The organism is Streptomyces canus (genome assembly GCF_030816965.1).
Lineage (GTDB): Bacteria > Actinomycetota > Actinomycetes > Streptomycetales > Streptomycetaceae > Streptomyces > Streptomyces canus_E.
This window is the reverse complement of the sequence record NZ_JAUSYQ010000002.1, coordinates 10,323,379-10,381,049: the sequence shown is the minus strand read 5'-3', so window position 1 is coordinate 10,381,049 and position 57,671 is coordinate 10,323,379. Positions and strand designations below refer to the sequence as shown.

48 protein-coding genes and 6 pseudogenes (1 of these 54 running past the window's edge) are annotated in these 57,671 nt (G+C 67.6%); 29 read left to right on the top strand and 25 right to left on the bottom strand.

Features of this window, described 5'->3' with window-relative positions; translation table 11 throughout:
• Window positions 1-324 precede the first annotated feature (324 nt).
• The 12 genes from wrbA to QF027_RS48625 all read left to right on the top strand — a co-directional run bounded on the left by wrbA (window position 325) and on the right by QF027_RS48625 (window position 15,740).
• Entirely contained in the window at window positions 325-927 is a 603-nt protein-coding gene (wrbA, locus tag QF027_RS48680) for an NAD(P)H:quinone oxidoreductase (protein ID WP_306972377.1), read from the top strand.
• A 141-nt stretch (window positions 928-1,068) separates the two neighbouring features.
• Window positions 1,069-2,025, top strand: a complete 957-nt coding sequence (locus QF027_RS48675; protein ID WP_306972378.1) for a zinc-binding dehydrogenase — start codon at window positions 1,069-1,071, stop codon at window positions 2,023-2,025.
• A gap of 146 nt (window positions 2,026-2,171) precedes the next feature.
• Window positions 2,172-2,630 (top strand): DUF5709 domain-containing protein, encoded by a 459-nt coding sequence (locus QF027_RS48670; RefSeq protein WP_306972379.1) that lies wholly within the window; start codon window positions 2,172-2,174, stop codon window positions 2,628-2,630.
• A 620-nt stretch (window positions 2,631-3,250) separates the two neighbouring features.
• Complete coding sequence (locus QF027_RS48665; RefSeq protein ID WP_307082094.1) at window positions 3,251-4,909, top strand: RecQ family ATP-dependent DNA helicase; 1,659 nt, start codon at window positions 3,251-3,253, stop codon at window positions 4,907-4,909.
• Between the two features lie 791 nt (window positions 4,910-5,700).
• Window positions 5,701-6,672: an alpha/beta hydrolase gene (locus QF027_RS48660; protein ID WP_306972381.1), complete on the top strand. Its 972-nt coding sequence runs from the start codon at window positions 5,701-5,703 to the stop codon at window positions 6,670-6,672.
• A gap of 358 nt (window positions 6,673-7,030) precedes the next feature.
• Window positions 7,031-7,993: an SDR family NAD(P)-dependent oxidoreductase gene (locus QF027_RS48655; protein WP_306972382.1), complete on the top strand. Its 963-nt coding sequence runs from the start codon at window positions 7,031-7,033 to the stop codon at window positions 7,991-7,993.
• 136 nt (window positions 7,994-8,129) lie between these two features.
• Entirely contained in the window at window positions 8,130-8,927 is a 798-nt protein-coding gene (locus QF027_RS48650) for an MBL fold metallo-hydrolase (protein ID WP_307082092.1), read from the top strand.
• A gap of 389 nt (window positions 8,928-9,316) precedes the next feature.
• Window positions 9,317-10,708, top strand: coding sequence for an MFS transporter (locus QF027_RS48645; RefSeq protein WP_307082089.1), 1,392 nt, complete (start codon window positions 9,317-9,319; stop codon window positions 10,706-10,708).
• Window positions 10,709-10,737: 29 nt separating this feature from the next.
• On the top strand, window positions 10,738-11,286 hold the full coding sequence (locus QF027_RS48640; protein ID WP_307082086.1) for a 2Fe-2S iron-sulfur cluster-binding protein: 549 nt from the start codon (window positions 10,738-10,740) through the stop codon (window positions 11,284-11,286).
• A complete protein-coding gene (locus QF027_RS48635) occupies window positions 11,283-12,290 on the top strand; it encodes an FAD binding domain-containing protein (protein WP_307082084.1) in 1,008 nt (335 codons plus the stop codon). The genes QF027_RS48640 and QF027_RS48635 overlap by 4 nt, the downstream gene beginning before the upstream one ends.
• The gene (locus tag QF027_RS48630) at window positions 12,287-14,416 is read left to right on the top strand and encodes a xanthine dehydrogenase family protein molybdopterin-binding subunit (RefSeq protein WP_307082082.1); all 2,130 of its coding nucleotides are present in this window, start codon (window positions 12,287-12,289) and stop codon (window positions 14,414-14,416) included. The genes QF027_RS48635 and QF027_RS48630 overlap by 4 nt, the downstream gene beginning before the upstream one ends.
• 430 nt (window positions 14,417-14,846) lie before the next feature.
• Entirely contained in the window at window positions 14,847-15,740 is an 894-nt protein-coding gene (locus QF027_RS48625) for an SDR family oxidoreductase (protein ID WP_306972387.1), read from the top strand.
• Between the two features lie 582 nt (window positions 15,741-16,322).
• Here QF027_RS48625 and QF027_RS48620 read toward each other — a convergent pair.
• Both QF027_RS48620 and QF027_RS48615 read right to left on the bottom strand, forming a co-directional pair.
• On the bottom strand, window positions 16,323-17,630 hold the full coding sequence (locus tag QF027_RS48620) for an FtsX-like permease family protein (protein ID WP_307082080.1): 1,308 nt from the start codon (window positions 17,628-17,630) through the stop codon (window positions 16,323-16,325).
• Window position 17,631: 1 nt separating this feature from the next.
• Window positions 17,632-18,372 (bottom strand): ABC transporter ATP-binding protein, encoded by a 741-nt coding sequence (locus QF027_RS48615; protein ID WP_307082078.1) that lies wholly within the window; start codon window positions 18,370-18,372, stop codon window positions 17,632-17,634.
• A 1,152-nt stretch (window positions 18,373-19,524) separates the two neighbouring features.
• Between QF027_RS48615 and QF027_RS48610 the strand changes: the two genes are divergently transcribed.
• The 4 genes from QF027_RS48610 (at window position 19,525) to QF027_RS48595 (ending at window position 24,255) form a co-directional block, all read left to right on the top strand.
• Window positions 19,525-20,490, top strand: coding sequence for a GlxA family transcriptional regulator (locus QF027_RS48610; RefSeq protein ID WP_306972391.1), 966 nt, complete (start codon window positions 19,525-19,527; stop codon window positions 20,488-20,490).
• 564 nt (window positions 20,491-21,054) lie between these two features.
• On the top strand, window positions 21,055-22,200 hold the full coding sequence (locus QF027_RS48605; protein ID WP_307082076.1) for an XdhC family protein: 1,146 nt from the start codon (window positions 21,055-21,057) through the stop codon (window positions 22,198-22,200).
• 198 nt (window positions 22,201-22,398) lie between these two features.
• Window positions 22,399-22,803, top strand: a complete 405-nt coding sequence (locus QF027_RS48600; protein WP_307082073.1) for a nuclear transport factor 2 family protein — start codon at window positions 22,399-22,401, stop codon at window positions 22,801-22,803.
• Between the two features lie 816 nt (window positions 22,804-23,619).
• Window positions 23,620-24,255, top strand: coding sequence for a hemerythrin domain-containing protein (locus QF027_RS48595; protein WP_307082071.1), 636 nt, complete (start codon window positions 23,620-23,622; stop codon window positions 24,253-24,255).
• A gap of 631 nt (window positions 24,256-24,886) precedes the next feature.
• Here QF027_RS48595 and QF027_RS48590 read toward each other — a convergent pair.
• Window positions 24,887-25,519: a TetR/AcrR family transcriptional regulator gene (locus QF027_RS48590; RefSeq protein WP_306972395.1), complete on the bottom strand. Its 633-nt coding sequence runs from the start codon at window positions 25,517-25,519 to the stop codon at window positions 24,887-24,889.
• A gap of 493 nt (window positions 25,520-26,012) precedes the next feature.
• Here QF027_RS48590 and QF027_RS48585 point away from each other — a divergent pair, with 493 nt between their 5' ends.
• The 3 genes from QF027_RS48585 to QF027_RS48575 all read left to right on the top strand — a co-directional run bounded on the left by QF027_RS48585 (window position 26,013) and on the right by QF027_RS48575 (window position 28,462).
• Window positions 26,013-26,483 (top strand): BlaI/MecI/CopY family transcriptional regulator, encoded by a 471-nt coding sequence (locus tag QF027_RS48585; RefSeq protein ID WP_307082762.1) that lies wholly within the window; start codon window positions 26,013-26,015, stop codon window positions 26,481-26,483.
• 306 nt (window positions 26,484-26,789) lie between these two features.
• A complete protein-coding gene (locus tag QF027_RS48580; RefSeq protein ID WP_307082069.1) occupies window positions 26,790-27,158 on the top strand; it encodes a peptidase inhibitor family I36 protein in 369 nt (122 codons plus the stop codon).
• Between the two features lie 308 nt (window positions 27,159-27,466).
• Window positions 27,467-28,462 carry an AraC family transcriptional regulator gene (locus QF027_RS48575; RefSeq protein WP_307082067.1) on the top strand — a complete coding sequence of 332 codons (996 nt, stop codon included), beginning with the start codon at window positions 27,467-27,469 and terminating at the stop codon, window positions 28,460-28,462.
• A 164-nt stretch (window positions 28,463-28,626) separates the two neighbouring features.
• Here QF027_RS48575 and QF027_RS48570 read toward each other — a convergent pair.
• A pseudogene (locus QF027_RS48570) lies at window positions 28,627-28,898 on the bottom strand (winged helix-turn-helix transcriptional regulator); the annotation flags it as partial.
• A 2,216-nt stretch (window positions 28,899-31,114) separates the two neighbouring features.
• Window positions 31,115-32,998: a Na+/H+ antiporter NhaA gene (gene nhaA, locus QF027_RS48565; protein ID WP_307082759.1), complete on the bottom strand. Its 1,884-nt coding sequence runs from the start codon at window positions 32,996-32,998 to the stop codon at window positions 31,115-31,117.
• A gap of 424 nt (window positions 32,999-33,422) precedes the next feature.
• Here nhaA and QF027_RS48560 point away from each other — a divergent pair, with 424 nt between their 5' ends.
• Together QF027_RS48560 and QF027_RS48555 are read left to right on the top strand one after the other, a co-directional pair.
• The gene (locus QF027_RS48560; RefSeq protein WP_306972399.1) at window positions 33,423-33,884 is read left to right on the top strand and encodes a GFA family protein; all 462 of its coding nucleotides are present in this window, start codon (window positions 33,423-33,425) and stop codon (window positions 33,882-33,884) included.
• A 174-nt stretch (window positions 33,885-34,058) separates the two neighbouring features.
• Window positions 34,059-34,845: pseudogene (locus QF027_RS48555) on the top strand (IS256 family transposase); the annotation flags it as partial.
• A 12-nt stretch (window positions 34,846-34,857) separates the two neighbouring features.
• On the opposite strand, the gene QF027_RS48550 reads toward QF027_RS48555, so the two are convergent.
• The gene (locus QF027_RS48550; protein WP_307080335.1) at window positions 34,858-36,963 is read right to left on the bottom strand and encodes an ISAzo13 family transposase; all 2,106 of its coding nucleotides are present in this window, start codon (window positions 36,961-36,963) and stop codon (window positions 34,858-34,860) included.
• A 53-nt stretch (window positions 36,964-37,016) separates the two neighbouring features.
• Here QF027_RS48550 and QF027_RS48545 point away from each other — a divergent pair.
• A pseudogene (locus tag QF027_RS48545) lies at window positions 37,017-37,484 on the top strand (transposase); the annotation flags it as partial.
• A 157-nt stretch (window positions 37,485-37,641) separates the two neighbouring features.
• Window positions 37,642-40,419 (top strand): AAA family ATPase, encoded by a 2,778-nt coding sequence (locus QF027_RS48540; RefSeq protein ID WP_307082757.1) that lies wholly within the window; start codon window positions 37,642-37,644, stop codon window positions 40,417-40,419.
• Window positions 40,420-40,669: 250 nt separating this feature from the next.
• Here the strand turns inward: QF027_RS48540 and QF027_RS48535 are convergent, their stop codons facing one another.
• The 5 genes from QF027_RS48535 to QF027_RS48515 all read right to left on the bottom strand — a co-directional run bounded on the left by QF027_RS48535 (window position 40,670) and on the right by QF027_RS48515 (window position 45,881).
• Window positions 40,670-41,293: a hypothetical protein gene (locus tag QF027_RS48535; RefSeq protein ID WP_306972401.1), complete on the bottom strand. Its 624-nt coding sequence runs from the start codon at window positions 41,291-41,293 to the stop codon at window positions 40,670-40,672.
• Window positions 41,290-41,856, bottom strand: a complete 567-nt coding sequence (locus QF027_RS48530; RefSeq protein ID WP_306972402.1) for an RNA polymerase sigma factor — start codon at window positions 41,854-41,856, stop codon at window positions 41,290-41,292. Before QF027_RS48530 ends, QF027_RS48535 begins: the two co-directional genes overlap by 4 nt.
• Window positions 41,857-42,114: 258 nt before the next feature.
• Window positions 42,115-42,654, bottom strand: a complete 540-nt coding sequence (locus QF027_RS48525) for an alpha/beta fold hydrolase (protein ID WP_307082065.1) — start codon at window positions 42,652-42,654, stop codon at window positions 42,115-42,117.
• 119 nt (window positions 42,655-42,773) lie between these two features.
• A complete protein-coding gene (locus QF027_RS48520; RefSeq protein WP_306972404.1) occupies window positions 42,774-44,513 on the bottom strand; it encodes an MFS transporter in 1,740 nt (579 codons plus the stop codon).
• A gap of 477 nt (window positions 44,514-44,990) precedes the next feature.
• Window positions 44,991-45,881 (bottom strand): helix-turn-helix transcriptional regulator, encoded by an 891-nt coding sequence (locus tag QF027_RS48515; protein WP_306972405.1) that lies wholly within the window; start codon window positions 45,879-45,881, stop codon window positions 44,991-44,993.
• A 547-nt stretch (window positions 45,882-46,428) separates the two neighbouring features.
• Between QF027_RS48515 and QF027_RS48510 the strand changes: the two genes are divergently transcribed.
• Entirely contained in the window at window positions 46,429-46,725 is a 297-nt protein-coding gene (locus QF027_RS48510; RefSeq protein WP_306972406.1) for a hypothetical protein, read from the top strand.
• Here QF027_RS48510 and QF027_RS48505 read toward each other — a convergent pair.
• Window positions 46,643-46,903: pseudogene (locus QF027_RS48505) on the bottom strand (transposase); the annotation flags it as partial. The gene QF027_RS48510 and the pseudogene QF027_RS48505 sit on opposite strands and share 83 nt — an antisense overlap.
• Between QF027_RS48505 and QF027_RS49940 the strand changes: the two are divergent.
• Window positions 46,900-47,026, top strand: a pseudogene (locus QF027_RS49940) (transposase); the annotation flags it as partial. The pseudogenes QF027_RS48505 and QF027_RS49940 sit on opposite strands and share 4 nt — an antisense overlap.
• Before the next feature lie 16 nt (window positions 47,027-47,042).
• On the opposite strand, the gene QF027_RS48500 reads toward QF027_RS49940, so the two are convergent.
• A complete protein-coding gene (locus QF027_RS48500; RefSeq protein ID WP_306972407.1) occupies window positions 47,043-47,297 on the bottom strand; it encodes a WhiB family transcriptional regulator in 255 nt (84 codons plus the stop codon).
• A 293-nt stretch (window positions 47,298-47,590) separates the two neighbouring features.
• On the opposite strand from QF027_RS48500, the gene QF027_RS48495 reads away from it, so the two are divergent.
• Both QF027_RS48495 and QF027_RS48490 read left to right on the top strand, forming a co-directional pair.
• Entirely contained in the window at window positions 47,591-48,556 is a 966-nt protein-coding gene (locus tag QF027_RS48495; RefSeq protein WP_307082063.1) for a hypothetical protein, read from the top strand.
• Window positions 48,557-48,567: 11 nt separating this feature from the next.
• Window positions 48,568-49,047: a MaoC family dehydratase gene (locus QF027_RS48490; protein ID WP_306972409.1), complete on the top strand. Its 480-nt coding sequence runs from the start codon at window positions 48,568-48,570 to the stop codon at window positions 49,045-49,047.
• Between the two features lie 195 nt (window positions 49,048-49,242).
• Here the strand turns inward: QF027_RS48490 and QF027_RS48485 are convergent, their stop codons facing one another.
• Both QF027_RS48485 and QF027_RS48480 read right to left on the bottom strand, forming a co-directional pair.
• A complete protein-coding gene (locus QF027_RS48485; RefSeq protein ID WP_306986410.1) occupies window positions 49,243-49,680 on the bottom strand; it encodes an alpha/beta fold hydrolase in 438 nt (145 codons plus the stop codon).
• Window positions 49,681-49,870: 190 nt separating this feature from the next.
• Complete coding sequence (locus QF027_RS48480; RefSeq protein ID WP_307082755.1) at window positions 49,871-50,023, bottom strand: response regulator transcription factor; 153 nt, start codon at window positions 50,021-50,023, stop codon at window positions 49,871-49,873.
• Between the two features lie 152 nt (window positions 50,024-50,175).
• On the opposite strand from QF027_RS48480, the gene QF027_RS48475 reads away from it, so the two are divergent.
• Window positions 50,176-50,484, top strand: coding sequence for a hypothetical protein (locus QF027_RS48475; protein WP_307082062.1), 309 nt, complete (start codon window positions 50,176-50,178; stop codon window positions 50,482-50,484).
• Here QF027_RS48475 and QF027_RS48470 read toward each other — a convergent pair.
• From QF027_RS48470 to QF027_RS48455, 4 genes are all read right to left on the bottom strand, one after another.
• Window positions 50,446-50,835 (bottom strand): hypothetical protein, encoded by a 390-nt coding sequence (locus QF027_RS48470; RefSeq protein ID WP_307082060.1) that lies wholly within the window; start codon window positions 50,833-50,835, stop codon window positions 50,446-50,448. The two genes, QF027_RS48475 and QF027_RS48470, sit on opposite strands and share 39 nt — an antisense overlap.
• Window positions 50,836-50,884: 49 nt before the next feature.
• Window positions 50,885-51,142: a hypothetical protein gene (locus QF027_RS48465; protein WP_306972411.1), complete on the bottom strand. Its 258-nt coding sequence runs from the start codon at window positions 51,140-51,142 to the stop codon at window positions 50,885-50,887.
• Window positions 51,143-51,200: 58 nt separating this feature from the next.
• On the bottom strand, window positions 51,201-52,268 hold the full coding sequence (locus QF027_RS48460; protein WP_306972412.1) for a helix-turn-helix domain-containing protein: 1,068 nt from the start codon (window positions 52,266-52,268) through the stop codon (window positions 51,201-51,203).
• Window positions 52,269-52,502: 234 nt separating this feature from the next.
• Window positions 52,503-52,994, bottom strand: coding sequence for a helix-turn-helix transcriptional regulator (locus tag QF027_RS48455; protein WP_307082058.1), 492 nt, complete (start codon window positions 52,992-52,994; stop codon window positions 52,503-52,505).
• Between the two features lie 679 nt (window positions 52,995-53,673).
• Between QF027_RS48455 and QF027_RS48450 the strand changes: the two genes are divergently transcribed.
• Window positions 53,674-54,105 carry a hypothetical protein gene (locus QF027_RS48450; protein ID WP_307082056.1) on the top strand — a complete coding sequence of 144 codons (432 nt, stop codon included), beginning with the start codon at window positions 53,674-53,676 and terminating at the stop codon, window positions 54,103-54,105.
• Window positions 54,106-54,286: 181 nt separating this feature from the next.
• Here QF027_RS48450 and QF027_RS48445 read toward each other — a convergent pair whose 3' ends face one another.
• The 6 genes and pseudogenes from QF027_RS48445 to QF027_RS48425 form a co-directional block, all read right to left on the bottom strand.
• Entirely contained in the window at window positions 54,287-54,733 is a 447-nt protein-coding gene (locus tag QF027_RS48445) for a hypothetical protein (RefSeq protein ID WP_307082054.1), read from the bottom strand.
• On the bottom strand, window positions 54,734-55,081 hold the full coding sequence (locus tag QF027_RS49935; protein WP_373431999.1) for an ATP-binding protein: 348 nt from the start codon (window positions 55,079-55,081) through the stop codon (window positions 54,734-54,736).
• Between the two features lie 91 nt (window positions 55,082-55,172).
• Window positions 55,173-55,751 carry a Dps family protein gene (locus tag QF027_RS48440; RefSeq protein ID WP_306972417.1) on the bottom strand — a complete coding sequence of 193 codons (579 nt, stop codon included), beginning with the start codon at window positions 55,749-55,751 and terminating at the stop codon, window positions 55,173-55,175.
• A 160-nt stretch (window positions 55,752-55,911) separates the two neighbouring features.
• Window positions 55,912-56,373: pseudogene (locus tag QF027_RS48435) on the bottom strand (MFS transporter); the annotation flags it as partial.
• A 125-nt stretch (window positions 56,374-56,498) separates the two neighbouring features.
• A complete protein-coding gene (locus tag QF027_RS48430) occupies window positions 56,499-57,344 on the bottom strand; it encodes a fumarylacetoacetate hydrolase family protein (RefSeq protein ID WP_307082052.1) in 846 nt (281 codons plus the stop codon).
• Between the two features lie 17 nt (window positions 57,345-57,361).
• Window positions 57,362-57,671 carry the 3' portion of an FAD-binding and (Fe-S)-binding domain-containing protein gene (locus tag QF027_RS48425; protein ID WP_307082050.1) on the bottom strand. The gene runs 2,618 nt beyond the window's last position, so only the last 310 of its 2,928 coding nucleotides appear in the window; the start codon falls outside the window, past its right edge; the stop codon is at window positions 57,362-57,364.

The following is a 57,671-nucleotide window of genomic DNA, read 5'->3' as shown; positions in this document are numbered from 1 at the left end:
CAGCCTGACCACCGGCCTGGATGTCCGGGCCCGTCAGCTCAGGCTCCGTGACAGCGGGGAGAGGCCAGATCAAGCGGTGGTGGATCCGGCCACGACGCCATGAACGTCGCCCTGCACGGCCGCGTTGCACCGACCCGGGAAAGACGTCCTGATCCGTGGGGTTCCTGCCCATTACTGAGGGGCATCGAGCGGATCAAGGTTGCAGTCTGGTCAGGCCAGATGCTGGCGCATCCGAGTCCGCCGCTCGAAAGTACGACGTCGCATTGCAGCGTCCGAGCCACGAACCGGTACACAACCCCAAGACGCATACAGCAGGAGTCGACCATGGGTACGCGAGTTGCAGTGATCTACTACAGCGCCACCGGCAATGTGCACCAACTTGCCCAAGCCGTGGCGGAGGGTGCCAGCAGTCGCAACGCGGACGTCCGTCTGCGTCGCGTACCCGAGCTGGCGCCCGACAGCGCCGTTGACGCCAATCCCGCCTGGCGCGCGCACACGGATGCCACCAAGCACGAGGTGCCCGAAGCGACTTTGGAGGACCTCGAGTGGGCCACGGCGTACGCCTTCGGGACGCCCACCCGGTTCGGGAACGTCGCCTCGCAGCTGAAGCAGTTCATCGACTCGACCGGCGGCCTGTGGCAGGCCGGCGTCTTCCACAACAAGCCGGCAACCAGCTTCACCTCGGCAATGAACCGCCACGGCGGCCAGGAGTCCACGCTCCTCGCCCTGAACAACGTCTTCTACCACTGGGGCTCCATCATCGTGCCCCCCGGGTACACCGACCCTCTCCTGTTTGCGTCGGGCGGCAACCCTTACGGCACCAGCTGGCCCAGTGGTGGCGGCGAGGGTCCTGACCAGGCCACACTCGAAGCGGCCCGCTATCAGGGCCGCCATCTTGCGGACATAGCCGACCGCCTCCGCGGCTGACGCACCGCGCCGCAATGCGCCGACTCCCGAAGCCGTGTGCGCTTCGGGACAAGGTAGGCCGACGGCCCAGCCTCCGTTAGGTATGCAGTCCAGTGGTCGGTCCTGCGGCCGACCGTTTCGCACAAGGGAAGAGTGTCAACCATGGCCAAGATCATCCGTATATACGAGCACGGAGAGCCCTCGGTGCTGAGGGTCGAGGCAGCGGACATCGCAGAGCCCGGGCCCGGGGAGGTGAAGATCAGGCAAGAAGCAATCGGCGTGAACTTCTTCGACACGATGCTGCGTGACGGGCGCGTCAACGGACCTCTCCCCATGGTGCTGGGTTCCGAAGGTTCGGGTGTCGTGGAAGCCGTAGGTGCGGATACAGCGGAATTCCGTGTCGGTGACCGGGTCGCCTACTTCGCATCCATGGGCGCCTACGCGAGCGAGCGGCTGATCGACGCACGCTCCCTCATCGCACTGCCCCAGGACATCAGCAACGAACAGGCTGCGGCATTCCTGGCCAAGGGCCTGACGGCGTGGATGGGGCTGCGAGCTCTCCATGACATCGCTCCCGGTGAAGTAGTGCTCGTGTCAGGCGCGTCCGGCAACGTCGGATCCATCCTGTCCCGCTGGGCAAAGGCGCTCGGCGCGACCGTCATCGGTGTAGCCGGATCGAAGGGCAAGCTTGAGAAGGTGCGGGCCGGCGCCGATCAGGCTCTTTACGCGCAGGATCCGGAAGCTCTCGCCAAGATACGGGCGATTGCTCCAGATGGTGTCGACGTCGTCTTCGACTTTGTGGGGAACGCCATGGCGGAGCTGTCGGCGGCGGCGGTGCGGTCCGGCGGAGAGATCGTCGCCATCGGTGCCGCGTCCGGTCAGTCGCAGCCGGATGCCGCGGAGGTGGCCCGGCGCGGCATCAAGGTGGTGAGCGGGGGCGTTCAGGACCATGTGAACTCGGCTACCGTCGGTGATGCGTCGGGCCAGTTGTTCCAGGCGATGAGGGACGGACTCTTCCACGATCTTGGTATCACTCGCTACGCATTCACCGACGCGGCCCGCGCTCATGAAGACATCGCGGCCAGGCAACTGTCCGGTCTGCCGGTGCTCATCGTCTGAGCGGATTCGACCGCGCATCCGGAACTCTCCAACGCCGGATGAGTTGAGGTTCTCTGCCGCATACGGCGCTGTAGCGCACCAACTAACGCACACGGCGGGTCCTTTGGCCCTCGTTCGATGAAGGAGCAGCATTGATAGGCGAAGGTATGGGAGACGACGTCTACCAGCCGGACGGGGCGGAGGTCCAGGACGACGCCGGAGTCCTGGATGCCTTGGACACCCTGGACTACAGGGCCGGTGACGAAGCGCTCGATGAGGGGTATTCGCCCCCGGAGAGGCCATGGGGCGTCGAACACAGTGGCGTCACGGCGTCGGAGCAGCACCGAGGGGAAACTCTGGACGAGCGCCTCGCGGAGGAAGTACCGGACGTCGGAGTGCCTGCAGGTGATGGCATCGGAGACGCCTGGGACACGGACGGCGAACCTCGCGACGACGAGGTCGGATACGAGCGAGCTGGACGTCTCGTTGCACTCGACGAGGGAACGCGACAGAACACAGAGACCGACCTGCTGGCTTTCGATCAAGGGCTGGACGGTGCCGGCGCGTCGGCAGAGGAGGCCGCCATCCACCTCATACCCGATGCTGAAACCTCCCCCGACTATTGAACTGAGGTTGGCGCGCCGCCTGTTCGGCTCAGAACAGTCAGTTGAAACCGAAATCTGCGGCTGCCAGTAATGAGCATGCGCGATTGAACACAGTCGCCCCTGCGGATGGGTCTACTGATCTGTGGCTGATGCCGCCGTAGGACGACAACGTCGGACGGAAGCATGCTCGTCAGACGTAAGACGGGTCGACATCGACCATTTCCACGTTCTCGTTGCCCGACATCCACATGGGGAGCACGGCGTCGTTCCCGGTGTGGCTCGCAAACGGCTCCCGGTACCGCCCAGCTTCGGCGCCTGCAGTTAGAGCCCAGTCGGCGTCCGGATCTCTAGTTCGGCAGTTGCAACGGTGCCGTTTTCTTGAGATAAGCAGGGCCGCCACAACGGTTGCCACATACGCAATGATGCCCGCTCATACATTGTCTGCGAGGGCAGCGGCCACCGCCGTCTCAGGAGCGCGTAAGAATAGACGGCTGCGAGTTGCGGGCTTACGCCGTGGTGAGCTGCTGAGAAGCCGGACAGCGCACCTCGCGCCGTCCAAGGCGAAATGAGAGACGAGAACGAGCGAACAACGGGATAAAGGTCTCGATGATAGCTCGTTACAGAAAGGTACAGCCTGCTTCATGTCCGCATCGCAACGTACGGCATCCGCAGTAGCGCGCTCGCTGTTCGGCTTCACTCTGCGGCCCTCGCAGGAGCAGGCTGTCCACGCGGTGGTCGAGGGCCAGGACACGCTCGCCGTTCTACCGACCGGCAGCGGCAAGAGTGCGATTTACCAGGTTGCGGGGATGGTGATCGGAGGGCTGACCCTGGTCGTCTCGCCGCTCATAGCGTTGCAGCGGGACCAGGTGCGATCCATCACAGGCCGCCGTTACGCATCACGCCCTGTCAAGGCGGCCTTGCTGAACTCGGCGCAATCTATTCGCGACCGGCGGGAAACCTTGGACCTCCTCGCCAGGGGTGACCTGGATTTCCTCCTCATTGGGCCCGAGCAACTCGCGAACGCTGAAACCGCGGCCGCAGTCCGTACCGGAGCTCGTGCCGTCGGCTTGTTCTGCGTCGACGAGGCGCACCTCGTCAGCGAGTGGGGCCAGGAGTTCCGCCCTGAGTACCTGCGTCTGGTGGACGCGGTGACCAATTTGGGAAGCCCGCCTGTCCTTGCCCTGACCGCGACGGCCTCACCTCCTGTCCAGTCGAACATCACCCGTCGATTGGGCATGCGTACGCCGCATGTGGTGGTGGGCGGTTTCGACCGCCCGAACATCTCGCTGGCTATGCGCTACACCGAGCCGGCCAGTACCGAACCGCGAGCGATCGATGAACGCTGCGTCGAGGTCCTCATGCAGCAGGAGACCCCTGCACTGGTGTACGCGCTGACCCACGCCCGGTGCGAGGCTCTCGCCGCCCGCCTGCGACTCAAAGGTCTGCGAGCGGCTCCGTACCACGGCGGTCTTGCCTCCCGTACCCGAGCCGACGTTCAGGACGCCTTCTTCGCAGGCAGCCTCGACGTTGTAGTCGCTACCAGCGCGTTTGGCCTCGGCGTAGACAAACCTGACATCCGGACCGTGGTGCATGCGGGCGTGCCGGCGAGCATCGACGACTATTACCAAGAAATCGGCAGAGCGGGCCGGGACGGACGACCAGCGACCGCGGTCCTGGTGCATGACGCGCGCACCGTTCGCATTCCACGCAGCCTCGCAGCACGAAATCACCTGGGGGAAGCAACACTTCACCGTGTTGTCGACGCCTTGGAGAACGTGGGCTGTGACATCGCCGTCGCGGACTTGGCCCGGTCCGCCGATATTTCCGCCCACAGCACCGACCGTGTCGTCAACGAGCTGGCGGACATGGGAATCGTCCAGGTGCTCGGCTCTGGTCACCACCGCGTCCTCGTGCCGCAGCGCCGTCCGCATCGCTCCGCCGGACTGATCGGACAACTCCTGACACGGGACATGCGGCGTCAGGCGATAGTGGCGAGCCGTCTTGATGCGGCGCGCCACTATGCGGAAACAACGCGCTGCAGGCGGGCGGAACTGCTCGCGTACTTCGGTGAAACCTACACAGCACCTTGCGGAAACTGTGACAACGACCACGCGCCGGAGAGGACGCCCACGCGCCGTCCAGTCGTCATCGACGGCAGTACTCCCGTACAGCACCGGCTCTGGGGAGAGGGACACCTGCTCAGCCAGGACGACCACGAACTCCTCGTCTACTTCGCCAGCGTCGGCTACAAGCACCTCACCCCGTCGACCCTGGTGTCGGGAATTCTGCAACAGGCTTGACCTGCCGTTGATTTGTGCACCACCGGAGGTGGCCTGGCCGGACGGGTCCCTGATCGGGTGATCGTACGGACTGGCGCTTGCCAGCAGGGCCTCTTGGTAGCTCGGGCGTACGAACCCGACATAGCACCAGGAGGCCCTGTCTGTTGTACTCGCATAACTGAAGTCCCACTCGTTCTTCGGACTGCGCCCCTGCTGCGGGCTCGACATGGCAGAGCTGGTGACCGGTCCACCGGGCGGCGTACCCAGCCCTGCCTGCTGGAGGATCAGACGGCCATGGCCACGGCGTGATGCTCGGTGTGATCCGCTACGGCGTAACCGCCGACAACTGCTCTGCATGCATGCCGCCCGCCGCTTGCAGACGCGGAGCCTGTCGCCGCCTCTATAGCCACGGCTGAGGGCTGACAGTGGTCATGCCGGCCACCCTTACTTGGGGATCCATCGGCCGCCGCAGCGTAGGTTACGCGTCGCCGAACCTGGCACATCCGCTTGGTCTTCCGCGGCTGGCTCCAGTCGCTGCCGGCCCCACCTCGCCTTCTCCCGGACCCTGCACGGGATAGGTGCACGGTCGGCTACCGGCCGCCACACCCGTGGCAGACCGGCCGCCCGGCGGCCGGGTCGGCTCTACGTACCGTGCACGGTCCCCCATGCCTCCTTTCGTGCCCTCGGCTGTGTTCGGAGCTGAGCGATCGCGTCCCAATCCGTGGGGTTTCCGCCTTGATCTGAGGGGCTTTCGGTGGGGTGGGGGACCAGGATTGTGGGTGTTGAAGCCCACATTGACCAGGGAGTACGTCATGACCGGTAACCCTCGCAACATCGCTCTGGAGCCCGCTGCGCAGGCCTTCGTGGACGCGACCTCAAAGCCCCCGTTCCTCTACCAGATGACCCCGGAGGACGGCCGCAAGACCGTCGACCAGGTCCAGGACGCCCCGATCTTCAAGCCGGAGATCGATGAGGAGTGGGTGGAGGTACTGGGCGGCCCGACCGGCAGCGTCAAGGTGCGCATCGTGCGCCCGGCGGGCTCGACCGGCGCCACGCTTCCGGTCATCCTGTACGTGCACGGTGCGGGCTGGGTGTTCGGCAACGCCCACACCCACGACCGGCTCGTGCGGGACCTGGCCATCGGGGCGAACGCCGCGGTCGTCTTCCCCGAGTACGACCGCTCCCCGGAGGTCGGCTACCCGGTCGCACTCGAGCAGAGCTACGCGGCGGCGCAGTGGGTGGTCAGCAACGGCGCGGACAAGAACCTGGACGCCACACGGATCGCCGTCTCGGGCGACTCGGTGGGCGGCAACATGGCCACCGCGCTGACCCTGCTCGCCAAGGAACGCGGCGACGTGCGCTTCGTCAAGCAGGTGCTGTTCTACCCGGTGACCGACGCGGCGTTCGACACCGACTCCTACGAGCAGTTCGCCGAGGGCTACTTCCTCTCCCGCGAGGGCATGAAGTGGTTCTGGGACCAGTACACCCTCAGCGAGGAGGAGCGCGGCCAGATCACCGTCTCACCCCTGCGTGCCAGCCTCGAGGACCTCGCCGGCCTTCCCTCCGCACTGATCATCACCGCCGAGGCCGACGTGCTGCGCGACGAGGGCGAGGCCTACGCCGCCCGGCTTCGCCAGGCCGGCGTCGCCGCGACCAACGCCCGCTTCGGCGGCATCGTCCACGACTTCGTCATGGTCAACGGCCTGCACGACACCGAAGCCGCCAAGCACGCCGTCCTCCTCGCCGTCGCCAGCCTCAACGAAGCCCTCAACACCACCGCCTGACCCGTACCGACGGCGGCCACCACACACCACCCAGGCGGCCGCCACGACACCCCAGCACATCGGCACCGGCTTCGGCGACATCGGTGTGCGAGCGACGTCTCACGAAACCTCGTGCTCGCACCCCGTGCCGGGTTCGATGATCGGCGGGCGGTCCACAGGAAGACGGCCTGTCTGAGGGCACGTAGAGGACCAGCCGAGGGGCGTCTTCAGGGCCGGGCGCAGCCACTCATGGCTTCGCGATACATGCGCAGTTTGGACGATCGCGTATGTATGTCGGACAGTCGACGATGGAGCGTCCACCGGTGCGTCAGTAACTTCGGGTGTTCAACATGCTCACATTTTTTCCAAGGAGTCCCTTGTGAACGCATCACCCCGGGTGACGACTCCCTTCGCCCCTGACTCGAGCGCCCGTGAGGTGATCGACGGTGTCGACCTGGCGGGGCGCCGTGCCGTGGTCACCGGTGGCACCTCTGGCATCGGTGCGGAGACCGTCAGGGCTCTTGCCCTGGCCGGCGCTGAGGTCACCGTGGCCACCCGCCGTCCTGAGACGGCGGGACTGCTTGTCAGCGAGCTGTCCGGTGTCTCGGGCGCCGGGCCCGTGCGCGCCCAGGCGCTGGAGCTGTCTGATCTCTCTTCTGTGCGCAATTTCGCCAAGGAGTGGCAGGGCCCGTTGGACATCCTCGTAGCCAACGCCGGAATCATGGCCCTGCCGCAGCGGGTGACTAGCGCAGAGGGCTGGGAAATGCAGCTGGCCACCAACTACCTGGGGCATTTTGCGCTGGCGAGCGCGCTTTTGCCATCGATGCAGGCATCTGGTTCGGCCCGCATCGTGATCGTGAGCTCGGGAGCGCACCGCGCTTTTCCTCTCGACTTGGCGGACCCGCAGTTCGAGCAACGGCCCTATGACCCGTGGGCGGCTTATGGACAGTCCAAGTCGGCCGACGTTCTCCTTGCCGTCGGTGCGCGCCGCTGGTGGAGCGATGGCATCACGGCCAACGCGGTCAACCCCGGCTACGTGCTGACCAACCTGCAGCGGCATCTCGACGACGACACCATGCGTTCCTTCGGCGTGATGGACGACGACGGCAAGGTGAAGCCGCTGCCCTACTACAAGACCCCTTCGCAGGGAGCTGCAGGGTCGGTGCTGCTTGCCGGCTCTCCCTTGCTGGCCGGCGTGACCGGCCGTTACTTCGAGGACAACCAGGAGGCCGTGCTCGTCTCCGGTGACAAGGGCGAGGCCAGCGGTGTTGCCGCGCATGCCGTCGATCCGGAAGTCGCAGACCGCCTGTGGGACTACGCCACTGACGCCATCTCGCAATAAGGGGCGCGGACTGGCTGCGCCATCGCAGCGCGGGGCTGATTCCGACTAATTCGGCGGCAGTCTTCCCCGGCCAGCGTGGTGATTGTGCAGCTCGTCGCTCGTCTCGTCTGTGACAGGTCAACCAGAAGGGAAACGCGTGCAGAACAAATTCCGAGACGATGACATTGTCCACATTCGCGACGAGGTGTACCTGGTCTCAGGCAGCAATACCAACTGGGTCGTGGTCAAAGAGGGTGACAGCGCGACCCTCATCGACAGCGGCTACCCGGCCGACTATGAACGACTGCTCGCCTCGCTCGCCACTCTCGGACTGCACCAGGGCGCCGTGAACGCCCTGCTGGTCACTCATGCCCACAACGACCATATCGGGGCAGCCGAGCGCATGCGGGCGTTGCACAACATTCCTGTTCTCATGCATGAGGAAGAGGTTCCGCATGCCCGCCGGGACTTCCTGCAGCAGGTATCCGCCGGTCAGGTCCTCACACAGGCTCTACACTCTGGCGTCCTGCCCTGGGCGATCCACGCGCTGCGGGCCGGCGGAACCTACCATGTGCCTGTCCACAGTCCGCGCCCCTTTCCCACGCCCGGCCCTCTCGACCTCCCCGGGGCTCCCACTCCTATCCACACACCCGGACACACGCTGGGGCACTGCGCCTACCACCTGCCCGGCAGCGGCATACTTGTCAGCGGTGACGCCCTGGTCACCGGCCACCCAACTTCCCGGATCTCCGGTCCCCAGCTTCTCCCCGACATGTTCCACGCGGACCGCGACCGGGCCCTCACGTCCCTGGTCGCACTCGGGGGAATCGACGCCGACACGATCCTGCCAGGACACGGACCGGCGCATTACGGAAGCGTGAAGGAGGCGGTCGGCCAGGCTCTCCAGCGGGCCGAACTCAACGCCGTGTTAAGCCGAGCAGCAGGGTCTGTGTAAGCGCTGGACCACTCGCCAGCCACACGCGCCACCCCTGCACTGTCCGACCACGTTCCTCGATGAGGACCGTGCAGCTTGCGGCGGGCACACCTGGGTCTTCCCCGGGTCGCAGCCCGGCTTGCCGACCGGAGCGCGCCTTGAATCACCTGCTCCTGCTGCGCACGAGGCTTTGACGGCCAGGGGCATCGACCAGTGCAGCTCTACATCGATATGTATGAATTCAACGAGGTTGCTACACGTAACCCCTATCACTTACCCTCGGCAACATATGAATGCAGCCGCAAGCATGCTGCAAGTCTCCTCTTGCGCATACATCACACCTGCAGGACGGCTGTGGATAGTCCCTCAAGGCGCCGCAGTCGGTTTCCGCACTGGCCAGTACAAGCCCCGTGCCAGAGCAGCTGTACCTGTCCGCCGCGCTTGCCGTCTACGGCGAAACTTTCCTGACGAGAGGCCCATCGGTGTCCCAGCAAAAGCCCGAACCGCTACAGGTCGGTCCTCCGGCGAGGGACGGCAACCAAACAGTGATTCAGCACGCCAGAAGCACCCTTCCCGCTTGCCACGGTTCACACGAAGCCGCTGCGCAGCCCGTCGCGGCTGGGCACGGGCGCGGCGGGTGGATCGCCGTCAGCTCGGTTGCCGCCGCATCCTTCGCGCTCGTTCTGTCCCAATTCGTCATGGTCGCTGTCCTGCCTGACGTCATGGAGCAGTTCGATGTCTCGGCCGGCAGAGCGGGCTTGGCCCTCGTCCTGCCCGGTCTTCTCGCCGCCGTGGCCGCACCCGTTCTCACGCTGGCCTTCGGGCAGCTTGACCGGCGTGTCGCCCTGTGGGGTCTGACAGCGATCATCGCTGTGTCGGATGTGATCGCGGCCCTCGCTCCCAACTTCGGCACCCTCATGGTGGCCCGTCTGGTGCTGGGCGGCGCAATCGGCGCCTTCTGGACGATGGGAGTCGGCGTGGGCCGTCGGCTCGTGGCGCCGACGCAGGTGACGCGGGCCACCTCATTGGTCATGGCCGGCATCTCTGCCGGCACGGTGGTGAGCCTGCCCCTGGGCAACATCGTGGCTCAGTACTGGGGTTGGCGGTCGGCCTTGGCGGCCGCGAGTGTCCTGAGCGTCTCGGTCCTGCTGGTTCAGCTGCGTACCCTGCCAAGGATGCCCGCTGCGGGCACCCTGCACGCCGGGGACGTCTTCGGGCTGCTGCACCGACCGAAAGTCCGGGTCGGACTGCTGCTGTCTGCGCTGCTCTTCTTCGGCCACTTCGGGGCCTACACCTTCGTCTCGTCGTTCCTGACGGACCAGGCCCGCTTCTCCGCTACAACCGTCGGTGGACTCCTGCTGCTCTACGGTGTCGCGGGGTTTGTCGGCAACTTCGCGGCCGGAGCCACGCTCGATCGCAGTCTTCCCGCCACGCTGGGCACCGCAGCAGCGGTGCTGGCAGCGTCGGTACTCGTCCTCGGTCAGTGGCACTCCCAACACGCAGCCGTCGTCGCGCTGTTCCTGTGGGGGATCGGCTACGGAGCCATCCCCATCTCCCTGCAGACCTACATGATGCGCGGGACCACGGCAGAGGGCGGGCTTGCGCTGTTCGTGACCGTCAGCCAGCTGTCCCTGGCGACAGGCTCCTTCGTCGGAGGCCTGTTCGTCGACCGTTTCGGCCTGCGAGCCGACTACACCGTCTTCGCGCTCCCCGCGGTCGTCGCGGTTTTGATCGCGGCCACGCGACTGCGCCGCCATACACAGGGATCGGCAGTGTCGCGTCCTGACGTGCAGTCGGCGTAGCGGCGCCCGGATGTGAAACCGAGAGGCCAATGAACACAGTCAACGCAAGCGAAGTCACCCTGCAGATCAACGGCACCGAAAAGACGCTGTTGGTGGATCACCGCGTCACGCTCCTCGACCTGCTGCGCGAGCATCTCGGTCTCACCGGGACGAAGAAGGGGTGCGACCACGGCCAGTGCGGCGCGTGCACGGTGCTGTTGAACGGGCAGCGGGTCAACAGCTGTCTGAAGCTGGCGGTCGCTGCCGACGGTGCCACAGTCGTCACCATCGAAGGGGTCGCCGATCTCGCCGAGGGCGACGGTCTGCACCCGCTGCAGGAAGCGTTCGTCGCCAATGACGCCATGCAGTGCGGCTACTGCACACCAGGACAGATCTGCTCTGCCCTGGGGGCACTGGCGGAAGCGGACAAAGGATGGCCAAGCCACGTCACCCCCGATGTGGCCGCAGGTGTCGAATCGGCGTCCGCCCTTGAAGCGGACGAGATCCGCGAACGCATGAGCGGCAATCTCTGCCGGTGCGGCGCTCACCACGGAATCATTGCCGCCATCGCTCGGGCGGCAACGGGGAGCAACCGATGAAGCCCTTCGCCTACCAGCGTGCCACGAGCGTCGACGAAGCCGTCTTGGCGGTCGCCGGCCATCCCGAGACGGTCTACCTCGCCGGCGGTACCAACCTCGTTGACCTGATGAAGCTCGGAGTCAGCCGCCCGCAGGCCCTGGTGGACATCTCACGCCTGCCCCTGGACCACCTGACGCACCAGGACGGCCACACCGTCATCGGCGCGATGGCGACGAACGCTGCCGTCGCCGGCGACCCCGTCATCCGCGCCAACTTCCCGGTGCTGTCCGAAAGCATCCTGGCAGGCGCATCCGGGCAGCTGCGCAACAGCGCGAGCACGGCAGGGAATCTGCTGCAGAAGACCCGCTGCGCGTACTTCCAGGATGTGAGCAAGCCCTGCAACAAGCGGGCCCCAGGGTCGGGCTGTCCGGCTCGTGCCGGCGCGCACCGCGATCTCGGCATCCTCGGCGTCTCCACCTCCTGCATTGCAACCCAGCCCTCCGACATGGCCGTTGCTCTCTCGGCGCTGGACACCACCGTGAGCCTGCGCAGTGCCACCGGTGAGCGCACGGTGAAGCTGCAGGACTTCTATGTGGCACCGGGCACGACCCCCCACCGTGAGACCGTCCTGGAGCACGGCGAACTCATCACGCAGGTAGCACTTCCGGCCCTGCCCGAAGGGGCGGTATCGCGTTACCACAAGGTACGTGACCGCTGGTCCTACGCCTTCGCGGTGATCAGTGTGGCCGCAGTAGTGGTGATGGACGCCCACGGGCGGATCGAGCAGGCCCGCATCGCCTGGGGCGGGGTGGCCCCGCGGCCGTGGCGTGCCCTTCTTGCCGAAGCCGAGCTCCGCGGTCACAAACCCTCCCCGGAACTCTTCGAGCGGGCCCTGCGAGCCGAACTGCGCCATGCCACACCTCTGCCGCAAAACGAGTTCAAGGTGGACCTCGTCAAGGATGTGACGGCCGGCCTGCTCACAGATCTCGCTCATCCCGCAGGGGACCGGAAGGTGACACGATGACCTCGGTTGGTACGCCGATCGAACGCCAGGACGCACGGGCCAAAGTCACCGGCGCGGCCACGTACGCCTACGAACACCGCGTCGACGGTGTGCTGTACGCGTGGCCGGTGACCTCGACCATTGCCAGGGGACGCGTCGAGGACATCGACGTGGACTCAGCGATGGTCACGCCGGGGGTCGTGGCTGTCCTGCACGCGGGCAACGCTGCCCGGCTCGAGACAGACATCGACCTCGGCCCTGTGCAGCAGGCGTCCGTTCCGGAGCTGTACGTGCTCCAGTCGGACAAGGTCGCCTATCGCGGTCAGATCGTTGCCGCGGTCATCGCGACCTCGGCCGAGGCGGCCCGCGAAGGTGCGGAGAACCTGCTCGTCCGCTACGAGGAACAGGCGTACGACGTCGTCTTCCGAGCTCAGGATCCGCGTGCCTACGTGCCGGCCATGCTCGGTGACCTGGGCCCGGGAAACGTCAGCCGCGGTGATGCGGATGCCGCCCTGGAGACCGCCGAGGTCGTCGTCGACGTGGCCTACACCACGCCGGCCCAGCATCCCCATCCGATGGAACCGCACTCCACCCTCGCCAGATGGACGGACGGGCGGCTGACGCTCTACAGCTCCGAGCAGGGGCCCTCCAACACCAGTCAGGCGTTCGCCGCCCTGCTCGCCATGGATGCTGACGACGTCGAAGTGGTCTGTGACTACGTTGGCGGAGGCTTCGGCGCCAAGGCATCCCCGCGGCCGCCTGCCGTGCTGGCGGTCCTTGCCGCGAAGTTGGTCGACCGGCCCGTCAAGGTCGCGTGGAATCGCCGGTTGATGACCGCGCACGCGACCTACCGGTCGCCGACGATCCAGCGCATCAGGCTCGGAGCTGACGGCAACGGAAAGCTGGGCGCCATCGTGCATGAGGCTCAGCACATGACGTCGGCACTGTCCGACTACGTGGATCAGACGGCAAGCTCCGCCCGCATGATGTATGCCGCCGAACACGCTCGGACCACCGGCACGGCGGTGCGGCTCGATGTTCCCTCGGCAGGCTGGATGCGCGGGCCCGGTGAGACGCCGGGCATGTTCGGCCTCGAGTGCGCGATGGACGAACTCGCCTATCGCCTGGACCTGGACCCCATCGAACTGCGGATCCGCAACGAGCCCGAGGTCGATCCCTCCGACGGCAAGCCGTTCAGCAGCCGCAACCTGCTCGCGTGCCTGCAAAAGGGAGCGGAGCAATTCGGCTGGGCCGACCGCGACAGGCGGCCGGGCACCCGCCGGTACGGCCGGTGGCTTGTCGGCACGGGTGTGGCAGCTTCCCGCTATCCCGTCTTCACGGTGCCGAGCCGCGCATCCGCCACCGCCGAGACCGACGGCACCTTCACCGTTGCAATCGGTGCGGTGGACATCGGTACAGGGTCACGGACGGTGCTCGCGCAGATCGCTGCGGACGCACTCGAAGTCCCCGTCGATCGGATACGCCTCGACCTCGGCCGTGCCTCCTACAGCGTGGCCGCGTTCGCCGGGGCTTCCCTGGGCACCGCTTCCTGGGGGTGGGCGGTAGAGAAAGCCGGCCGCACTCTGAAAGCCAGACTCCGCGACGGCGCACCGCTGGGGACAGTGGTGGACGTTGACACGACCGCGGAGGTGAGCGCCATGCGGGACGTCAGCCGCAACGCCTACGGAGCTCAGTTCGCCGAGGTCAAGGTCGATACCGTCACGGGCCAGATACGGGTGGAAAGGATGCTCGGCGTCTTCGCCGCCGGCCGCATCATCAACCCGCGCACTGCCCGCTCCCAGCTGATCGGCGGCATGATCATGGGCATCGGCGGTGCCCTGATGGAAGCGGCGGACATCGACGAGGCCTTCGGAGACTTCGTCCAGTCCGACCTGGCCGGCTATCACTTCCCGACGCACGCCGATGTCGGCGACATCGACATCGTCATGCTTCCTGAGGCAGACGACGAACTCAGCCCGGTCGGCGGCAAGGGGATCGGCGAGATCGGCGTCGTCGGTGCAGCAGCGGCCATCGCCAACGCCGTGCACCACGCGACGGGCCATCGTTTCCGGAACCTGCCGCTGCGCCTGGAGGATGTGCGCGATGCTGCGCGTGACGGCAGGAATTCCTACGTGGGCCCGCGATGAGCTGGAAAGCGGCACTGGCGGCGCGAGTCTGCGCGGTACCGCTCCCGGTTCTCCCCCGGGGCGCCGACTACACGTCGGCACAGACGGATGTCGCTGTGTCCGCGTTACCGATGCATCCAGGTGCCCCCTGTAAAGGGCGGGGCGGGTGTCTCGACGAGGAGCCGCCTGACGCACCGGCAGGCACCGGCCTTCGGGAGGACGGCTCGTCGGTACATACACGCCCCAGCCGAACACGTACACGTAAAACGGTGGGTGCTCGCAGGCACACGGCGGAACCGTCCAGTCTCACCTGGCATGTCCTGCGGGGCTGACTGGCGGATCCGAATGTATTGCTCCGTTTCGGCGTTCAGCCGACGGGGTCTTCACACGGCAGCCACAGCCGACAACAGCAGGTCGCGCACGGGCTGTCGCAGATAGGAGGAGGAACGACATGAAGGTACTCGTCACCGGGGCCTCAGGCACCGTCGGCAATCTCGTGGTGCGCAGGCTCGCCGAGCAGGGCGTGCCGGTTCGGGGCGTCGTGCGCCGCCAGCAGAGTGCCACCGCCTTGCGCGGCCAGGAACTGCCGGACCTTGAGGTCGTGGTCGCCGATCTGGCGAATGAAGCGGCCGTTGCTCCACTGATGGACGGCATCGATGCGGTGTTCCTGGTGGCGGCCAATGCGCCCGACCAGCTCGACCAGGAACTGTTCGTGATCCGGGCGGCCTCCGCGGCGAAGGTACGACGTCTGGTCAAGCTCAGCGTCGGCGGCGCCTCACCTGACGCCCCGCTGGCCCTGGCCCGTGTCCATCATGCGGCAGAGCAGGAACTGGCGGCCAGTGGCCTCACGTACACCGTGCTGCGGCCTTCGTTCTTCATGGACAACCTGCTGCAGTACATTCCCTGGATCGACTCCTCGGGCCGCCTCCCCCTACCGACGGGCGATGGCGCCATGTCGATGATCAACTCCCGTGACATCGCCGATGTCGCCGCGGCCGAGCTCACGACCGACTCCACGGAAAACCACGACCTGGTGCTGACCGGCCCGGAAGCGCTCACCATCGACCAGGCGCTGGCACGGGTGGGGGAGGTCATCGGTCACTCTCTCAGCCACCTCGACGCCACCCGGGAAGACTTCCTTCGCCGCTACACGGCCGATGGCAACACGGCCGAGTACGCGGAGGACATCGCCACCCTCTACGACGGCATCCTGCGTCAGGGCTACGGCGCCGGCATCACCGACACCGTGGAGAAGGTGACCGGCAACCCGCCCCGTACCATCACCGACTTCGCGCGGGACCACGTCGCGGACTTCACTCAGACCCAAAAGCCCACGGACGGCTGACGGGCCCCCTGCGGCAAGTGCCTGTCCAGATGGACAGGCACTGCCGTTTTTATACGCTTTTGAACGCTCTGTGCACGGCGTCGCTCAGCGGCAGTGGCTCCGGGAGCGACTCCGGCCCCGCTTACGGACGAGCGGCGGTCCCACCGGCACATTCAGGGAAGCCGGTTCCAGCGAGTCCTGGCCCCACCCGTCGACCAGGCCGGGCCCCGCAGGGGCGGGGCCGCTGCTCATTCCCGATTCCCCCATCGCCAGCTGCCAGGCGAGGCAAAGACCCGCGCGAAGGAAGGGCCGGTTCTCGTCCGTGAAGCCAATGGAAGGCAGCAGGCCGGCCTCGTTCGACTTTGGTGGCGAGGTACAGAGCAGCAATTGCGCCTGCCGTGCGCTTCACCCTCAGCGTGGGTGCCAGCCACTCGGCCACGCTGTGCACAACCGTCGGCTACGAGCGTCACACAGGAGTCACTCGGTACCGAGACCCCGTTTGTCCTTGTCTGTGCGCGGGATCCCCCTGCTTGCCCGTACCGACAGATCTCTCGCGCGTGGACGGCGCAGATAGTACGGGCGTGCAGGAGGCCCCACTTGGTTTCACTCGGCGGCGAGCATACGCACGGTGTTCTTGCGCAGGGCCAGCAGCGCCGGCACGACAGCAGCGGTCGCGATAAGGACGAGACTTGCAACGACGACTGTCGCCGCGGCGCCGAGACCGAACACGGGTGGCACATCGAGCGCCCACGCGCCGATGAGACCGGTGGCCAGCACGGTCGGAACGGCGAGCAGTACGGCTGTGGTCACGTAGATGACGGCCTCGGACACAACTGCCGCCACGACCGTCGCTGTTGTGCCGCCGCTCACGAGCAGGAGGGCGACCTCGCGGTCTCGCTGGCGTCCTGCCATGAACAGCGTGACCGTTGCACCGGTCAGGGACAACAGGAGCGGTCCTCCCAGCAGCAGCACGACCCCGCCGGTAGAAAGCGTGTCCCCGCCCGAGGCGGTGCCTTGTGAGGCATACAGGCCTCCCACGAGGGACACGGCCATGACGAGGGGGGTAATGACGGCGCTGCTCTGACTGGCGTGGTGTGCGGTGGCCTGCCGGGCCAGGTGCCACCAACCGGGCAGGGACAGCGGCACTACCGCAGTCCACGTGCGCAGGAGCGCCACCATGAACACCGGGCTGAGAGCGGACAGAAGCCCAGCCGTGAGGGGACCGATCAGCATGAGCGACGTTGCCGCCTTCTCCGGTTCTGCCCCCGGCAGGCTCACGACGGTGCCGATCAGGATGAGAAAGAGGGCCGCGCCGGTGAGCCAGCGCGTCGTGCTCATGCCCTTGGTGGGTGCCTCGGGTTCGCGCAGCGCCTGGATCGCGGGTGTCTGGGCAGCGCGGCGGGCACCGCGTGAACCCCCCAGAAGCACCGTAACGAGCACGTATGCGATCACTGCGCCGGCTGCAACCGGACTGAACGCGGGCGTTATGTCCCTCAGTTGCGGCACATCAGCGAAGCAGAAGGCAAAGAGCGGGCGCAGCAACGGCACGGCGGCCGCGCATCCGGCGGCGCCTCCGATCAGAGCCATGAGCGCGAGCTGGGCCTTGACCACCCTGCGCACCTGCTGCGGGCCGAGCCCGACCAGCTGCCATAGCGCGTAGGAGCGCTGATGCAGGGCGACTGTCAGGTTGGTGATCGATCCGAGCACAACTACGGAGGTGACGGCGCTGAAGAGGATGACGGTGCCGCTGATCCCGTACAGAGCAAGGCCGGCGGTGCCACCGACCTGCGTGGCGGTCTGGATGTCGCTTGCGACAATCGCGCCCACGACGGCGGCCACGGCAGCGATCAGCGCGGCACCGAGCCAAATGCGTAGATTGTCGATGAGGTCGCCGAGGATCAGACGAATCACGTCAGGCCACCTGGCTTCCGCGGTCTGTCACCGCGTCGAAGACTTCCTCGGCGCTCGGGCGGAGCAACTCGTGATGGACAGCGCCGTCTCGCAGGACCAGGACCCGGTCAGCGCGGGCGGCCGCCTGCAGGTCGTGCGTCACCATCACCACCGAGCAGTCCTGGGCTGCGGTGTCCCGCAAGAGGGCCAGGACCTGTGTGCCTGCCTCGGTGTCCAAGGCTCCGGTCGGTTCGTCAGCGAACACAATGTCCGGGCTCATCGCCAGGACTCGGGCAATGGCCACCCGTTGCTGCTGCCCGCCCGACAGTGTCCCCGGCTTCTGCTGGGCTTGCCCGCTCAGGCCGACAGCGGCCAGCGCAGCGTCGACCCGTTCGAGGCCTGCCTTGCGACGGGCCAGTCGGGCGGGTAGGGCAACGTTCTCCGATGCGGTCAGCGAGGGGATGAGATTGTAGGACTGGAAAACGAAGCCCACATGGTCGCGTCGCAGCCGTGCCTGCGCCTTGCGGTCAAGGGCACTCAGATCGTTTCCGAGCAGGCGGACCGTCCCCTCGGTGGGCGGCTGCAGTCCCGACATGCAGTACAGCAGGGTGGATTTTCCTGAGCCGCTCGGTCCCACGATGGCGACGAACTCGCCGCGCGCGACGTCGAGTGAGATACCTCGCAGTACTGGCACCGGTGCCTGGCTCGTGGCTGCAGGCATGACTTTGCTGAGGTTACGTATCTCGAGAAGATGTTCGTTCATACCTGAGATCCTGACGGTCTGGGGCAGGTGAATACGTCATTCCGCCGGACGTTGCTTCTCCACCTCCAGAGGGACACACACCCTACGGGGCGGCACCTTCACGGCGGCTGACTGCTGTCGGCCAGCCCGTGGAGAAGCGGCAGTCGTGGTCTGCCCATACCCTTACGGGTCGGCGTCGGGAACGGCAAAGCCGAGCCTGCCGCGCATCCCACCACCCTTGCCGGTCGGCGAGTACTTTCTGGCCCATACGGGAGACAGTCGACCGAGGATGATCCGGACCGCTCCAGGTTGGGTAACGCCTGTGAAGGATCTGGCCGAACGGAAGTCGGCCCGCAGACGGCCTTGAGTGCCACCTCAGGTCGGCCGCCGTTACTTCGAACGTGCGGCTTCCGCGCCAGCCGCTGCATCGGTGGCGCTCCCTTGGGAGGTCAACTGCCGCAGAGGCTAGGACAAGACGCCTTGGGCCCAGATGCCATCCGCGCCGCATGCGCGACGCCTCGTCGTTGACGTCATAAAGTACCTGGCCGGCCTCCTGCCGTCGACATGCGCCGCCGGGCGAAAGGGCCGCAGTGGAGTGTCTCATCCCCGGGAAGTCGGGGGCGAGAAACAACAGTTCACCTGCTTGTCCACTTGGCCAGGATGCGCGGGCCGTCCCGCCACCCAGCTCGGGTCTGTCGCGCCGGCACCACACGTGGGCGGGGGCCCAGCGCCACTGGTGCTCCTTCAGGCGCGGAGGGGCAGGAGCGCGGTGTTGACAGGTGATGGCTACCGCCAGGTACCTGCGCTGGTCACCGAAGGCTGCGCCCCACCTGGACATCCTTCCCTGGTCCATCGCGATTCATCGTCTCCAAAGACCGACCCCAGTGACGACATATCCCAAGGTCAAGGGCTGGCCTCGCTGGTTCACGCGTCCCGTCATTTCCGTCATTGTGTGATCTCCGCCGGCCCGCGCGACCCGGTGTGGGCCCGCGTCACCCCAGGGACTCGACCAGTGACCACCCTGGTCTCCTGGAGACCCTGGCCGGATGATGATGGCGGGGTATTTTCTACCCTCAGGGCGGGGCGCTGGAGGCATGTATGGACGACAGGTGAGCAGGTAGAGATGCCTCTGACCAATTGACACATCATTCAGTTGCTTCCTACGATCACCCCATGAACGCATCGATACCGGATATGACCGGAACACGCAGGATCGCCCTTCTTGTGGTAGACGGTGTATCCATGCTGGATGTTGCGGCACCGTCGGAAGTCTTCGCCGAGTCACGGCACGCAAGCAGCAACTACGAGCTCGTCGTCTGTTCCCCCGACGGCAAAGATGTCAAGACCGGCAGCGGCCTCTCTCTTCACGCCGACTCCAACGCCCACGATGAAGGCCCCCTCGACACGGTGATCATCGCGGGCGGCTGCAGTTTGCCCACCCGCACCCTCACTCCCGAACACGTTTCGGCAGCACGCCATCTGGCAGGACGCGCAAGACGCGTGGCGAGCCTGTGCACGGGCACCTTCGTCCTGGGAGCCGCCGGCCTCCTCGACGGCCGCAAGGTCACGACGCACTGGAACCACACCCAACGGCTGCAGGACCGCTATCCGAAAGCCGATGTCGTCCATGACAGCGACCTCGTCACAGACGGCAACTTCATCACCTCAGCCGGCGAAAGCGCCGGAATCGCGCTGACTCTGCATCTCCTCAAAGAGGACCAGGGCGACAAGGTACACAACGTGGTCGCCCGGGATCTTGTCGTCTACCAACCACCGGACAACGATGTCGATGGTGCAGCAACACTCACCCCCCGCAACCCTCTGGTCCGCAAGCTGACCGAGGAGATTCTCGCAGACCCCACTGCGCAGTACACGCTGGCGGACCTCGCACACCGCGCAGCCGTCAGCCCTCGCCACCTCTGCCGCCTCTTCCAGGAAGAAGTGCAGACGACACCTGCCAAGTTCGTGGAGCAGGTGCGCTTCGACAGCGCCCGCTCGCTTCTCGACAACGGCGAATCGGTCACCAATACCGCCTACATGTCAGGGTTCGGAAGCATGGAAACTCTGCGGCGTGCCTTCATCAACCGCTTGGGAATCTCACCGCGGGCCTACCAGCACCGGTTCAAGAAGGTGGCGTAGAACGCATGTGAGTCGCTGCCGGTTCCGCCGACTGTGCTTGCAGTGTCCCAGAGGAGAACGACCCGATTCCAGTCTGCGCTTGGTGACACGAGTCCCCGCAATGACGGCCAGAACATTGTCTCGGTCCACTTCACGCGCGGCCCAGCTTTCACCCTGCACCCGCATCCCCAGAGACAGCACCTAGCGAGAGCAGACACATGCGAAACGTGTAGGCTTCTCGAGCAGGCCGACCGAGGCTGCACGTCCCGCCGAAGAAGCGCAGTTCCCCTTCACGCAGGCGGGCCGACATTCACTACCCGTCCAAACCGGAAGAGTCCAGCGGAAACGAGCGGGCCGAACCGGATCCCTGCTGCCCCAACGCACCGGCCGGCAGGCCAACCCTGCCGTCACGCCCAGCGCCCAGGTCGTCCCACACACCCCGTGCCAGACAGCCTCTACCGCATGCCTGCCCCCACCCCCGGCAGTTGAATCGTGCACGGCGCGCAGCTGGATAGAGCCATGAACACGCCACCAGCGTGACCCAGGGCGCACCGAGAGCCGCCTTCACTATTTGCAGGAGACTGGATGCTGGACATCGCCGAGGACTTGTACCGGTGGATCAGCGAGGACCGGGACTTCGCGGTAGCGACCGTTACCGCTGTCAGCGGCAGCGCTCCCCGCGCGCCGGGCGCCGCCCTTGCGGTAGCTACCGACGGAACTGTCGTCGGATCGGTCTCCGGCGGCTGCGTAGAAGGCGCTGTCTACGATCTGTGTCAACAGGCCCTGCACGATGGTGAATCCGTGCTGGAGCATTTCGGCTACAGCGACGAGGACGCCTTTGCAGTAGGACTGACCTGCGGTGGCAGCATTGATGTATTGGTCACCCCGATACGAAGGACGGATGCCGCACGGACGGTCCTCGCGTCCGCTGCAGCTGTTGCCGCCCTGGGTAAGGCGGCCGCGGTAGCACGGGTGGCAAGAGGCCCGGCTGAGCTGAGGGGGCGTGGACTGCTGGTCCTGCCCGACGGGTCGCACCAAGGCGGTTTCGGTGACCATCCGGATCTGCAAGCGTCCGCTGTGGCTGCAGCGCGCACTGCCTTGACGACAGGGCGGACAGGCACGGTGGTCGTCCCCACCGACGGCTCGTATTACGGCGCGCCGCTCACCTTGCTGGTGGAGGTGCGCGTCCAGGCGCCACGAATGATCGTCTTCGGTGCCACGGACTTCGCTGCCGCGCTGGTTGCAGCAGGGAAGCTCCTTGGCTACCACGTGACGGTGTGCGATGCCCGTCCTGTTTTCTCCACAGCCGCCCGCTTCCCCGCGGCCGATGAGGTCGTCACCGACTGGCCGCAGCGATACCTGGCAAACACACACACGGATGAACGCACCGTGCTCTGTGTCCTCACACATGAGGCAAAATTCGACATACCGCTCCTTCAGCTCGCCCTACGGCTTCCCGTCGCCTATGTCGGCGCCATGGGCTCTCGAAGCACGCACGCCGACCGCCAGCGCAGGTTGTATGAAGCCGGGCTCAGCGATCATGAGCTGGCAAGACTCCATTCACCCATCGGTCTGGATCTCGGTGCCCGCACACCCGAAGAGACAGCCGTGTCCATCGTCGCCGAAATAGTCGCCTTGCGGCACGGCGGAAGCGGGGCCTCACTCCGGGTTTCGGACACTCCCATTCACAAGGAACTGACGATGTACCACCCGGCAGACGCTGCAACATGAGCCTGACAGCCAACGCTCAGGCGGTCGTCGCTACCTGCACCCGGCCGAAACCGCCCCACAGTCGCTGTGCCCAGTTCGCGGGCGCACGGCCGCAGCGTCTCAAGACGCTTTCACCATGGACGGAGTCCGGCCCGCCCCAACCCACCCGCGATCAAGGGAGTGACCACAATTTCCGCCAACACCGCTAACACCGCTCGCATGGCGCGCTTCGCAACGCTCTGTGACCAATGGGAGAAGGCTTGGACTGATTTGGACGGTGATGCGGTCGCAGCGCTGTGCGCGGAGGACCTGCTGTACGACGAACCTGCGCTCGGAGACACGCGTCGTGGCCGCGAGCATGTCCGCCAGCACGTGCTGAGCATGGCGCAGACTTTCCCGCGAGGCTCATCCTCCTTCACACGTATGGGACTGTACGTAGAGGTGGAGCGTGACGCGATCGTTGTGGCGTGGCGCTTTGAGGGAACCCCGAAGGGGGGCGACCGAGCCATCGCGTTTCACGGAGACGACCGGTTGGAAGTCGGTCAAGACGGACTTATCCACTCCTACCGGGGGCTGTACGACGACCGGCTCGTGCGCCGGCTGCTCCGCGAAGCGCAGGGATGACGATGCCAGCACAGACAAGGGCTGTGTACTGACCGGTCTGGGCACAGCCTCCGCAATGGCCGACAGTGCATTCGCGACGTCCTGGCTACCACGCTCGGTGTAGGCACCGACGGCGGGTGGCGGCCCCGGACCACCACCCGCTACAGCCGTGTCCTCACCTGGGAGCAAGGCAACGAGATGGCCAACGCCTTCGTCACCGCCACGCAGATGTCAGTTTCTGCACCCTGCAAACCCTGGCAGCGGTGGTCCAACGGCCGCACCGACGGTCTGCTGCGGCAGCACGTTCCCATGTGTTTGGGCATGTCCAGGCACGCCTGAATTGACCTCGACACGGTCTTCACCAGCCTGGACACGCCCATGCAGAGCGCTTGGCCGGGACCTCCGGCCGAGCGCTTGTCCTTCTCCTGCGCCCATCCCTTGCGGAATGCCTTTGACGCGAGGGCGTGCCGCCCCGCTAGGGCCTTGAGACCACCGCCCGCTTCCTGGACGACTAGGTGCGCGGCCACTCCAGCCGGCCCACGGTCTCCGCACTCCCTGTCGGCATGGCCGCCGCAACCGCCGTGGTGCGAGGATCGCTGTAGCGCGCCGCCCGGCTCCCGGGCGCGGATAGTTTCTTCGAACACCGGCAATCGTGCTGTCATACCCTTGCGCATCCCACGTCCTCCCCCGGCGCAGCGAAGCTGACACATCGTCAGCGACGGGTCCGCGACGTTGAGATGTGGGGCCCGCTCGCGCACGGCCATGGGTGCGTGCACGTGCGCCCTGCAAGCTGCGAAGATTTCCATAGGTAGGTATCTATCGATTAGAGTGGTCGCCATGAACCATTCCGTTACGGAGGCCGTCGCCGTCACTGAGACGCGCCTGTCCCATGGCTTGCACCGTCGCGCTACCACCCTGTTGTCGCAGGCCGCGCGTCGCCCGTCAGTACCTCTCGCAGCTGTCGCCGAACTGCGTGACTACCTGGTTAAGAACCTGCACCATCATCACGAGACGGAGGATCGGCGGCTGTGGCCGATGATCTCCGCCGTTGCTCCGGAGGCGGCCGAAGAGCTCGCCGCCCTCAGTAAGGAGCACGACCAGTTGGACGGGGCGCTTGATACGCTGGAGGCTGCTCCGGCGGGAAGCGACGCGGACCGGGAGAGCCTGCACCAGGCGGCCGATGTTGTGCGTGAGCTCGTCCATCGCCACTTGGAGCACGAGGAGCCCATCCTGTTTCCCGCCCTGGAGAAGCTACCGCCCGAAAGCTGGGCGGCCTTCTCACAGGAGGTCATCACCACCTCCCCGATGGAAGCGGCGCACCTGACCGTGGGGTTCTTCGATGAGGTCGGGACACCCGAGGAGGTAAGTCTCATCCTGTCTGGACTTCCTGCGCCTGCATTGGAGTTGGTACCGGTCATGCGGGAACAGGCCCGGGCATCGCTCGCGGTACTTTCTGGTGCGGACATGAGCTGAACGGCTCCCCTCGGGCTCAGGGGGCCGGTCCTCCTGGGCACCCCGGGCGGGTCCAGCAGCACCCCGCTATAGCGGATCGTCCATGCCGGTGCCGCGGCGAGGACGCTGCCGCTTGGGCCGCGTGCTAGGTGTATCCGCATGCGGTCGGCGTGCACACACCAGGGTATGAGCGGGCTCGGTCTACCGGTGCCACGACGACCTGGGTCGCTCGATCCAGCGCTGCGTCTATACGTTGCAGCGGACACACGACGGCGTATGCCCATCGTCGGTGTACCGGTCGTGGCCGGCACCTCGAGTCCATGCGGCGGGCGTGGTGCGTGACCTGGTGGCCTGCGGCCATCAGCGCGGGTGTTGCTGTTTTTGTGAAGTGCCCGGGGTGAGCGTTGTTGGCGAATGCCGTCCCATCGGCAGGCGTGCGAGGGCCCGCCAGGCGGGTGCTGTGCGCGTGAGCTGTCGCCCAGTCACGGGATGTCTTGCAGCGTCAACGCCAGCAGGGCGTTCGGAAGGTTGTCGCGAGAATCGCGGGTGCCATCGCTCAGAACGTGCTCGAGCGCGCTTTCTTGCTGTGCCGCGTGTCTGTCTTGCCTCCGGTGAGAAGGGAGGTCTTGGTCCGAGCTGGCGGGTTGTGCCGCTACTGTTCGGCCTCAGGATCTGCAAGCAGGGCCCACCTTGCCGCCCTTGCCAGCCACTCCTCGGCATCATCGAAACTCCACTGCCGGTGGCTGACCAGACTGAACCAGGCGTCCTGGCCCAGGTGAAACCAGAGCAGATCGGCGGCTTTGTCCGTGGTCAAGCCCGGACGCAGGGCATCAAGGCCGCTCAGCCGCTCAGCGATCATTGTGAGCACCTTCATGAACTCCACATTGCCTGCCGCCAGCACGGCTGCGGCGCTCGGCTCGGCATGGCATTGGGGTACCAGGGCCTCCAGCATCCGCCAGTGCCCCTCGTGTGCCTGCCGGGTTCCCTGCGCAGTGGCGTTGATGACTTCACGCGGATCCTCGGTCTCGGTGATCCTGCGCATCGTGCGCTCAACACTCGGGTCTTCGATCGCGGGAGTGAGCAGTTCCATGAGAATGTCCGCTTTGCCGCCGGTACTGCTGTAGACGGTCTGCGTCGCTACTCGAGCGGTCGCGGCAATCCTTCCCACGGTAACATTGGAGTAACCGTGGGTGATAAAGAGTTCCTCGGCCGCCCTCAGGATCGCGGCGCGGGTCTCAGCAGCTGAGTGCATACGCCGCGGGGAGCGGTAACTTCTGGTGCTCACCGTTCTCCTCACCCCGCCGTCAGAGGCCCTTTGCGGCACACCTTACCTGTTCTTAACAGAGCTATGGTCAGCGGGGGGACAAGGACATACGGAGTGAGTTGCTTCGTGATTCGTCGAAGTGCCCGGCCGTATCGATAGCGCACATGCACCGCAGGCTCGGTGGGCTCATGCCAGGGCCGTGCCGTTCGGCGTATATCTACATCACAACTGCCAGGCTCGTGCACAGGTGTCGAAAGGCCTGCCTGTCGGCATCACGCGATGCCGGTTATCGTGCGGGCGGCCGGTTGAGAGGCATACTGGCTCTATCGTGCATCTTTGGTGCGTTCCCGCGGCTCGTCTCTGACTGAGCCCGTGAGTACCATGCGCAGCGTCATCCACACACAAGGGAGCAACGGCTGTGCCTAACGAACCGGCCTCCGGCCCACTCAAGTCGCGCTACGCGGAACTAGCCCACGCCGACCTGGAGGAGAACCGCCGTCGGCAAGCAGAACTGATGAGCCACGTGGAGGCACTGCGGGAAGAGGAGGCCCTATTGGTGCATATCTGCAACCTCACAGGGCAGTCTGCGGTGGGGCCTCTCGGGGGACCTACACCAGGTCAGGTGCAGGAAGGCGCCTCTGCAGATGTTTCCGTGCTTGGGGGACAGCACCCTACTGAGCCCTCCCCGGACTTGTCGGCGAGCGGTCGCCATCGGTCCGAGAAGGGGGCCGCCCCGAAGGCCGGCGCCAAACAGCCCCTGCTCAGAGACCTCGTTCTGGACCTACTGCGAACCCATGACGAGCCGCGCCTGGCCAGGGAGGTGCATGAGGAGTTCCTGCGGAAGCATCCGGCCCGGCAGCCCTCCGTGCAGGTGGTCCGTAACACGATCGAAGGACTCGTCGCCAAGGGCCACGTCCGGCGGCACAAGCAGGGACGATCGGTCATGTACTCAGTGAGCGAATCGGTGACGGCAAATTCCGTTTAGGGGTCGGCAGCGTGCCGGATGCGCTGATTTGACTGGACAATGAGGCGATGTCGGTGCCGGATGCGATATGCCGTGCCCTGTGGTCGGCGTGTGTACTTCTGAGTTCGTCCAGATCATGTCTGGGCTTCCGCCCAGCAACCTGTTGTCAAACGTATCTTGTCGGAGGTGTTGCGCGTCTGCAGATGTCAATGGCTCATTCGCACCTGACGCCGGGTATTTTAAAACGCAATAATCTTGCTGGGCGTTGGTGGAGCGGCCTCCACCGTGTTGCACCGCCCTTCTTCCCACTGATGAGGTGTGTCACGCATGGTGAATCGCAAAGCGCGACGGATCGTTGCTGCTACGGCTGCTGGCGGAGCCGCCCTGTTCGCCTGTACGGCCATGGCCCCCTCGGCTTCGGCGGCTACGGACTCCGGGGTCTCGTTCTTCACCGGCAAGAACCTGACCGGCATGAGGATGGTCGCCGACCTGAACGCATCCGGCTGCCAGAACCTGTCCCAGCCGGCCCTGTCGGCAATGAACGTGTCCGAGTCCAACGTGTATGTCTACTACAACGCAAACTGCCAGCCGGGCCTGCCCGGCGCGGCCGGTGACTCCTACTTCGCCCTGGGAAGCCTACACACGGGCCAGTTCCCCTATGCGGCGGTGAGCTACCGGGTGGTCACCGGCAGCTGACCTCGCCCCCACAATCGACGATCCGGGTAACCCCGCGTCATGGTCTGCCCTACACAGGCACCTGCCGCCAGCCCGTCCTGCGCATGTGCGCGGAGCGGGCCGGAGTGCTCTGCAACGGTCTCCTCACGTTCCAGGAGCCGTCCATCAGCCAGTTGACGGCCCTCAAGCCTATGACCCTTAGGCAACCGGGCGGCCTGTGGCCACGTGCTGTCGCTGGGCGAGGTGCTCCATGAAGTCAGCCACTTTTGCTCCTTGAGATGGTCTTGATGAGTACAAGACAGGGGCCGCGCAGTAGACTCTCAAACATAATGAGTTCTAACGAACCTATAGATGGTCCACCTGGCGTGGACCCTCTCGAAGAAGTTCTTGCTCTGGTCGAGGTCCGTGCGCAGCAGGCGTCCACGCTGACCGGGCACGGTGACTGGGCCTTGCGGTTCCCGGCATCCGCCGGCGCGAAGTTCAACGCGGTGCTGTCCGGATCCTGCGTGATCGACACGCCCGGGCTGGAGAGGCCGCTCCTGCTCCGCACGGGTGACTCCTTCCTCCTGAACCGCCCGCAGGAGTTCGTCCTGTTCACCTCGGCCCATGCCAGCGTCCAGCAGGCCTCCCCCATCTTCCGTGCCACGGCAGGTACGAGTATCGAGGTCGGCCCCCTGGAGCAACCGGTGAGCGCGCGTCTGGTAGGTGGTAGCTTCGCCTTCGGCCGTCGCGCCCGCGAATTGCTGCTGGACACGCTCCCGCCGCTGATTTACCTGCCTGCCCACGCCGAGGGCGCGGCGATGGTCCCTCACCTGCTGAACCGCATCGATCGTGAGGCCCGCATCGCCGGCATCGGTGCACACGTGGTCAGCGAGCACCTGGCGGTCGTCCTGCTCGTCGATGTTCTGCGTTGTCACCTCACCCACCACCCGGACCGGGCCGGCTGGCTGCAAGGGCTCGGTGACCCGGTCGTCTCTGCAGCTTTGCGCGCCATCCATGCCGATCCGGCGCGCCGGTGGACAGTACAGCTCCTCGCGGACGCTGCACTCGTCTCCCGCTCCACCCTCGCCGCACGCTTCAAGACCGCCGTCGGACAAGGGCCGCTCGAGTACCTCACGAAGTGGCGTATCGAACTGGGCGCACACCGCCTCGCCGTAACGGACCAGACGATCGCCGTCATCGCGGACGCCGTTGGCTACCGCTCCGAGGCATCCTTCGCCCTTGCATTCAAACGCGAGCTCGGCATACCACCGGGCAGCTACCGCAAGGAAGTCCGCAAGCAGGACGGTGCCACACCGCCGCCGAGAACACCCGTGCACGTCTAGCCATGTCGCCGGCCTCGCTCTGAGCTAAGGCGGCGGGAAGCTGCTGGGCGACGTGCGGCTCGTCTTCGGGCCGAGCCGTTGGTGGGTGGCCGGGCCCCGATCGGCCTGCTCCAGTCAGCCCTTCGTGCGCCTGCGCGCCGAGGTTCTCGAGACGGCGAACTCCGCTCCGCGTCCGGCAGGTGTTCCCTGGCCCACCGCCCAAGCGATCGCAGTGCGGGACTCAGCGCCTCACCCGACTTCGTGAGTCGGTAAGAGACCCGCAGCGGAGGCTCCTCGTTGACCTCACGCACCAGAAGGCGGGCGGCACCCAGTTCGGCCAGGCGGTCGAGAGCATTCGTTCGCTGATGTCGGGGACGGCCTTGCGTAGGTCGACGAAGTACACGGGCCCGTTGCTGAGTACCGACATGATCGGGCCCGTCCAGCGCTTCCCGAGGACGCTGCTCGACCCCCGAAGGAGCTTGCATGACGACGCCTTTGACCGCCGACGCGGTGGTCTGGCTCCCCTACGAGCCGAAAGAACTCGATGGGCTTGGGCTGCCAGAACAGTTCTCCTAGGGCTACTGGGACGGTCAGGACGACATGCTTCCCGGCAACCCCGCGGAGGTGCGTATCCTTTTTGAGGAATCATCGCGGAGCTTTCTGGTACAGCAGCTGCACCGTTACGCACGAGGCGAAGCGTTGGCCAATACCGTCGTCAGGCGTGACGGCACGCGGTGACCCGCCGAAGAGTCCGCCCCAATCCGTCAGAGCCCTGGTAGCCCCGCCCGCCTTCGCAGGCTCGTCAGGTTCCCGCCGCCCACTTACATCGATACATATCTTGGCCAACAGCCTGGTGGCGTTCCCTCACGCCTTGCTCGTCACCCCTATCGGTCGATGGGCATTCACTCTCCACACCTCGCGAGAGCGTTGGCGGCCCCGTGTCAGCGCGGATTCCGGATATCGCCGTACGGACTCGATTCTCGGGCAGCGCAGCGCCACGATGGGTGCTCGTTTCCTGCTGTTCGGAATCGAGGAAATATGTGACTTCCCTGTCTGACGGCATCAGCGGTCCCATACTCCGTGGGCAGCCAGGTGCGCGGTGTCGGTGCCGTGGACTTGCCCCGCTGCCGCGAGGCTTGGCCCACGGCTTCGCGGTCACTCCTCCCGCCGCGCGCTCCGCTCACCGGTGGCGAACCGTGAGATCAGCGGCGGTGTGTCGCCCAGGACGACCGTCGAGATGCTCCCCCTCCAGTACGCCGATACAGCGCGCCGGGACGGCGTCCCGGTGAGCACGGTGTATTTGGATGCTGGGGAAGGCGGTTTCGGGGACGAGTCCGACATGTCTTTCGCCTTGCTGCGGGCTGTGTCCGTGCCGGTTGGTCTTCAGACGTTGGCGGATGATGAACCCACTGGTACCTCCACGGACTGCAGTGGAGTCCGCATGGTTCTGCTGGACCAGTAGGTGCAAGGACACTTGTCACTGCTGGTGTACCGCATCGCGGTTGCGGTGCTGTTTCTGATGGGCCGGGAGGGCTGTCGTCCAGCGGCTTTGGACGCTGGTGCTGTCAGATCCCCTGGTAGCGCAACTCGGCTGGAATAGCGCACTGGTTGTATTGGTTCTTCTGGCCAGTGACCTTGTGTGGCAATGGCGGCCGGGAATGGGAAGGTCATGGCGCCTCCTTGGCGACGCATGCGACGGGCTGTCGCGGGCGCGCAGGCAGCACCAGCCGCCGACACTCCGACGAAAGAGTCCCGTGAACAGAACACTCAGTCCGGATCGGGAAATCGTTTGCTCACCTGCACTGAAGGGGTGCAACGAGTCCTCAGCACGTGTGTGCCAGGTTATTAATCTCGCTGACTCTGAGCGTCCCGAGCAAAAGGCTCGGGAAGCAGTGCGGAGCGGGTGCTCGGAATGGCTAGGTACACGGTTGCCGGACGCCCTCCTCGTGGTCAGTGAGCTAGTGGCGAACGCGGCGTCACACACAGCCGGCGTCGGGAATCTGGTGCTCCACCATGGCGATGACGTCACTGAACTGGAGGTTCAGGACAAGGGTGGAACGTCGAATTGGCCACGTGTGGCCGAAGCGAATCCATTGGCCGAGACGGGCCGCGGTATGCGCCTTGTCGATGCCCTGTCCGATTCCTGGCGCGCCCAACCCGTCCCGGATGGCGGAAAGGCCGTGACCGCGGTTTTCCGAAACGCCTCGCCCAGGTGACAGATCACGATTGAACGAACCGGCTAGGCCGAGTAAGGCCGAGCCCTATTCCGTGCATGGCACGTTCGTGCGCACCGGTATCCTTGCCCAATCTGTGAATTTCGCAGTCTACGTGCGCGCCGATCTGATGAAACGCTTTGCCGCGAATGCGCCGCTTAAGGCACCTAAAATGGTGGGGCCATTGCGGGACCTGGACCACGCCGAAGCGAAGGTGATCTGGCACAGGGCCACGAATGAGGCATGGGCTACGGAGAGTGTCCTGGGTCTGTCATGGAGCTAGACGGTGCCCTAGACCTGGCTCAACAGCGCGCCCCGACGACATGTCCTGGCGGACGCAACCATCGTTGCCGGTGCTCTGGCGCCAGGGGTGTACGTGTGTCTGCCACGCCGCACCGGGGCACCCTGTCGGGGCCTGGTGTTTGTGTCGACTGTCGGACACGCTCATATCCCTGAGGCGTCACTGAGACAGCGAGCCGCTTCGATAGCCCAGCGCAGCCTGTGCCCGGGCGGTGCGTACTGCGGCCGACAGGGTGGCGATGTCGTAGGCGCCGTAGTGGTGACGGCCGTTGACGAAGAATGTCGGTGTCCCTGAGACACCACTGAGGTCCGCGGACTCCAAATCTTCGGCAACCCGCTCGGCGCCCACCCGATTTCGCAGGTCGTTGCGGAACCGATCGCTGTCCAGCCCGATCTGCTCCGCGTAGGCCAGCAGGTGCTTGAGCTGGAGGGCACCCTGGTGGGTCAACAGCATGTCGTGCATCTGCCAGTACCCGCCCTGCAGTGTGGCGGCTTCGGCCGCCTCGGCCGCCAGCTGGGCGTTGGGGTGGACGTCCGACAGGGGCAGATGCCTCCAGACGTAACGCACCTCGTCGCCGAAAGCGGCGAGCAGTTCGCGCACCACCGGTTCCGCCAGGCCGCAGTAGGGGCACTCGAAGTCGCCGTACTCGACGAGCGTGACCGGCGCGTCGAGGGGTCCGCGGATGTGGTCGCGCTCGGCATCCACCGGTTCGACGAGGTCGACGATCGTCTGCTCCTCGCCGAGCAGTGCACGGGCCCGCCGCCGCGGAGGAAGCAGTGCCAGCAGCCGGGTGGCCAGCCAGGTGAGGATGAACGAGCAGATGACGGCAGCCAGGATGCCGATTTTCGCCTCTTCGAGTTGGACGCCGGTGAAGGCGAGGTCGGCGATCAGCAGCGACACGGTGAAGCCGACTCCCGCCAGGCTGCCGCCGGCGGCGACGGCACCCCAGCCGACCGGCGGGCGCAGGCGGCCCCGGCCGACGCGCACCGCGAGCCAGGTGGTGGCGAAGATACCGATGGGCTTGCCCGCTACGTATGCGAGCACGATCCCCAGGGTCAGGGGGGAGGTGGCGGCGTCGGTGAGTTGGTCGGCACTGACGGTGATGCCGGCATTGGCCAGCGCGAAGACCGGAACGATGACGAAGCTCGTCCAGGGATGGAACATCCGTTGGAGTCGTTCGTTGGGGGACATCGTCGAGGACAGCCCGCGGCGCAGGGTGCGTTCCAGTTCCGCTGTCGGTTGCTCACGAAAGCGCCGGAACAGGCCGCTGACGTTCTCCAAGGCCTGTCGCTCGGCCGGGTGCGCGTAGGTCAACAAGCCCATGATGAGACCACTGACCACGGGATCCACCCCGGACTGCAGCAGTGCTCCCCACAGCACCAGGGACAACAGCGCATAGACGGCCGAGATCCGCACACCGGCCAGGCGCAGCGCCAGGAGCGCGGCAAGCACTGCAAATGCGGCGGCTAGGGCGGGAAGATCGAGGGGCCCGCTGTAGGCGACCGCAATGACCACCAGGGCGAGGAAATCGTCGGCGACTGCGACCGTGAGCAGGAAGACGCGGAGGCGGCCGGGCAGCCGGTCGCCGAAGACGGCGAGGATACCGAGCGCGAACGCCGTGTCGGTGGACATGGCGGTGCCCCAGCCGTGCACCGAGGTCTGGCCCGCGTTGACGGCGAGGAAGAGAGCGATGGGGACGAGCATGCCGCTGAGGCCAGCGATGAACGGCAGGGCCAGCCGCCGGCGTTCGCGTAGCTCACCGAGGTCGAACTCGCGCCGGGCTTCGAGGCCCACGACAAAGAAGAACAGGGCCATCAGCCCACTGTTCACCCAGTCCCGCAGGTCCAGGGTGATACCGGCCTGACCGAACCGCAGGGATACCTGAGTGTGCCACCACGTGTCATATGCGCCTGGCGCGATGTTGGCCCACACCAGTGCTGCGGCGGTGGCCGCCAGCAGGGCGACGGCACTGCCGGTCTCGGTATGCATGAAGGCGCGCAGCGGGCTGCGAGGTTTGGTGCCACAGCCGGTCTGCCCGGTCATCGGCGAGTTCACGGGCGCCACGATCACTCCTCAGCACATCATGTGCTCGCGTAACGGGTGGTCGCCATTGACTCTGTTGAGAGCACAGTGAAGTGTAAGTGGCCAATGGAACAAACAGCGAGCAACCCCTCGTTGCCTGAGTTCACAGGCGGCGCCCTCTCCCCCGTGACTCAGCTCCCACCCCCGGCGTGTGGGGATGTGCGCAGCCACGTCTTGATCCATCGGTGTGATGTATGTGTATGACCCTTCGAGGTGCGTTGCCCGCCATCCCCACCTCTCGTCGGTGGTCCGGACAGATCCGGGCAGGACGTCCCGATCCGTGGGGTTCCTGCCCATTACTGAGGGGCCCCGACCGGCTCAAGGAGGCAGTCTGGTCCAGCCCAAGCTGCGTCTAGGGCGGCATCGGTAGACAAAGGAGTAAGACGTGTCCAACAAGTTCACGGGACGCTGCGAGTGCGGCGCCCTCACATACGAGTTCAGCAACGCACCCGAATTCATCGCGAACTGCTATTGCAAGGACTGTCAGAGATCGTCTGGCGGCGTCATGGCGTCCTACTTCAGCGTCGCCCAGGACGACTTCAAGCTCCTGAGCGGAAAGCCGCGTTCCTATCCCTATGTGGCCGACAGCGGGAACACGCTGGAACGCAACTTCTGCCCTGATTGCGGAGCCCGGGTCTTCACCGACAAGCTTTCGGGATTCCCGGGCCAGGTGTTCGTGATGCTCGGCAGCCTCGACGACCCTGAAAGCGTCAAGCCGCCGCTCATGGAGATCTTCACGGCGCGCCGCATCTCCTGGACCGCAGCGCTCGACGTACCGCAGTACCCCGCTCGTCCCGACGCAGACCCGCAGTCCACAGTGGGGCGTATGCCGGGGGGCTGCGGCTGAGCACCCACCGATGTGATGGTTGTGGATGGCTCTTCGGGCGACGAGGAAGTGCCTTGCGAACTGTGGTGAGGGGAGTTCTTTAGGCTTTCAACACGCTGGATCGGCAAGGCACTTCGAGGTGCAAGTCCCCACACTGCGGCGGTGTTGTCCACTGCTTTCGATGACGGCACACCCGTGCTCAGCGTAGTCACCGACGACGGCTCCACCCAGTCTCGCTCCTTGATCGACGAGATCGTCCGCGAAGGCGCCCGCCGCCGCCCTGGAGGCGGAAGTCAACCAGTACATAGCCGAGTTGGCTGCCGGAACCGACGAGTGCGGTCAGCGCCGCGTCGTCCGTAACGGCCACCACCGGGCCCGGACCGTGGTCACTGCGGCTGGACCAATCGAGGTCAGGGCACCGCGGGTGAATGACCGGCGGGTGGACGAGGCGACCGGCGAGCGCAAGCAGTTCTCCTCGAAGATCCTTGCGCCGTGGTGCCGCAAGTCGCCGAAGATCTCGAGGTGACTGCCGCTGCTCTACCTGCACGGACTGTCGTCCGGGGACTTCGTCCCGGCCCTGGAACAGTTCCTCGGCGGCATGGCTGGCCTGTCGCCGGCGACGGTGACCCGCCTGAGGAAGCAGTGGGCCGACGACCACTCCGCCTTCCAGGACCGGGACCTGTCGGACCGGGACTTCGTCTATGTGTGGGCCGACGGTGTGCACCCGAAGATCCGGCTCGGGCAGGCCCACTCGTGCGTGCTGGTCCTGCTCGGGGTGCGTCTGGACGGCACCAAGGAACTCATCGCGCTCGCCGAGGGCCTGCGGGAGTCCACCGAGTCATGGGCAGACCTGCTGCGCGACTGCCGCCGACGCGGCATGCGCGACCCCGAGCTGGTCCTCGGTGACGGCGCGATGAGCCTGTGGAAGGCCCTCGCCGAGGTCTTCCCCGCAGCCCGCCACCAGCGCTGCTGGGTCCACAGAAGCCGTCAAGAATCAACCTGTCGGTGTGTCGTCTTCGCTGTGTGCTGCTGCGAGGAGGTCGGCGGCGGTGCGGTAGCGGGTGGTGGCCGGTGGCGGGAGGTGCCCGGCTTCCATGAGCAGGGGTCGGATCTCACGGACGACGTTGCCGATCAAGGACCGGCTCACGTCGCCCAGCGCGTCGGCGAGGACGTCCAGGGTGCAGAGCTTGCGCAGGTAGAGGACGGCGAGGATGACGCGTTCTTTGTCGCCGATCTTCTGGGGGAAGATGCCGCCGCGGCTGCCCGGCTGGCGGTCGGCGCCCCGGCGCTGGTAGGAGGCGCGTTCGATCTGAGCGAGTTGGCGTGGGGCGAGGCGCCGGGCGAGTGTGTCGAGGCCCTCATGGGACATGCCGGTCAGGCGCGGATGGGACAGGCTCTCCATGATCTGGGTGCGCGGCGGAGTCGTTGCCGTGTCGAGGAAGGCCAGCAGCTCGGCCTCGGTGGTGAAGCGGGTGGGGGCGTATCCGGGCTGGTGACCGTGGTCTTCCAGGACGCGCCGGGTTTCGGCGACGAGGTGGCCGATGCAGTTGGGGGTGACCTCCAGCATGTCGCTCAGCAGCTTCATCGAGCAGACCTGCCGCTGGTAGAGGAGGGTGAGTATCACCCGGGCCGCGTCGTCGAACACCGGCTTGCTGCCGCGCAGTTTGCCGGTAGCCCGACGGGCGCGTCCGCCGCGCTGTTCGCTGTAGCGTTCTTGAGCCCGCGCGGCCTGGAGTGGGGCCAACTCGACGCACAAGTCGGCGAGTTGTGTGCTACTCAGTCCTGTCAGCCGCGGGTCGGCCAGACGGGCCAGGAGTGAGTGGCGCCGGTCGGCGACGCCGTGCGCCTCACCGACAGCGGGCTGGGCCTGCGCCGAGGCGGGTTCAGGCAGCAGGGTGTAGTTCCACTGGCCGTGCACCTCATGCTTGACCAGGGGCAGGGCGGCGAAGCGGTCCTTGCTGATCGCGATGCCTGTGGGGTAGTCGCCGGGGTCCAGGCGGGCCTCGATACGCAGTCCGGCCCGGGTCCGGGTGGCGGCAATCGTCTCGATGACGACATCGTGGCTGGTCAGAGGGCGACCACGCCAGTTGTGAGTGATGTGGGAGAACAGCCGGTGCTCGATCTTGTTCCACTTCGAAGTGCCCGGCGGGAAGTGGCAGACCGTGATCGCCAGGCCGGTCTCGGCGGCCAGGGCGGCCAGCTCGCTCTTCCAGACCCGGTAGCGGTAGCCGTTGGAGCCGCCGGCGTCCGCGGTGATCAGTAGCCGGGTGGCGTGCGGATGGTCATCGTGCCCGCGAGCCTTCCACCAGCGGCGGATCGACTCCACGGCGAAGGTAGAGGTGTCGTGGTCGACCCCGACGTTGACCCAGCCGGTGTTGTGGGCGATGTCGTAGATTCCGTACGGGATCGCCTGCTCGACGTTCGGACCGCTGAAGAAGAAGTGATGGTCCTCGACCCGCACCGGGTCGCCCTTCGGACGCCACTCGCGTCCAGCCATGGGCAGGCGTCCGATCTGCTCACGCTTCTTGGTGTCAACGCTGATCACCGGCTCGCCTGCCGCCTGGTGCCGTTTGACCTGCTCGTTGAGGTAATGAAACTGGGCGTCGCGGTCGGGGTGTTGGGTGCCTTCGAGAGTCTTGGCGTTGCCCTGCAGGCTGAAACCGGCCTGTTTGAGCAGACGACCCACCGTCGGCGCGGAGACCGGGTGCCCCTGCCTGGTCAGTTCCTCGGCCAGGTGACGCAGCGACTTCGTCGTCCACCGCAGCGGGGATTCCGGATCACCGCGCTCATCAGGCTCGACCAGGGCCATCAGCGCGTTCACCAGGCCGGGGTCGACCTCCTCGACCGGTTTACGGCCTCCGCCGTCGGCACGGATGCGCCCACCGGGCAGCGGCCCGCTGCCGGCTTCCAGTTCCGTGATCCCCCGGCGCACGGTGGTCTCGCTGACGGCCGCTGCCCGGGCGGCGGCGCGCACCCCGCCGTGGCCCAGCAGTCGTGCCTCGGCCGCCACCGCGAGACGCCGCTGCCTCTCGTTGAGATGGGGCAGCAACACCGCGAAACGGCAGTCGAGTTGGGACAGCATCTCGTCCGTGATCGCCATACCAGGCCAACGAGCCGCTGATCGCGAAGCAACAGGTTGATTCTTGACGGCTTCACAAGGCCCGCAACGTCACGACCTGCCTGCCGAAGATCGCGCAGTCCGGCGCGATCAGGGCGATGCAGGAGATCTACAACGCTGAGGACCGTACCCACGCCGAGAAGGCGCTCGAGGCGTTCACCCGCGCCTACGGCACCAAGTGGCCCAAGTGGCCCAAAGCCGTCGCGAAGATCACCTACGACCGGAACGAACTGCTGGCGTTCTACGACTTTCCCGCCGAGCACTGGGTTCACCTGCGGACGACGAACCCCATCGAGTCGACCTACTCAACGGTCAAGCTCCGCACCAAGGTCACTCGCGGCGCCGGCAGCCCCACCGCAGCACTCGCGATCGTGTTCAAGCTCGTGGAGTCCGCGCAGGCCCGCTGGCGGGCGATCACCAGAGCACACCTGGTGCCCCTGGTCCGGGCTGGCGCGAGGTTCGAGAAGGGGATCCTGGTCGAGCGCCAAGAGCAGGCCGCGTAAGCGGATGCGATCTCCAGGACCAGTAGACGATCCCCTGACCGAATCCTGGCGATCTCTGCACTCTCAAGATCACCGGGAGTTCGGGCCACTCCAGACCACTTACCGGCATGCATACCATGGCTCAGAACAGCAGCTTGAGGAAATAAGGGCGGTGACGATGGATCGGCAGAGGCATAGCACAGGCCACAGCGAGGACGAGAACGTCGTGCTGCTCGGGCGGGACGCAGAGCGTGCCGTCTTCGATCGGATGCTTGCGGCCGTCGCCACCGGTGAGAGCCGCGTACTGGTGGTGCACGGCGCGCCGGGAGTCGGAAAGTCGGCACTTTTGCGGTATGCGGAGCATGCGGCCGCAGACATGCAGATACTCAGTGCAGTCGGTGTCGAGTCGGAGATGGAACTGCCTTACGCCACGCTGCATCAGCTGTGCGCTCCGCTGCTCAGCCGGCTGGAACAGCTTCCCGGGCCGCAGCGTGCGGCGCTGGAGACGGTGTTCGGGATACGGGCGGGGGAACCGCCCGAACGGTTCCTGGTCGGATTGGCGGTGCTCACCCTTTTGTCGAACGCTTCGGAAGAGCATCCTCTGCTGTGCGTGATCGATGACGCGCAGTGGGTAGATCAGGCATCGTTGCAGGTGCTGGGCTTCGTGGCCCGCCGTCTGCTGGCGGAGTCGGTCGCTATCGTCTTCGGGGTACGGGAGAGGCCCAAGGAGCTGTTCGGGCTTGCGGAACTGGAGATCACGGGTCTGCGGGACGCCGATGCGCACAGCCTGCTGGACTCGGTCACGCACGGGCGTTTGGACAGGCAAGTCCGCGATCGGATCGTCACCGAGACCAGGGGCAACCCCCTCGCCCTGCTGGAGCTGCCCCACGGGCTGACGGTGACGCAGATGGCGGGCGGGTTCGGTCTGCTGCGCGCCGACACGCTGCCGGGCCGGATCGAACGGAACTTTTTGACCCGCATCAGCGCTCTGCCCGAACCTGCCCGGCTGTTGCTGCTGATCGCTGCAGCCGAGCCGGTCGGCGACCCCGTTCTGGTGTGGGGTGCGGCCGACCGGCTCGGCCTGACACCGAAGGAGACGCTCGCCGGAGGCGTGCAGGAATGGCTGTCGTTGGACGCACGCGTGACGTTCCGTCATCCGCTCGTACGGTCGGCGGTGTACCGGTCGGCGTCGAGCGTCGACCGCCGGGCGGCGCATCTGGCGTTGGCAGAGGTCACTGACCCGCAGGCCGACCCGGACCGTCGAGCCTGGCATCGGGCGTCGGCAACAGCCTCGCCGGATGAGTCCGTCGCTGCGGAACTGGAACGATCCGCCGACCGGGCGCAGGCGCGCCGCGGACTGGCCGCCGCAGCGGCGTTCCTGCAGCGGTGCGCGGCGTTGACGGAGGACACTTCGCGGCGTGCCGAGCGATCGGTGGCGGCTGCGGAAGCCACCCTGCAAGCCGGTGACCTCGACGTTGCGCGCAGGTTCGCCGAGGTCGCCGACCGGGCCGCCCAGAACGAGCTGCAGCACGCGCGGGCGCAGCTGATCCGCAGCCGGATCATCTTTGCGGCCGGTCTCAACCAGGAGGCGCCACCGCTGCTGCTGAGGGCCGCGCAGCGGCTGGAGCCCTTCGATATGGACCTCGCACGCGAGACCTATCTGGTCGCGTGGGGTGCCGCAGCGTTGCTGGCCGTGCACTCCGACAGCCTGCGGACGATCTCCGAGGCGGCCAGGGCCCTTCCGCCGCGGGCCGGGGCACCGCGCGCGGTCGATCTGGTACTGGAGGGCTGTGCGCTGCTCGTCACCGATGGGCGCGCCGCCGCGATGCCTGTACTGCAGCAGGCGCTGGAGGCGCTGTCGAACCCTTCGGCGAACGATGCGTTGAGCTGGGTCTGGGTGGCCAACGCGGTCAGCGCGACCGTCTGGGATGAGCAAGCCATGCGCGTGCTGGTCGGCCGGGTCGTGGAGCAAGCGCGGGCCGCCGGCGCCCTGGCAGAGCTCCCGTTCTCCCTGACATCACTGGGAATCGCGATCTCCTGGACCGGGGACTTCACCGCTACGGACATGATCGTCACGGAGATCAAGGACGTGTGCGCGGCAACGGGTGTGCCCATCGCGCCGCATGTCGAGCTCAGGCTGAGCGCTCTGCGAGGCCGGGCGGCCGAGGCCGAAGCGCTGATCGCCGCCACGACCGAGGAGGCCGGCGCGAGCGGTCAGCTGATGGGGGTCACCGTCGCCCAGTGGGCCGCCGCGGTCCTGTCCAACGGCCTGGGCCGCTATGAGCAGGCGCTGGCAGCGGCTCAGGTGTGCACCCAGATGGGCGAGCTGTGGGTGTCGGTGTGGGCGTTGCCCGAACTGGTCGAGGCGGCGGTGCGTGCCGGTGACGGTGACGTTGCTCGCGCGGCGCTGCAGGATTTGGCGGAGGCGACGGAGCCGTCGGACACGGATTGGGCGCTGGGCGTGCTCGCCCGCTCCCGGGCGCTTGTGAGCGGCGACGCCGCGGAGAATCTCTACTGCGAGGCGATAGAGCGGCTGGGCCGAACAGAGCTGCGCCCCGAGCTGGCGCGTGCTCATCTTCTGTACGGCGAGTGGCTGCGCCGAGACCGTCGGCGTGGCGAGGCACGAGAGCAGCTGCGAACTGCGTATGAGATGTTCGTGTCGATCGGGATGGAGGCGTTCGCCGAGCGGGCCCGCGGTGAACTGGTCGCTACGGGCGAGCGCATCGGCAGCCGCACGATCGAGGCCCCGTCCGGCGAGGAACTGACGGCGCAGGAGCGGCAAGTCGCGTTGCTCGTGCGGGACGGCCTGACCAACCCGGAGATCGGCACCCGGCTCTTCCTCAGTCCGCGAACGGTAGAGTGGCACCTGCGCAAGGTCTTCGCCAAGCTCTCGATCACCTCCCGCCGCCAGCTGGGGGACGTCCTGCCTCCCAGCGAGCACGCCTGCACCGCGTAGTGACGTCATCAGCCACCAGTTGACGCCGACGCCAGGCGCAGGCCGTGCACTCGGCACGCTGCAGTCTGCGGCGGGTGTGCACGTGCCGTGCCCCCACGCGCCGTTGGAGCCTGCAGGCACCCCACGTGGCGTCTGTGCTTCTCGGCGCGGCTGCGTCGGCATGAAGGCACAGGAACCCGCCGCACGGCATGCAGTCCCAGCGTGCGCATGTCGCTGCTCGGACTCATGCGGCGGGCCGCCTGCGCGTCAGTCACTTGTCAAAGGCGCGGTGGAAGAGTGCAGTACCTTCGGCGGTGGCAATGTTCGTGCCACCACATACCGGGACGACACCGTCCTGGGCCGTCACGAGGTAGCGCTGACCGATCTCGAAGGCGAGAGTCTCGCTGCCCCCGTCGGCGCCGTCATTGGTGAGTTGGGCGGTGTCGGCGTCACCGCCCCGGAACCAGTGGTCGATCCGGAAGACGACCTGATCACCGTTCCGGCTTGTGACGGAGCCTTCGAAAGCAATCTCGAACGTGCGCAGCAGATCGGGCGTGGGCTCCATGCACTTGGCGCTGGTCTCGCCGTCAAGGGTCAAGGCCAGCGGCGCGGTTTGCTGGGCGCCGCCTGCTCCGTGGTCCGCACCCGTCTGCCAGACAGCACCGGCTCCCATGACCAAAACGACAACGGCGGCTGCCGCAAACGCGATGCGGCGGCTGCGGCGTGCCGTTCGATCGATCGGTGTCACAGCCCTGGTGGCGGATGGTGTTCGACGGGTCTGGTTGTCAGCGGTCATAGCAGCCTCCACGAGACGGTTGATGTCGGAAGCCGGAGCCGATGCAGTAACCGCCGGGTCGGCAGCCCTGAGCCGAGCCAGCAGCTCGTCGTCATTCATCGGACACTCCTTTCCTCGCTCGTCTCATGTCCGCCAACCCGGTTGCTCTTTCGTCTGAGTTGCGTGGCGAGTCTCTTCTTTGCCCGATGGAGCCGGATGCTTACGGCATTGGGCGACAATCCGGTCACCTGGGCAATCTGCCGCGGGGCCAGCTCCTCCCAGGCCCAAAGAAGCACGACTTCTCGGTCGAGAGCACGCAGCATGCTCAGCGCACCGTAGAGGTCGGAGTGATCGGTGCTGTTCGCCGGCACCGGCTGCGGCACCCGAGCCAGTCGCTCTGTCAGTCTTGCCCTCCGCCGCTGGGCTCGCTGAGCGTTAGCGAGACATCCACGGGCCACGCCGTAACACCAGGGCAGTACTTCGTCTGGGTCGATCAGCCGTCCCGATGCGAGTGGCACCTCGTCAATCCGACGCCAGAGCACAAGCAAAGTCTCCGCCAGGACGTCCTCGGCAGTATCAGCATCGGTTCGCCGTAGCAGGAACCTGCGCAACGGCTCCGCCGCTGCCTGCACCAGTGCCTCGAAGCGGGCGCGCAGCTGCTTCGAGGTTTCCTCTTCCATCATGGATTCCACACCCTGACCTGTCCGGCACCAGGCGGATTCTTTCGGTCATCATGTCTTGGGCCGAAGTGAAGCGTAGGAGAGCGTGTTCGCCCAGCCCGACAGGCTGCTTCGGCAACTGCTGTGGCAGACGGAGGCACGGGACGCCGAGCCGCCGGCGGCGCGATCGATGCTCAGAGCGTCAAGACCTCCACCAGCGTTCACGCCTACAGCTAGGGCATCGACGCAGGCAAAAAGTCGTGGGCAGGAAGCGGAACATCGTCACCGGCACGATCGGCCTTCCCCTCGCGGTGCAGGTTCGCCGAGGAAGGTGAAGAACCAGTAGTCCTGCCGCGCGAGGGTCACGTCGTAGGTCTCGGCGATGATCCAGGTGGGGATGTTGTCCATGGCCACGAAACGGTCGATCCGGTCCCGGTGATCCTTGGCGAACCGGATGCCGACTCGTGCCCCACGGTCGTGGCCGACCAGGGCGATCCGTTCATGGCCGAGATGGTCCACCGGCGCGATGACAACATCGTTGGCCATGGTTCGCTTGTCGTAGTCGGAGACGGGCTTGTCCGTGTCGCCGTAGCCGCGAAGATCCGGTGCGATCACGGTGAACCGCTCGGCCAGCGCCGGTATCTGCTTCCGCCACCCGTACCAAGTCTCGGGGAAGCCGTGCAGCGCAGGTAAACCGGCGGCCCTGACCCGCGTTGACCCAGTGCCGCTTGATCCCGTTGAGTTCGGCGGTGTGGTGCGTAATGTCTGCCAGTTCTGCCATGACTGCTCGCTCGTGGAGTCGAAGGGGAGTGGACAGGGCACCGGTGGGGACCCAAGGCTGCGGTGGTCGTGCCGTGCCGAGACACAGAAGGGATCACGTTAGGCGGAGAGCTGCCGGTCGATCTGTCTGACAACGCATGGACCCTGCTCCCCCGGGACGCTTATGGCATGTCGCCCACAGGGTTGCGGGCATTGGCGTCATCCGAAACGGCTGCGCTCCTCCCCACCCGGTCTCCCCCTGAGGATTGGCGCCCCACCGCCGCCACCCCATCGTTCGCCTCGGCCACCACTGCTCCCGCGGCGGTGTCGAAGGCATGGGTCACCTCCGGTGCCGTGCGCTCGACGAGCAATCGTCGGGCCCCCTCCTCGAAACGGCGATCATGGGCCGTGAGCCGGATGTGGTGCTGCGCGAGATGCTCCGACCAGGACGCGACCAAATAGTTCTCGATGAACCGGGCCGGATCGCTGCCGTCCTGGTAGAGGCCCCAGGTGAGGGCTCCCGTACGTCGACGCGAACGGGCCACGTGGCCCATGCAATCGGTAAAGGCGGCCCAGTTGCTGGGGGCAACCCGGTACGTGATGGAGACGAGGACAGGGCCGTCGGCCGGCCCGGGCTCGAACACCAGGGGCGGAACGGGCCAGTGGTCCGACGGGGTCGGGTCGACGCCGTCCGTGCCGTGAAGCGGCCAGCGGCGCACGCTCGCCGCACCGGCCAGCAGCAGACAGCTGCCGGCAAGGAGGGCGAGGTTCAGCCCGAGCGCGTCGGCCAGCACGCCCCACAAAGGTGCCGCCAGCGCCTGCCCGCCCTGGAAGACCAGCAGATAGACGGCGAGGCCCCGGGCCCTGACCCAGCCGGGCAGCCGTGTCTGGACGGCCGTGTTGAGGGTGGACAGTACGCCGATCCAGGCCACACCGGCGGGCAGCAGCACGACCGCCACAAGCCAGGGGGTGTGGACTGTGGCGAGCACCACCAGGACCCCGGCGAAGACGACGGTCCCCGCCACCAGAGTGCCGTTGGCCCCGCATGCGCGGCGGATTGCGGGCAGCACGAAGGCCCCGCTCACAGCTCCGATGCCGACCACGCCAAGCAGCAACCCGTACCCGCCCGACCCGAGGCCCAAAGAGCGGATCGCGACCAGCGGAAGCAGTGACCACAGGGCGGCCCCACCAGGGATGAACAGGGCGGTGCGCAGCAGGACTCGGCGGACGCCGGGAGCGTTCCAGACGTAACGACGGCCGGCGTGCACAGCCGCCAGGAGCTTCTCGCCGTGGACAGAAGGCATTTCCATCGTGGGCCGCTTCCACAGCAGCAGAACGGCCGCGATGCCGAGATAGGACGCGGCGTTGAAGGCGAAGACCCAGCCCGCGCCCGCGGCCGCGACCACCGCTCCGCCGAGTGCCGGGCCGACGGCACGGGCCAGGTTCATGTTCACGGCACCCAGCGCAGCCGCCTGCCCCAGTTGGCGGCGTTCCACCAGCTCCGGCTGGACGGCCTGCCAGGCCGGGCCCATCAGGGCGGTGCCGCATCCCAGCAGGAAGGTGAGACCAAGCAGCAGACCGGGAGTGAGCGCGTCCGCGAACGCCAGCACCGTCAGCACCGTGGAGACGGCAAGCATGGTGAACTGAGCGGCGAGCAGCACCGTACGCCGGTTGAATCGGTCGGCCAGCACGCCGGAAGGCAGGGCGAGCAGCAGGACGGGGAGGCTGGAGGCGGTCTGTACGAGCGTCACCAGCGTGGCGTTGTGCCCGATCAGGAGCCACTGGGCTCCCACCGTCTGCATCCAGCTGCCGATGTTGGAGACCAGTTGCGCGATCCAGAGAGCGCGGAAGACGCGCGCCGCGAGCGGGGCCCAGGCCGAATCCCCTTCTGGGCGGCCTTTCGGTGATGGTGCGGTGCTCATACTGGTCCATACGGGTGAAGGGGTGTGGACACCCTGCTTCCTGCGGTGTCTGTGACCCGGGCGGGTGTAGTCCACGATCAGCGTAGGGTGGCCGGCGGATACGTATTGACTGGGAGTGCACCGCGTTTTGTCCCTCAGCGCAGTGCACGAGGGTGTTCGTCCTGCCCTGCTTCCACCCTGCCGCAGGGGCCGAGAGCTCCGTCACCTTCCAGCTGTCCGCAGGAACAAGACGAGGTTCGAAGAGTTGGCGGTCGGCCCGCTCCGACGAGCGAGAGCGTCTGCGTGGTCCGTCGGTGTGCTCCGCTTCCGCGGCCGTACCAAGCGAGGCAAGCGGGCTGTCGCCACCGGGATGCCCGAGGTGGCGCTACGGCGCTTCGTCAAGGCGACGTACTCGGCCGGCCGGAAGAGCCGGAGCGTCGGAGGGCGACGGACAGCCGGACCTCCGCCGAGCACGGCGCTGCCAGCTCGTCGGCCGCGTCAGTCCGACCGCGGCATATGACCGAGAGCGTCGCGCAGCTGGGCACGGCTGGTGATGCCGAGCTTGGGAAAGATCTTGTGCAGATGAAAACCGATGGTGCGCGGAGACAGGTAGAGCCGGGCACCGATGTCCCGGTTGGTCAGACCTTCTGCGGCCAGTTGGGCGATCTGCAGCTCGTGCGGCGTCAGGTCGGCCACGGCTTCGCACGCTGCGGAATCCGCCACGGCGACGCGCGCTGCGCGGAGTTCGGCAGTGGTGCGCTCGGTCCAGGGGCGGGCGTCGAGCCGCTCGAAGATCTCAAGGGCGGTGCTGAGCAGGGGGCGTGCCTCTGCGGCCCGTCGGTGCCGCCGCAGCCATTCGCCGAAGTCCAGTTGTGCGAGGGCGTACTCGAAAGGCCACCGGACGTTGGCCGAGCCGGCGATCGCCGCACGGAAATGGGCCTCCGCGTCGTCGGGACCGCTCAGCAGGGCCGAAGCGCGGTGCAGGATCGCGTCCAACCGAGGAGAGCGGGACAGGCCCAGGATCTTTTCAGCTGCGCGGAGCACGGCGCGGGCGTCGTCCGCCCGGCCGGCGCGGACGGCTGCGGCGGCCAGATCGGCGAGGTAGTAGTACGAAGCGTGGTAGTGCACGGGTGCGGGGTGGAAGTCCTGGGTGAAGACGCGCCGCAACTGCTCGTACGCCGCGTTGTAGTCACCCTCCGCACGGGCCGCCATGCCAAGCGCGTGGCGGTAACGAAGGTACGGGCTACGGGACTTGCGCAGGTCGATACCACGAACGGCATCGTTGATTTGCGCACGCGCGGCCTCGTGGTCCCCACCGGCGGCCCGCAGGGTGGCTTGCAGGATCGGTGATCCTACGGTGACGTTGTCCGCGCCTGCCTCTGCGGCCATCCAGAAGGCGTCATCGGCGGCGGACCGGGCCGCCGTCCATGCTCCGCCAGAGAGTACTGCACGTCCCCGACCGAGTGGCTGCAACACGAACACAGCCGACGCTCCCACGAGAAGGACGGATGACATGCCGAGCAACGCGCCCCTGGCAGCTGACGTGCCGCACACGGTTCTGTCCACGGACACTGTCAGCCCCGCGAACAGGATGTCGGCCTGGAAACAGGCCCTTTCGAGGGCCTACGTCGATCTGGACCCGGGGTTCGGCCCTCCTGTTCCAGGACGGCCGCTCCGCACAGTTGGACCCTGGAGTCCTGGCCTTCTACGACGCGAGCCGACCGTTCACCCTTGTCCTGCCGGAGCCCGAGCTCATGTCCTGATGGCTCCCCGCCCGATGCTGAGGCTGGGCGAGCCCGAGATACGCCAACTCACCGCAAGGGCCATCGGCGACACACCCGACAGCCCGCCCGCGCTGATACTTCCGCTCCTGTCCGGGCCGGCGCAGGAGATCGACTCCGCCTCACCGCCCGTCCGCGGGAGACTCGCCCGCACCGTGGCAGACCTCCTCTCCACCCTGGCCGAAGAACATTTGCCCACAGACGCGCGGCCGCCAGCCAAGTCAGGGCCGGAAACAGTCCTTGAGCGAATCAACGCCTCCGTCGAGACCCGCCTCGGCGAACCAGAACTCTCTCCCCAGATGCTCGCCGCCGAGCACCACATCTCCCTGCGCTATCTGCACAAGCTCTTCCACGCGCAGGGCACCTCGGTCAAAGGCTGGGTACGCCAACGGCGACTCGAAACGTGCAGCGCTGAGCTGGCAGGGCGGCATTTCTCTCGAGGGATCGGATGATCTCACGTCGGGTTTTGCCCTCCTGAGTGCGGCGTTCGCAGTACGCCTGAGTGCGGGGATCGAAGCGCAGGCGGGTCCACACGATCCGGTGCAGGGCGGCGTTGGCCTTCCGGTCGCCGCCCTGGTTGAGTCGACGCGTGCTTCGACGGCCCGAGGAGTATTCAATGGGGCTGAGCCCAGTTCACCGCCCTGCGCTACTTCGCCCTCTACGGTACCGACCACGCCAGCCACAGGGAGCGCAGCAGCGTGATCCGCCGCACATCATCTGGCGAACGAGCACGCCGCCGACGAACGCAAGCGAAGGGGCACATCTCCCGTCATCTCACGCGCCGTTCTCCCTCCGTCCGTCCGCCCCAGACGCCGTAGTACTGCTGCGACTCCTGCGCGAAGCGGCCGCAGGGACCACTCACCGAACAAGTGCGGCAGATCGCGCGCGCCGCCTCCTCGCGCTCGCGGCGCGCCGCTCCCCGCTCCCCCGGGGGCGAGAAGAAGACCGAACCGTCCATGCCGCGGCACGCCGCGTCGCCCTGCCATTCCCACACCCGCGCCAGCGGCTTGGTCCGTGCCCTCATTGCTCTCTCCTTCCGTCTCCCACCGGATTGCGGAGGTTTCTGTCCGCGACAGTAGGGCCCTGCCTTACCGGGATTTGGCCGCTGACGCACGGCGGCTTGACTCAGCGCGAACGGGAGCCGGTCGGCGCACCGACGCGTCGCACACGGTGCACACGGTGCACGGACGGGCCCTACACGGTGCACCGAGAGTGCAACGAGGGTCCTGCGTCCGGCCTTTGATGGAGCACGACCTCCGATCAAGGCACCGCTCGACGGCCTGGACACCGCACCGAGCACCAACGGAAAGAAGCAGCATGCCGAATCTCCCGCACCGCCTACGTACCGGCCTTCTGGCCTCGGCCGTGGCGGCGGTCCTCGCGCTGACCGCCGCAGTCCCGGCAACCGCCGTCCCCGGGCCGGACGTACGCTTCGTGGCCCACCTGGACATCGCCGACGGCCAGCGTCCGGAGAACATCACCCTGGAGCCCGGCGGCAGTGTCGTCGTCACCTTCGCCTACAACCGGCAGGTCGCCCGGATAAGCCCCCAGGGGAAGGTCCGCGTCCTGGCCACCCTGCCCCAGCCGCCCGCCGGTTCCACCACCCCCGCGCTGACTCAGCCGTTCCTCGGCGGCGTCGTGCGCACCGACGACGGGACGCTGTACTTCGTCTACGCCACCGGCAGCGCCGACCTGACCGGTGTGTGGCGCCTGCGTCCCGGCGGCACCCCGCACCGCATCGCGGCGCTGCCCGCCACCGCCCTGCCCAACGGACTCACCCTGGACCGGGAGGAACACCGGCTGTACATCGCCGACTCGGTCCTCGGCACCGTCTGGCGGGTGCCCGTGACCGGCGGCATCCCCACCCGGTGGAGCACCGCGCCCGAGCTGGCGGCCGACGGTTTCCTCGGTGCCAACGGCATCAAGACGCACGACGGCGCGGTGTGGGTCTCCAATCTCGACAAGGGCACCGTGGTCCGCATCCCGGTGACCCGGCATGGCACGGTCGGCCGGGTGGAGACCCGGGCGGAGGGCCTCGCGAACATCGACGACTTCGCCTTCACCGGCCGCGGCGACACACTTCTCGCCGCGATCAACGCGGACAACGAGGTCGCCCTGATCCGGCCGGACGGCACCCACACCACCGTGCTGACCGACACCGACGGTATCGAGAACCCGACCTCGCTCGCCGTACGCGGCACCACCGCCTACGTCGCCAGCGGCGCCTACTTCACCAACGACGACCCCAACCTCCTGGCCGCCCGCGTCTTTCCGCACAAGTGAGTGAGGACACCATGACCACACCCGAACCCTTCGATCCCGCCTCCTTCGCGGTGGTCCCCGCCCGGACCTTCGAGGACCTGCGCGTCGGCGAGGTCTTCCGCGCGCCCAGCCGCACTCTGACCGACGCCCACGCCGCGGCCTTCCAGACAGTCTCCGCGGACAACCATCCCATCCACTACGACGCGGAGTTCGCCCGTCGGCACGGGCACAGCGCACCGGTCGTGCACGGCCTGCAGGTGCTCGCGTTCACCGCGCCGGGCGCCACCTTGTTCCCTCACTTCATCGGCGAGGTGTTCATCAGCTTCCTCGAGCTGTCCTGCAGTTTCCTCAAGGAGGTGCACTCCGGGGACACCCTGTACCCGGCCCTCACCATCACCGACCTGGAACCGCAGGACGGCAACGGCGTCGTCACCACCGAGGCCACCGTCCACAACCAGCGCGGTGAGCTCGTGCTGTCCGGCCGGCACAAGTACCTGCTGCGCCTCGGATGAGGAACGCGCCGGTCAGCGAGGGCGCCGTCCACCACTCCGCGCCACGGCTTCCCTGATCATCTCCGCCACGGCGTGCGGGTGGGACAGGAGGAGGGCGTGCGAACCGTCCAGGACGCGTTCGGTGGCCGCCATGCCCTGTGCCATGAAGCGCTGGGCGGTCTGGTTGAGCAGCTGATCGGCGCCGGCGATGGCGTATCAGGCCGGCGGCCCCGACCTGTCGGCCGGCGCGCCCATGGCGAGCGGGCATTGCGCCTGCGCCAGCGCCGCGCCCACGGAGAGCGGCAGGTCCCCGGCATAGGCCTGCGGGAACCGCTCCACGCACAGGTACAGCTCCCGCCCTTCGAGGACGGCCTCGTCGCCCGGCAGGTCGGTGGTCCAGGCCGCGTTCGCCTGCGGCATGGGGGCGAACCGGTTGATGACGTCCAGCAGACGTTCACCGGCGTCGAAACCGAACGCCGCGACGTAGCAGAGCGCGACGACGTGGTCGGCACCGGTGGCGGCATGAGCGATGACGGCACCACCGTAACCGTGACCGACCAGCACGACGGGGCCGTCCGCACGACGCACCACGTCCCTCAGGAGGGCGGCGTCCTGGGAGGGACTCCGCAGCCCGAGCGCCGGGGTGCACACCACCGAGCCCGTGGACCTCCAGGACTCGCGACCTCTCACCACACCGAGTCGTCGGTGAACGCCCCGTGCACCAGCACGACGGTGCCGGTCGGCGGGGTGGATTCAAGCATGTCCATGACGTCTTATGAAGTGTGAGTCCAGTCAAGCCCCTCGGGCGGTGCTGGAATCGCGTGAACGTACCAGGCACCACACCTCAGTTGCCGACCGCCGCCATCACCGCGTGGACGAGCTGCACACGTGAGCTGACCGAAATCTTTCGGAAGATGGGAGTCAGGTGGGTGTTGATCGTGTGAGGTGAGACGACGAGCAGCTCGGCAGCCGACCGGTTGGTGTGCCCCTGGGCGATCAGCCGCGCGCCCTTCCGCTCCGCGGCCGTGAGCGACTCCCAGTCATTCTCAGACGCCGTCCGGCAGTGCGGCGGCCACGGGTGCGCGTGCTCGTGAGCAACTCCTGTACGCGCGCCGCCGCGGCGTGTGCCCCCGACCGGGCAAAAAGTGCGTGGGCGTCGGTCAGCGCCTCCACCGCCTCCGTCCGCTGCCCCGCCGCGAGCAACGCCTCCCCCGGATCACCGAGGGCGTCGGCCAGCTCCAACGGCCTCGGGCCGGGGGTGAGCCGTGCGACGGAACGGCGCAGCAGGTCGCGGTCGCCCGCCACCAGACCTCGCGCCTGCGCGGCCAGGCCGACGGCGGTGGGCACCTGCGGATTGCGTCCGGCGTGCTCCTCGGCCTGCGCGGCGATGTCGTCGGCCAGTTCGCGGTCAGCTCCGCGCTACGCGATCCGGACCGCCTCGGCCATCCAGGTACGTAACAGCCGCCGACGTATGAGCGGACCGTACCGCTGCGCCTGCCGGACCCTGTCGGCGGCGAGTCCGGCGTCACCGTCCGCGTCGGCGTGCGCCGCCTCCGGACAGCGCACCACCGCCACGATGCCCGGGCTGGGTCTCGCCGCCATCCCGGCCCGGGCTGTGGCGAGGTTCCGTTCCGCCTCGGCCCGGTCGCCGCGCAGCAGGGCGATACGCGACCGGAGGACCCGGGTGTGCACCTGGTGGACGGGCACCTCGACATCGTCTTCGAGGCGCCCCATGGCGACGAAGTCCGCGAGGGCGTCGTCAAGCCGTCCCAGCACCAGGTGCTGCCGGCCCCGGGTCCACAGCAGCATGGCCTGGCGGTGCGGTGTGCCGCAGAGCGTCAGCCGCTGGAGCAGGCGCTCACCGGCGGCGAAGTCGTCCAGGTGCCGGCACGCGACGACCTCCTCCAGCCCGCAGACCGACCGACAAGCCGGCCTTCCCGGCCACTTCGGCGGCATACCCGAGCAGGGCGGTCTTGCCGATACCCGCCTCGCCCCGGATCAGGGCCGTGGCCCCGTCCCCGGTGTCCGCCACCGAGGCGACCAGCGCGCCCAGCCGCTCAGGTTCCGTCTCGCGACCGCGCAGCCCGCTTCTGGACAGCACTCGCTCCGCTGTCACGGACGCCTCCCCGTTCACCAGCACCCGACTGAGGCCGTCCGCCGTGCCGTCCGCTCCCTCAGGCCGCCGCGGCGCCCGCACCACCGCGGGACGGACAGGGACCGGTGGCGCGGGACAGCAGTCCGACCACGGCTTCGCGGGCCTCCGCCGGGCGGTCCGGCACGGTCTCGCGGACACCGTCCAGGGCGAAGCGCCGCCATTCGGCCGGGGACATGCCGTACATGGCCCGGAAGGTGCGGCTGAAGTGAGCGGCACTGGCGAAGCCCCACCGGTGAGCCACCGCGGAGATGGTCAGTCCCGCGGTCTGCCGCCGGGCCAGGTCCCGGCGGCACTCCTGGAGCCGGCGGCGCTGGACCCACCGGCTGACGGTGGTGTCCGCGCACTCGAAAATCCGGTGCAGGTAGCGGACGGAAATGGCGTGCGCCCGCGCGATGGACTCCAGGCTCAGGTCCGGGTCGTCGAGGCGGCGGTCGATGTGCTCCAGGATGCGCGGCAGCAGGTACCGCACGGTGTCCGGTACGTCGTCCGCCTCCCCCTGCAGCCGCTCCAGGGCCAGGACGGAGATGAGGTCGACGACATGCCGCACCAGCGCCTCCCCCGTGCCCGGGGACAAGGTGGGCGCGGTGGCCACCAGTTGGGCCAGCATCGGCGACAGCAGCAACCCCGGCGGTGTGTCCGGCTGGATGGGTGCCGCCGTGAGCCGGAGCAGGTCGGCCTCGGTGAGACCGAGCAGCCATCGGGGCACGATGAGGCAGCGCACCTGGTGGCCGGCCGGGAAGTCGATGCTGGTCGGGCGGGCCAGGTCGCAGAGCGCGATCCCGCCGGGATCGGTACGGGCCGCCCCGTCGCCCTGGTCCACCACGACGGTGCCCTCGACCGGTGTGACCAGAACCAGGGACTGTTCGCCGCCGGAGGTGACCGAGGAGGCAGGCCACCGCACGCGCATCCGCGCGCCCTGCAAGGTGACGGCCCGCGCCGGGCCGAGCCGGGACGTCCGCAGTGTGTCCCGGCAGTCCCCCTCCGGGAAGGAGACCTCGGCCGTGGGGAACGCACCCTCGACGGCCTCGTGCCAGTAGAACGGCTTCTTGTGATCGGGCACTCCTTCGGTGGTGCGGAAGGCTCCCATCTGTTGTCTCCTCGTTCCCGGTGATGCGACATCCGACGTCACGTTCTTCGCTCCTCGGCCGGTGTACCTGCGGCTACCGTGCCAAGTCCGCCGGTCCCGGCGCCTCACGCGAATGTGCTAATTACGGTGTGTGAGAACCGGATACTTCGGATGTGCGCGCCGGGTACCACGCTGCCTCGTCCTCCGTCACGAGCGCCCGGACCGGACGCCCCGATGCCGTGTGATACGAAGTGGTCACTTTCCGTGTTCGCCGTCGGCGGCCGACCGGGTCAGGTCGGCGCGCGAAATGACGTCACGTTTCGCGAACGCGCGCCGCGGGTGCGAGCTGACCGTGTGTGGGGAGAGGGACAGCCGCTCCGCCACCTGCCGGTTTGCGGGTGCCTCGGCGACGAGCCGTACGACACCGGCCTCGGACCGGGTCAGTTCGGCCCGGCCCGACGCGTTGCCCGCGGGCGTCGTACGCCGGCGGACGCCCAGCGCGTGGAGCCTGCGGCGGGCGCGCGCTAGGTCCCGTTCGGCGTCGGCCTCGGTGCAGAGGGCGAGCGCGGCGTCCAGGTGGGGAACAGCGGCGAAGCGGCGCGTGGCCGCCGACTTCCGCCCGGCGCCCTCCAGGGCCGAGGCACAGGCCAGGCTCCGCGGGCAGTCTTCGTAGAGACGGACCGCCCGCAGCAGGTGGCCGAGATCGTTGTCCAGCAGTCCGCGGGCGTAGGCGGGCGGCCGCCGCAAGGACCCTGATGGCCGGGTTGCGCGCGGCCCCGAGTTCCGCGTGGGCGACCGCTGCCGCGGCGCGCTCGTGCTCTCCGACCCGCAGCGCCGTGCGGACCAGGACCGCGGCGTCCGCGGGGTCGTCCGGACTGGCGAGCGCGAGCCGCTTGCCGGCCTGCGGGCCCAGGGGCTCGTCGAGCGCCCGCATGGCTTGCCTGGACCTGCCTTCGTACTCCGTCACCAGCGCCGATATCCAGGCACCGACGTTGCGGACGAGCGGTGTCTCGTCCATCAGCATGGGTCGTACCCGCAGCGCGTCCTCGCGCACGGCGTCACGTTCGTCGCAGTGGACGGCCACCCGCACCAGCGTGTGCAGCAGCATGGCGTCGGCGAAGGCGGTGATGCCCAGGTCGTCCGCCAGCCGGCCCGCGTCGAACAGCACACGCGACCGGTTCGTCAGCCGGAGGAACATGGCCGCGGCCTGACCGTGCCGCCGGGCCTCCCGCACCCCGGTCTCGGACAGCCGCAGCGCCTTCGCGGACCCACAGGGCGGCCCATCGGTAGAACCGTACGAGCGAGTCCACCGCCGTCGAGATGGCCTCGGCCGCCGTATCTCCCGCCTCGCGCGCCGCCCGCAGCGCCACCACGGCGGCCCGGGCGGTCTCCTCCAGGTCGCCCACCGCGGAGAGGCTGGGCTCAGGTGCGCCATCAGTACCGCCGGTATGCCGGGGAGTTCCGCGCCGGCCCGCGCCTGGCGGACCGCTTCCGCCAGGTCGTAGCGGCCGGCCAGCCGGGCGAGGGTGAGCCTTGCACGGGCCTCTTCCGCCGCCCGCATGCTGCCGGCGGGCATCGAGTCGTCCAGGGAGCGGGCGCGCGCCCCTGTCCGGTCCGCCACAACAGCGCCATCGTCTCCACGGCGATCGAGGGCCGTTCCCTGGCGTTCTGGGCCGTGAGGCACAAGGCCCGTTCGCTGAGTTCGGCCGCCGAGGCGGGGGGTGGCCGCGAGGTCCGCCGTCGCGTCCCGGAGCCGTTCGACGGCCGGCCGGTCTCCGGTCTCGGCTCTGTCCAGCACGTTGACGGCGCGGCGGCGCAGGTGCGACGTGCGAAGAGCGGCAGGCCGGCCTCGCGGTGAGATCGTGGCGGAAGCAGAGTCGGCTGTCGCGTTCGACGAGCAGGGCCACGTCGAGGGCTTCACGCCCGCCGTGACCAGGGCGGGCGGGTCTGCGGCACAGCGCAGGTCCACGGTGATCGGCCGGCCCACGGCCGCGGCGGCGCGGACTCGCGGGCCGGCGCGGAGAAGGTGTCGAGGCGGGCTACGGCACCTGCCTGAAGACGGGCCGGAAGGGCGGACCCGGTGAGCCGGGCAGGGCCGTCCCTGAGGGTGACCGCGCCCTCGTCCCGCAGTCCGCCCAGCAGTTCGACCAGGAGCAGGGGCAGGCCCCCGGTGCGGCGGACGAGGTCGAGGACGTCAGGGCCGGGGGCCGCTCCCAGGATGTCCTCGGTGACCCGTCGACCGCCGCGGGCGCGAGCGGGCCGAGGCTCAGCTCGTATGCGCCCGCCCGCCGCAGCCGGTCGAGGGTGTCGTCCGTACCGCCGCAACCACCCACAGGATCGACTGGGACCACAGCCGTGTCGACAGGGTGCGCACGCAGGGCCAGCAGCATCAGGCCGTCGCACCACTGGACGTCGTTGAGGACGAGGAGCAGCGGCGTCTGCAGTGCCGTCCGCTCCAGCCGTTCCTGCAACTCCTGCAGGAGCACCTAGCCGGGCGCGACCCTGACACGTGGACGGGCGTTTCGCCGAGCAACGGGCCGGCGCCGGACGACAGGTGGCCCAGCAGGGGGCCGAGCGGCACGAAGTGCTCGTCCGGGTCCGCGCCCGCACGCAGTGCCCGCACGCCGCGCCCTGCTGGCCGAGATGTACGCCTCGGCCAGCAGCCGGGTCTTTCCGGCGCCCGGCGCGCCGTCGACGCACACAACGCCGCCACGGCCGTGTGCCAGGGCGCCGAGCCGGGCGCCGAGAGCCGCCAGTTCGGCCTCCCTGCCGCGCAGCGGAAGGGACTCGCCCTGCGTGCCGTCCGACGGCGCCCGCCTCGCGAACCGGTTCACACTGGCTTCCGGAAACGGGGGCACGGCGCGGTGTTCTCCTTCCCAGCATGCGACAGGCGCCGCCCTGCCACGCCGGCCGGCGTGGCAGGGGTCAGGCGCGCACGAGGGGGGTGTCGACCAGGTGCTCGGCCAGGAACCAGGCCTGGAGTTCCCCGGTCCGGATGATCTGGGAGACCAGCAGGTCGTTGGTGCCGTCGTCACCCAGTTCGACGGTGCGGGCGGCCGCGTCGTGCGCCTCGACGAGGATCGTCTCGTGCGCCTCCAGCAGGCGCGAGATCATCGCCGGGACCTCCTCGACGCCGTCGGGCGGCCGCGGGACCGAGGTGAGCTCGGCGACGTGCCGAGGATCGCCCACCGCCACGCCGCCCAGCGTCTGCACCCGCTCGGCGATGGTGTCGACGAGTTCGAGCTGTTCGCCGGCGTGCTTGTCGAGCAGAAGGTGGAGCTGGTAGAAGGTCGCGCCGCGCATCAGCCAGTGACTCTTCTTGTAGAGGCTGTAGAGCATCTGCGTGTCCGCCAGCGCCTTGTTCAGTCGCTGGCAGGAGTACATGCGGGCGTCGTGGGAGAGGCCGAGCGGGTACTGCCGGACCGTGCCGAACTCCTGGATCACCTCGCCTTTCTGGTGCAGGAGCGGCTGGCTGCCGTGTGCGCTCGCGGTGCTGATGGTCATGTTCTGCCTCCTGTGGTGGCGGTGGTGTTCTGCGGGGGTCTGTTCCGCAGTGGCGGTCAGACGGGAACGGGGGTGCCCGGACGGGCACGCCGCTCGGTGGACCAGTAGGCCAGGGTGAGCAGCGGGACGGCGGCGCCCAGTACGGCTCCGTCGGTGCCTGCTCGGGCAGGGCCGCGCGCAGGCTGACCGCGAGGACGGCCATGAGGACGGCCGAGCCGAGGAAGACGGCCCGCCAGTCGGCCGTGTCCGAGACGAGGCCGCTCACCGTACGGGAGAGGAGGATGCCGGTGAGCAGTCCGCTCATCACCCGGTCCACGACCGGTCCCCGGGTCTCGTCGAGGGCGAGGCTCGCCGCGTAGGGCACGAGAGCGGCGGCGAGCAGCACCGGGAAGCCGGGGGCGAGGCCGGCCACCGCGAGCGCGACGGTCGTGACCGACAGCAGCGCCGTGACCAGGCGCCGCTTCTCCAGCCGGTCACCGAGCGGCACCAGGAAGAGCATGCCGATGACGTAGCCGGCCTGGGTGAGGGTGACCAGCATGCCGGCGGTGGCCGTGCCGATGCCGAAGACCCGGCTCAGGGAGGACAGCAGGGGCTGCGCGTAGGAGAGGTTGGCGACCGTCATGCCGCAGGCCACGGCCGGCAGCACGATCAGCCGGCCCGGTACGCCCGCGGCGGCAGGCGCCGCCGCCTCACCGGGCGCAGCCCGCCCCCGGTCCGGACCGGTCGTCCCGTCCATCGCCGCGGACCTCATGCGGACAGCAGCCGCTGCCGGAGCTCGCCGATGCCCCGGATCGAGCTGACCAGTTCGTCACCGGGGCGCAGCCAGCGCTGGGGTGTGCGGCCGAGGCCGACTCCCGAGGGCGTACCGGTGTAGATGACGTCGCCTGGCATGAGCGGCAGCACCTGGGACAGCTTCGAGACCAGCGCCGGTACGGAGAAGGTGAGCTGCCGGGTGAAGCCGTGCTGCACCTGCTCCCCGTTGACGGTGCAGGTCAGTTCGAGGGCGTCGGGGTTGTCGAACTCGTCGGGGGTGACCAGGACGGGACCCATGGGGGAGAAGCCGGGGTAGGACTTGGCGAGCCCGAACTGGGGGGCCGGGCCGCTCATCTGGAGCACCCGCTCCGACAGGTCCTGGCCGACGGTCAGGCCAGCCACGTGGTACCAGCCCTCCTTCTCCTGGACCTGGTGGGCCGGGCGGCCGATGACGGCGACCAGTTCCACCTCCCAGTCGGTGCGGCCGCCCACGGGCAGCTTCACATCGGTCACCGGCCCGGTGATGCTGCTGGCGAACTTGGTGAACACCGGGGGCATGCCCTCGGGCGTGCCGAACCCGGCCTCGTCGGCGTGGTCCCGGTAGTTGAGCCCGATGGCGAGGAGCTGGCGGGGGGCCGGCGCGGGAGCACCGAGGTCGACCGGGTCGAAGGGCCGGCCCGGACCGAGCTCGGCGTCGGCCGCCCAGGCGCGGAAGTCGGTCCACCGGTCGTAGATCGCTTGCGGGTCGGGCGGGAAGCGGTGGCCGCTGGCTTCGTGGACGTCCACGGCCCGGTCGTCGACGACCAGGACCAGCCGTCCGGACAGGTTGGCGATGCGCATGATGTTCCTTGGGCAGGTCAGGCGGGCCTGGTGACCCGTTCGAGGAGCAGCAGGACCGACTGGTAGGGGCGGCCGGTGACGTGTTCCATGCCGATCTCGCAGGTGCGGTTCGCCGAGAGGTAGGCGTCGTAGTCGCCCGCGACGACCTCGTCGGCCTCGAGGTAGGCGGCGGACTCGGCCAGCTCCTTGTGAAGCATGCCTCGGTCCCCGGCGAAGCCGCAGCACTCCGCGTAGACCGGCACCGTCACCTCGCGGGCCACGAACCGGGCCAGTTCGTCGAGTTGTCCCACGTCTCCCAGATGCCGCATCGAGCAGGTGGGATGGATG

Bases quoted from the DNA above. Each gene is read 5' to 3' on its own strand.
- wrbA (WP_306972377.1), top strand. From the start codon at position 325: ATGGGTACGCGAGTTGCAGTGATCTACTACAGCGCCACCGGCAATGTG.
- QF027_RS48675 (WP_306972378.1), top strand. From the start codon at position 1,069: ATGGCCAAGATCATCCGTATATACGAGCACGGAGAGCCCTCGGTGCTG.
- QF027_RS48670 (WP_306972379.1), top strand. From the start codon at position 2,172: ATGGGAGACGACGTCTACCAGCCGGACGGGGCGGAGGTCCAGGACGAC.
- QF027_RS48665 (WP_307082094.1), top strand. From the start codon at position 3,251: ATGTCCGCATCGCAACGTACGGCATCCGCAGTAGCGCGCTCGCTGTTC.
- QF027_RS48660 (WP_306972381.1), top strand. From the start codon at position 5,701: ATGACCGGTAACCCTCGCAACATCGCTCTGGAGCCCGCTGCGCAGGCC.
- QF027_RS48640 (WP_307082086.1), top strand. From the start codon at position 10,738: ATGAACACAGTCAACGCAAGCGAAGTCACCCTGCAGATCAACGGCACC.
- QF027_RS48635 (WP_307082084.1), top strand. From the start codon at position 11,283: ATGAAGCCCTTCGCCTACCAGCGTGCCACGAGCGTCGACGAAGCCGTC.
- QF027_RS48630 (WP_307082082.1), top strand. From the start codon at position 12,287: ATGACCTCGGTTGGTACGCCGATCGAACGCCAGGACGCACGGGCCAAA.
- QF027_RS48625 (WP_306972387.1), top strand. From the start codon at position 14,847: ATGAAGGTACTCGTCACCGGGGCCTCAGGCACCGTCGGCAATCTCGTG.
- QF027_RS48615 (WP_307082078.1), bottom strand. From the start codon at position 18,372: ATGAACGAACATCTTCTCGAGATACGTAACCTCAGCAAAGTCATGCCT.
- QF027_RS48610 (WP_306972391.1), top strand. From the start codon at position 19,525: ATGAACGCATCGATACCGGATATGACCGGAACACGCAGGATCGCCCTT.
- QF027_RS48605 (WP_307082076.1), top strand. From the start codon at position 21,055: ATGCTGGACATCGCCGAGGACTTGTACCGGTGGATCAGCGAGGACCGG.
- QF027_RS48600 (WP_307082073.1), top strand. From the start codon at position 22,399: ATGGCGCGCTTCGCAACGCTCTGTGACCAATGGGAGAAGGCTTGGACT.
- QF027_RS48595 (WP_307082071.1), top strand. From the start codon at position 23,620: ATGAACCATTCCGTTACGGAGGCCGTCGCCGTCACTGAGACGCGCCTG.
- QF027_RS48585 (WP_307082762.1), top strand. From the start codon at position 26,013: ATGAGCCACGTGGAGGCACTGCGGGAAGAGGAGGCCCTATTGGTGCAT.
- QF027_RS48580 (WP_307082069.1), top strand. From the start codon at position 26,790: ATGGTGAATCGCAAAGCGCGACGGATCGTTGCTGCTACGGCTGCTGGC.
- QF027_RS48575 (WP_307082067.1), top strand. From the start codon at position 27,467: ATGAGTTCTAACGAACCTATAGATGGTCCACCTGGCGTGGACCCTCTC.
- nhaA (WP_307082759.1), bottom strand. From the start codon at position 32,998: ATGACCGGGCAGACCGGCTGTGGCACCAAACCTCGCAGCCCGCTGCGC.
- QF027_RS48550 (WP_307080335.1), bottom strand. From the start codon at position 36,963: ATGGCGATCACGGACGAGATGCTGTCCCAACTCGACTGCCGTTTCGCG.
- QF027_RS48540 (WP_307082757.1), top strand. From the start codon at position 37,642: ATGGATCGGCAGAGGCATAGCACAGGCCACAGCGAGGACGAGAACGTC.
- QF027_RS48535 (WP_306972401.1), bottom strand. From the start codon at position 41,293: ATGAATGACGACGAGCTGCTGGCTCGGCTCAGGGCTGCCGACCCGGCG.
- QF027_RS48530 (WP_306972402.1), bottom strand. From the start codon at position 41,856: ATGATGGAAGAGGAAACCTCGAAGCAGCTGCGCGCCCGCTTCGAGGCA.
- QF027_RS48520 (WP_306972404.1), bottom strand. From the start codon at position 44,513: ATGAGCACCGCACCATCACCGAAAGGCCGCCCAGAAGGGGATTCGGCC.
- QF027_RS48515 (WP_306972405.1), bottom strand. From the start codon at position 45,881: ATGGCCGCAGAGGCAGGCGCGGACAACGTCACCGTAGGATCACCGATC.
- QF027_RS48500 (WP_306972407.1), bottom strand. From the start codon at position 47,297: ATGAGGGCACGGACCAAGCCGCTGGCGCGGGTGTGGGAATGGCAGGGC.
- QF027_RS48495 (WP_307082063.1), top strand. From the start codon at position 47,591: ATGCCGAATCTCCCGCACCGCCTACGTACCGGCCTTCTGGCCTCGGCC.
- QF027_RS48490 (WP_306972409.1), top strand. From the start codon at position 48,568: ATGACCACACCCGAACCCTTCGATCCCGCCTCCTTCGCGGTGGTCCCC.
- QF027_RS48470 (WP_307082060.1), bottom strand. From the start codon at position 50,835: ATGCTGCTGTGGACCCGGGGCCGGCAGCACCTGGTGCTGGGACGGCTT.
- QF027_RS48460 (WP_306972412.1), bottom strand. From the start codon at position 52,268: ATGGGAGCCTTCCGCACCACCGAAGGAGTGCCCGATCACAAGAAGCCG.
- QF027_RS48440 (WP_306972417.1), bottom strand. From the start codon at position 55,751: ATGACCATCAGCACCGCGAGCGCACACGGCAGCCAGCCGCTCCTGCAC.
- QF027_RS48430 (WP_307082052.1), bottom strand. From the start codon at position 57,344: ATGCGCATCGCCAACCTGTCCGGACGGCTGGTCCTGGTCGTCGACGAC.